The sequence below is a fragment of the Rhizobium sp. SJZ105 genome (genome assembly GCF_007828365.1).
GTDB classification, from domain to species: Bacteria; Pseudomonadota; Alphaproteobacteria; order Rhizobiales; family Rhizobiaceae; genus Agrobacterium; species Agrobacterium tumefaciens.
In genome coordinates, this window is sequence record NZ_VIUP01000001.1 from 1,302,603 (window position 1) to 1,358,930 (window position 56,328).

The following is a 56,328-nucleotide window of genomic DNA, read 5'->3' on the forward strand; positions in this document are numbered from 1 at the left end:
GCGGAGTCCAAATCCTATCATGGTCCCGGCACCTGCACTTTCTACGGCACGGCAAATTCCAACCAGATGCTGATGGAGATCATGGGTTTCCACATGCCCGGCTCTTCCTTCATCAATCCCGGCACGCCGCTGCGCGACGCGCTGACACGCGAGGCCGCCAAGCGGGCGCTCGCCATCACCGCGCAGGGCAACGAATTCACGCCTGCGGGCGAAATGATCGATGAGCGCTCGATCGTCAACGGCGTCGTTGGCCTGCACGCGACGGGCGGCTCGACCAACCACACCATGCATCTGATCGCCATGGCGCGCGCAGCCGGCATCATCCTCACCTGGCAGGATATTTCCGACCTGTCGGATACCGTGCCGCTGCTTGCCCGCGTTTATCCCAACGGTCTTGCGGATGTGAACCATTTCCACGCCGCAGGCGGCATGGGCTTCCTCATCAAGCAGCTTTTGAAACAGGGCTTCGTGCATGACGATGTCCGCACCGTCTTCGGACAGGGGCTCGAAGCCTACACCGTGGATGCAAAGCTTGACGAAAACGGCGCGGTGACCCGCGAGCCTTCTCCCGAGCAGAGCCACGACCCGAAGGTTCTCGCCAGCATTGAAACGCCGTTCCAGCCGACCGGCGGTCTGAAAATGCTGACCGGCAATCTCGGCAAATCGGTCATCAAGATCTCCGCCGTCAAGCCCGAACGCCATATCATCGAGGCGCCCGCGATCGTCTTTAACGACCAACAGGAGCTTCAGGATGCCTTCAAGGACGGCAAGCTCAACCGCGATTTCATCGCTGTCGTCCGCTTCCAGGGTCCGAAGGCCAACGGCATGCCGGAACTGCACCGCCTGACACCGCCACTTGGCGTGCTGCAGGATCGCGGCTTCAAGGTGGCGCTGGTGACGGACGGACGCATGTCCGGCGCTTCCGGCAAGGTGCCGGCCGCCATCCATGTCACGCCGGAAGCTTCCGAATGCGGCCCGATCTCGCTCATCCGCGATGGCGACATCATCCGTCTCGACGCCATTTCCGGAACGCTTGAAGTGCTTGTTCCAGCCGCAGAGCTGGCAAAGCGCGAACCGGCGCGCGCCGACCTTTCCGCCAACGAATGGGGCATGGGCCGCGAACTTTTCGCCCCGTTCCGCCGTAATGTCGGCCCTGCCGACCAGGGCGCCAGCGTTCTGTTCCATTGATCGCCCGGAGGCGAAGGCCGGATTCGGCCTCGCCTCCGCACCCTCTTGGCATGACCTGCACAACCCGCGCTGAAACCGCTTTATTTCCCGTCTCTTAAACGCCAAACTTGTCATGCGGCTGTGATGATCGCCCTATAGGGGCTTCTCAGCCAGCCGCGGGACGATCACGCATTTCAAGATGATGGGGCCAGACATGACGATTTTCTCAAGCAAACGCCGTGACGTGCTGAAGCTTATGGCTGGCACCGCCATACTGCCGTTGATGGTGGTGGCAACGCCGGCGGAGGCGCAGGATGTGGCCCTGCGTGCAATCGTGATTTCCGACCTGCATTCGGCCTATGAGCGCATCGGGCAGCTCCTAGCAGCCATAGAAATGCGCATCGCAGCTGACAAGGCACCCCACATTATTCTTCTGAACGGCGACCTGTTCGAAACCGGCAATGCGGTGGCGACACGGTCGTCCGGCGAAATCGAGTGGACGTTCCTCTCGGCGCTCGCCAGGCTCGCGCCCACCGTCATCAATATCGGCAACCATGAACCGGATATCGATAACGACCTCGCCAATTTCGTCCGTCGTGCCCGCGCGCTCGGCATCACCGTGCTGTCCAACATCATCGACAAGCGCAGCGGCGCACCCTATGCACCGGCCAGTGCGGAGGTAAGTATGGGCGGACGGCCGGTCGTCGTTGCGGGCCTTGCCACCAACGCGATCAATACCTATCCGAAGGCGACGCGTGAGATGCTGGATATTCCACAGCCTGTGGAATGGGCCAAGGCGAATCTGCCGGCAATCGTCAAGCCGGAGGCCATCAACATCGTTCTCAGCCACGCCGGTGTTGTTGCCGACCGCGATATCCTGCAATTGCTGCCTGATGGCACCCTGCTGGTCGGCGGCCACGATCACCTGAACTTCGTGCATGAACAGGGTGCGACGCGCTATGTACACACGGGTTCATGGTGCACCTCCATGGCCATTGCGACGATCGAAGCTGCTGGCAAGGCGCCGACGATCGAGACCGTCGCCATCGACAGCGACGCCCCCTCCTCCCCGGCGCTCAAAGGCCTGATCGAACAGACGCTCGACAAACATCTGACGGCAGAAGAGAAGGCGGTTGTCGGCAAAACGGAAAAGGCGATGACAGTTGACGAGGCCGGACGCCGTGTGGCGCAACTGATCGCCGCAAAAACCGGCGCGGATGTCGGCTTCATCGGCCACACCTCCTTCGGCGCTGGTTTGCCAAGGGGTGATATCCGCCGCTACGATTTCAACGCCTCGCTGCGTTTCGACGGCAAGCTGATGGTGACGGAAGTGGATGGCGAAACGCTTGCGCAAATCCTCAAGCGCTGCAATCAGGACGGCGACATTCCGCTTGCTGACCGCACCGGCGATTATCTTTACGCCATGCCGGAAAAACCGGTCGCAAGAGAGCGCTACAAACTGGTCTGCAACGACTGGTCCGCCACCAACCAGAAATCCTATTTCGGCCGCAGCGATCTTGCCTTTGCGGAAGTGCCGGATGTGAAGCTGAAGCAGACGGTTCTGGGTGGGCTTTCCTGAAGCCGGAGATTCTCCAGCTCCTTAGAAAGACCGGATATCGAGCTTCCGGTCCTTGTGCGCCGGATGTGTGCTGAACACGAAAATGCGGTCGAGTTCCTTTTGCGTCAACATGCGCAGAAAACGGACGTGGATGGTGTTGTTGGCGTTGACGCGCAACATAACGCAGCCGATCTTGGTGATGCGGGCGTCGGGAATATCCAGATAGAACTGGTTCGGAAGATTGTATTTCGTCAGCAGTGCCAGCACGGCCTCGGTCTGGGAAATGCGAATGACGTCGCAACGGCGAGCGGCCATATGCATGACGGCCTTCTCGGTATATTCGATGCGCGCCGCATTCATGGTGTCTTCCATGCGAAACCGGCCTTCGCGGTCGTACATGAAGGATTCTTCCTTGGTCAGGTAACTGTTCTTGATAACACCCGCACTGCTCTGCACGCCCTGACCTCCATGCTCTTTCAACGTCTCCAAGATTAAAACGTAGTCTTTAACAATTCATATCAGCGTCACCTTAAACAGACCGAAGACGGAACATTTTTGGCATTTTTCCACAGCGGTAAAATATCATGAAAAAACCCCGGAACGGGACGTTCCGGGGCATGTTTCCTGAAGCTCACCGGCCATTGTCTCCGCAACTATCTGCGGTAGTTCTTGCCCTCGGCATCAAAGAGATGGAGCTTTGCCTGCGGTGCCGCAAAACGCAGGGTCTGACCCTTGGCGACGGATACGATGCCCGGTACCTTGACGATGATCGGCTCCTGCCCCTTGGGCGCTTCGAGATAAAGCAGGGTCACTTCACCGAGAGCCTCGACAATCGCGACTTTTCCCTCGAAAAGATAATCGTCGCCGGTGACGATGCTCAAATCCTCCGGCCGGACACCGAAGCTCGCGGCCTTGCCCTGCTCGGTTGCAGGCGTGGGAACGACGATGTTCAGCGTCTTGCCTCCGGCAAGTTCGATCGAAGTCCGCTCTCCGGTTACGGCAATTTTTGCCGCAATGATGTTCATGGCGGGCGAGCCGATGAACCGCGCCACGAAGAGGTTGGCGGGGTTTTCATAAAGTTCCAGCGGCGGGCCGACCTGTTCCACACGACCCGCATTCAAAACGACGATACGGTCGGCCAGCGTCATCGCCTCCACCTGATCGTGGGTGACGTAGATCATCGTCGTGTCTGCCATCTGCTCATTGAGCTTGGCGATCTCGATGCGGGTTGCCACGCGCAGCGCGGCATCGAGGTTCGACAGGGGTTCGTCGAACAGGAACACCTTGGGATTGCGGCAAATGGCACGGCCGATGGCGACGCGCTGGCGCTGGCCGCCCGAAAGAGCCTTGGGCAAGCGCTCCAGATATTGCGTCAGCTGCAGGATTTCGGCAGCGGCGCGGACGCGGCGGTCGATCTCCTGCTTGTTTTCCTTGGCGATCTTCATGCCGAAGGCCATGTTGTCGTAAACAGTCATATGCGGATAAAGCGCATAGGACTGGAACACCATGGCAATGCCCCGACGCGAGGGCGGGATTTCATTGACCAGCTGGCCGTCGATAAACATCTCACCGCCGGTGATTTCCTCCAGACCCGCAATCATGCGCAGCAACGTCGATTTCCCGCAGCCGGACGGCCCGACGAAAACGATGAATTCGCCCTGTTCGATCTCCAGATCGATGCCGTGCAGGACTTTTACCTGCCCGTATGATTTGCGGATATCCTTGAGAACGAGACTTGTCATGGGTTGTTCCTCCCTGCTCTATCAGGCGTAACGGGCGAAGAAAGCGCCCCATGCCGGAAGTTCTACGCTTCTGCCGTCCACACCGTTTGCAAAGCCGTGGCCTTCGAGAACCTCCCAGTTCCCTTCCGGCAGCGTCGCCTTTGCCGGTGTCGCGGACAGATTGAAGAGGCACAGAACGGTTTCGTTGCCGAGCGTGCGGGTGTAGCTCAGCACGTCGCCCTCCACTGGCTGGAATTCGATGCCGCCCTTGGCAAAAGCGGGATGCTTTTTGCGGAAGGAAAGGAAGCGGCGGTAGTGCTCCAGCACGGATGCCTCATTGCCCTGCTGGGCGCTGACGGCACGCTGCTTGTGTTCGGCCGGAATGGGCAGCCAGGTCTTGTCCGAGGTCGAGAAGCCGGCCTGCGCATGGCCCGCATCCCACACCATCGGTGTGCGGCAACCGTCGCGGCCCTTAAATTCCGGCCAGAACTGAATGCCGTAGGGGTCCTGCAAATCCTCAAAAGCAATATCGGCTTCAGTAAGGCCCAGCTCTTCACCCTCATAGATGCAGACGGAGCCGCGCTGCGTCATCAACAACGCCGAGAGCACCTTGGCGAAAGCATCCTTATCCTCGACATGCTCGCCCCAGCGGCTGACATGGCGAACGACATCGTGGTTGGAGAAAGCCCAGCAGGCCCAGCCTTCCGGTGCGGCCCTGGCAAAATCCGCCTGCACATCGGCAACACGCTGCGGCGTGAGCGCATCCGGCGCCAGGAATTCGAAGGCGTAACACATCTGCATCTTGTCGTCGCCGGAGGTGTATTCACCGACGATTTCGAGTCCGCGCTGGCTGTCGCCCACTTCGCCAACGGCGGCGATATCCGGAAACTCGTCCAGCACGGCGCGGAAGCGTTTCAGGAAGGCGATGTTTTCGGGGCGGTTCTTGTCGTAGAGATGTTCCTGGAAATTGTAGGGATTGACCGCAGGTGCCGTGGAGGCGTTGCGGCGCTCCGGCGCCAGCGCCGGGTTGTCGCGCAATTCCAGATCATGGAAATAGAAGTTGATGGTATCGAGGCGGAAACCATCGACGCCGCGCTTCAGCCAGAAGCGGGTGATATTGAGCAGTTCTTCCTGCACTTCCGGATTATGCAGGTTGAGATCCGGCTGCGAGGTCAGGAAGTTGTGCATATAATATTGCATGCGGGTGGGGTCCCACTGCCAGCCGGAGCCGCCGAAGATCGACAGCCAGTTGTTGGGCGGCGTGCCATCCGGCTTGCTGTCCGACCAGACATACCACTCCGATTTCGGATTGTTGCGGCTGGCGCGGCTTTCCACGAACCACGGATGCTGGTCAGACGTGTGCGACATGACGAGGTCGATCATGACGCGGATACCCAGACGGTGCGCTTCCGCGATCAACCCGTCGAAATCGGCAAGCGTGCCGAACATCGGATCGACATCGACATAATTCGAGACGTCGTAACCGAAATCCTTCATTGGCGAGGTGAAGAAGGGCGAAATCCAGATGGCGTCGGCACCGAGACCGGCAATATGCGCCAACCGGTCGGTGATGCCCTTGAGATCGCCGATGCCGTCGCCATTGGAGTCCTGATAGGAGCGCGGGTAGATCTGATAGATCACGGCGCCGCGCCACCAATCCTTGTTGGGCGTCAAAGCGGAAGTCACCGGAGCGGTCATAGTCTCATCCTGTCTGGTATGGGCGTTCATGGATAATCAGCCTCCCTTGACGGAGCCTGAGAGCAGGCCACGCACGAGATAACGTTGAAGGGCAAAGAAGACGCCGAGCGGCACGACAATGGTAACGAAGGCCGAGGCGGTGAGGATTTCCCAGTTGCCGCCGCGCGAACCGAGCAGCGCGTTCAAAGCACCGGTCAGCACCAGCTCATCCTTCTGCGTGCCGAGGAAGACCATGGCGACGAGCAGGTCGTTCCAGGTCCACAGGAACTGGAAGATGGCGAAGGAGGCGAGCGCCGGGAAGGACAGCGGCAGGATGATCTTGACGAAGATTTCGAAATCGCTCGCGCCGTCGACACGCGCACTTTCGATGATCTCTTTCGGCAGGCCGGAAATGTAGTTGCGCAACAGGTAGATGGCGAGCGGCAGACCGAAGGCGGTGTGCGCCAGCCAGATACCGGCATAGGTCTTGGACGGAACGCCGAAGATATTGCCGATTTCGTTGTAGAGTTTCAGGAGCGGTATCAGCGACATCTGCAACGGTACGACGATCAGGCCCACCACCATCGCAATCAGAAAATTGCGGCCGGAAAAGCTCATCCATGACAGCGCATAGGCGGCAAAGGCGGCGATGAGGATCGGAATGACGGTTGCCGGCACGGCGACTGTCAGCGAGTTGACGAAGGACTGGCCGATGCCTTCGGAGGTCAGGACGGTTCGATAATTGTCGAGTGTGAAGACCGGCGGTGTCGCGACGGAAATATAGACGCGCTTGCCGCGAGAGCCCTCGAAGCTTGAGGCCTTGCTGTATTCATAGGTGCCATCGGTGTTGACGAGCAGCGTTTCCCCGTCGCCGATATCTGCCGCTTCACCGGCTTTGAAGGCCGTCGGCTCCTGCACGCGAACGCCGAAGGCTGCAACCTTGCCCCCCTGTCCGCTTTCAAAAACATTACCTGATATGACGTAGCGGTTCCCGTCCTGCTTCTGCACGGCAGCGTCGGCAAGGCGAACCGCCGCGGTCTGCTCGGAACTGGAAAAGGCCGTCCACCAGCCCGACACGGTGATCTGGTCCTTGTCGCGCAGGGAACTTACGAGAATACCGAGTGTGGGCAGAAGCCAGAGAAGCACGACGACCAGCACGCTGGCATGGACGATGAGGCGCGGCAGGCCGACGCGGCGCAGACGTTTTACGATATCCATCTCAGCGGCCCTCCATCTCGCGGTTCGCCTGGCGAATGTTCCAGACCATGATCGGGGTGACGGCCGCCATGATGACGAGCGCTATGACCGCACTTCGGCCACTGTCACCGCCGCCGCGGAACATCCAGTCGAACATGAGATTGGCGAGAACCATGGTGTTCCACTGACCGTTGGTCATGGTCAGCACGATGTCGAAAACCTTGAGAACGAGAATGGTGATGGTTGTCCAGACGACGGCGATGGTGCCCCAGATTTGCGGGACCATGATCTTCCAGAAGATCTGCCAGCCATTGGCGCCATCGATGACGGCCGCTTCGATTGTCTCTTCCGGAATGCCGCGCAGCGCTGCCGACAGGATGACCATGGCAAAGCCGGTCTGAATCCAGATGAGGATGACCATCAGGAAAAAGTTGTTCCAGAAGGGCATGGAAATCCATACCTCCGGGCTGCCGCCGAAAAACTCGACGACGGCGTTGAGGAGGCCGATCTGCACCTGACCTTCGGCGCGATACTCGTAAATGAATTTCCAGATGACGGAGGCACCGACGAAGGAGATCGCCATCGGCATGAAGACGATGGATTTGGCGATGTTGCCCCACCAGATGCGGTCGGTCATGACGGCAATAACGAGGCCGAAGAAGGTGCAGGCGGCCGGCACCACGGCCAGCCAGAGGATGTTGTTGAAGATCGATTGCCTGAAGCCGGCATCGAAAAATGCCCAGCGATAATTGGCAAGACCTACGAATTCGGCGCCGGTCCGGTCATAGAACGAGAGGATGAGCGTCGCGATGACGGGATAGACCAGATAGACGAGAAGAAGGAGAAGAGCGGGGCCGATGAACAGCCAGGGCCTGACCGACGCGCGGCGGTTGAGGTTGCGGGATGCCTGCAACACGTCTCCCGAGCGGACGGGAAAGATTACCTGCAACAGTTTGTCGGATAGCCAATAATAGGCAGCGCAGGCAAAAACGCCGGCCACCATGACGCCGATGGCAGAAACGAGTTGTTGAGCCATGTTCCCTCCCTTGATCCTCTCCGCGCCGCGCTGATTTTATGCGGTCGACGGCCGTTCCGTTGGCAAAGGCCCGGCGGCATCACCGCCGGGCCAAGCTCTTTTGAGGTTACTTCAGGCCGTCCCAGGCCTTCTGGATATCGGCAGCGACCTGATCGGCCGACTTGCCGCCGACGAAATCGATCATGCCGGTCCAGAATGCACCCGCGCCGATCTTGCCCGGCATCAGGTCGGAACCGTCAAAGCCGAAGGTGGTCGCGGAGGTGAGGATTTCACCCTGGCGCTTCATCTGCTCATTGGCATAGGTATCGACATTCACACCCTTATACGGCGTCAGGAAGCTGGACTGTGCCATCCAGACTTCATGGGCGATCGGGGTTTTCAGGAAGTCGACGAAAGCCTTGGCGGCGGGCGCTTCCTTGGTGATGGTGACGAGCGTGCCGGCGCCCAGAACCGGCTTGCCGAGTTCAGGCTTTGCGGCATAGGTCGGCATATAGAAGAAATCCACATCCGTTCCGACCTTGGTACCATCAGGGAAGAAGGACGGCACGAAGGACGCTTGATGGTGGAGGTAGCACTTCGGCGGAATGTCGAAGAGACCCTTCGGGCTGTCGCGGAAGTCGGTGGAGGCCACAGCCGCAACGCCGCCGCTGACATATTTTTCGTTCTTGGCGAATTTGCCGAATTCATTGATTGCCGCAACGACGGCCGGATCGGTGAACTTCACCTCGTTCGTCGTCCATTTCTGATAGACGTCGAGTGGCTGCGTGCGCAGCATCAGGTCTTCCACCCAGTCCGTTGCCGGCCAGCCGGTCGCACCGCCGGAACCGAGGCCGATGCACCAGGGTGTGCCGCCATCGGCAACGATCTGGTCCGTCAGCTTGAACAGGTCTTCCATGCTCTCGGGCACTTTATAGCCCGCTTCCTCGAAGTTCTCAGGCACGTACCAGACGAGCGACTTCACGTCGGCCTTGAAGGGAAATGCAAAGTAAGCCTTGTTGCCGTCCTTGCCCTTGTAGCTGCCGAGATCAACCCAGGACTGGCCAGCGCCGTAATTGTCCTTAACCCAGCTTGCGGTCTCATCGCCGAGCGGAACCAGAAAACCCTTGGCGGCGAGATCGGCCAGAAGACCGGGCTGCGGCAGGATGGCGATGTTGGGCGGAGAACCCGCCTGCGTGTCGATGACGATCTGCTGTTCGTAGTTTTCCGAGGAGGAATAGCGGACGTTCACGCCGGTCGCGTCGGAGAAATAGGCCAGCACCGTCTGGAACAGCGCCTCGTCCTCACCGCGCCAGGGCCCGAAAATCGTCAGCGTCTGACCTTTCAGATCGGCATGGGCCGCCTTGAAGTCTTCGTAGCTTTTCCAGTTGAACTTGGCATCCTGACCGGGCGCGAATTTCAGATCGGCGGCAAAGGCCGAACCCGACAGCAGCACTATAGAAGCCGCCGTCGCCAAAAAGGTCTTCTGCATGTGATTTACCTCCCATCACATAAAAGGCTCAAAGCATCTCCCATAAATCAAAGCGCTTTGGCTGCCTATTCATCTCATTGTCATTGAGAAGGAGTCAAGAGGCTGTTTCGCTGGACATGCCGCATTGTCGTATGAATAGTCATACTTACTTGGAAAGGCGGCTATCGTTTTCGATTGAGAAAACCGGCAGGGACTGGTAAAAAACTAAAGCGCTTTGGGAGTTAGAGGAGAGGCTTTTGCCATTTCCGATGCGCGCGCATGGAGGAAAAACAGACATGAACCTGAAACAGTTGTCGCAACTGCTGGGGATTTCTCAGACAACCGTCAGCAGAGCGCTCAACGGATATCCCGAGGTGAGCGCAGAGACGCGCCGCCGCGTCATGGAAGCCGCCGAAAAGACCGGATATCGCCCGAATGCCGCGGCGCAACGGTTGGCGACCGGCAAGGTCGGCTCCATTGGACTGGTCATGCCGGTTGGCGAGCACCACCGCTCGGATGTGCATTTCGGCGAATTCCTGAGCGGTCTAGGCGAAGAAGCGGCTCGCAGCGGATTTCACCTCGTCATCACGCCCACGGAGCCGGAAAAGGAACGGGAAGCCCTGCGGGGGCTGGCGGCGAGCGGCAGCGTCGATGGCATCTACCTCGCCTATATGAAGAAGAACGACGCCCGCATCGCCATGATGCAATCGCTTTCCCTGCCCTTCCTCGTCCATGGCCGCTCCATCGGCGTGGAAGAGGATTATCCCTTTCTCGACGTGGACAATGAGGCCGCATTTCGCGATGCGACCCAGCTGCTGCTTCAGCTTGGCCACAAGCGGATCGGGCTTCTTAACGGGCCGGAGGGTTACGACTTCACCTTCCGCCGCTGTCTCGGGGTGGAAAAGGCGCTGACGGCAAATGGGCTGACATTGCGCCCGGAACACACAAGACACAGCAGCATGACCGATGAGGAGGGTTATCTCGGCATGGAAGCGCTGTTGTCACAGCCGGAACGACCAACCGCCATTGTATGCGCGAGTACCGCATTGGCACTCGGCGTGATCCGCTCGCTCAACCAGCGCGGCTTGAAACCGGGCAAGGATATTTCGCTGATTGCCCATGACGATGTGTTGCCGCTGTTGAAGCCCGACAATTTCTCGGTGCCGCTCACCACCACCCGCTCATCCTTGCGGGCGGCGGGGGTGCGTGTCGGGCAGCGCCTGATCAACCGGATCAAGCTTAACCAGACCGAACCTCATCAGGAACTCTGGAAGGCGGAACTTGTCGTCCGCGCCTCCACAGGACCGGCTCCGAAAGAGTAACTACCGATTTCAGAACTTCGGTGCGGTCTTTCCAAGCGCGCGATAGGCGGCGATGACGGTGTTGGCCATCAGCATGGCAATCGTCATCGGGCCTACGCCGCCCGGAACGGGGGTGATGGCAGCAGCGACTGCGCTTGCCTCATCATAGGCGACGTCACCGACCAGCTTCGATTTGCCTTCACCCTTTTCCGGAGCGGGAATGCGGTTGATGCCGACATCGATGACGGTCGCGCCGGGCTTTACCCAATCGCCCTTCACCATTGCCGCGCGACCCACCGCCGCCACGAGAATATCGGCCGTCTTGCAGACGGTGGCGAGATCCTTGGTGCGCGAATGCGCCATCGTCACCGTGGCGTTGGCATTCAGGAGAAGCTGGCCCATCGGCTTGCCGAAGAGGTTGGAGCGGCCGATGACCACGGCGTTCAGGCCGGAAAGATCTTCGCCGTGAATGCTGCGCACCAGAAGCATGGCGCCGGCTGGCGTGCAGGAGATGAGGCCGGTTGCGAGATCGCCGGTCGCCAGCTTGCCGGCGTTCAGCACGCTCAGGCCATCCACATCCTTCTCGGGCAGGATCGACTGGATGATCTCATCGGCATTGAAGTGTTTCGGCAAAGGAAGCTGTACCAGAATGCCGTGGATGGAGGGATCGGCGTTCAGTTCGCCGACCAACTTCAGAAGCTGATCTTGAGTTGTTTCTTCCGGCAGCGTGTGCTGAACGGAATTGAAGCCGCATTGCTTGGCTGTCTTGCTTTTGGAATTCACGTAAGCGTGGCTGGCCGGATCGTTGCCGACGATGACAACCGCGAGACCGGGCTTCACACCCTGTTCCGCCTCAAGCGTTTCTGCCGATTTGCGGACCGCCTCCGTTACCGAAGCCGCCTTTGCCTTTCCGTCAATCACAACTGCCATGCGTCCTGCTCCTGCTGGATTACGTTGGCCCCGTATGGTGCCGACTTTGCAGGAATGCAAGCAAAAATGCAGCTTCGTCAGGCAGTTTTGCGGTAGTCGTCGCGATGCTCGGCGTAATCGGCGAGGCGCTCCCTCAAGAGCGCCAACTCGCGTCTCAATTCCGCCAATTCCTCGGCCTCGGCCTGCTCGTGATCGAAATGCCCGGCAAGGGCTTCACTGAGCAAGGTCGGCAGCTCCGGTGTCGTCTGGGGGGTATTCCTGACGGTGCGGTTGCCCATCAGAACCTGCCGCACACGCTCGTCCAGCGGAATGTCATCGGTATCGAATCCGCTATCGTTCGCCGCCCCGGCGTAATAGTCCGCGAACTCAGCCTCCGGCTCGAATTCGCTATCCGCGGCCAGTTCTTCCAGATCATGGAACACATCCGGCTCGATCGGCTCGAACTCGGGAAACTGCCCCGATTGCTCAGGCGCTTTTTCGGAGGGCAGAACATGCGCATCATCAAGGACGAGTGCCTCCTCCTCGTCATGGCGACTGTAGCTCAGAAGATACAGGCTGCCCAACAGGCCAAGCAACGCGCCACCGCCTGCCAGCATAGCGGCTTGTGTGAGGTCGCGCGACAATTCGCCCGGTCCGGCCTTCCTGGTGAGGCGGGTCTCAACGGCGGTTGTGGTGGATGAGGACATGTCGCGACGCTCGCTCGCCTCAAGATAGGCGTTTCGCGCCGTTTCCAGTTCACCCTGCAATCTGGAGAATTCACCGGGCGTGACACCAAGGCTGCTCAGGCGGTCGAGATGTTTCGTTCGTTCGGCGTTCGCGGTTGCAACTTCCTGTGCGACGCGCTTGTCATCGGCGCGCAAGCCATCGACCAGCTGACGCAATGCGGGAGCGACAAGCGCCTGCACGGCGTCTACGGCATTCTGGGCGGCGATGCGGCGGGGATGTTTCGGGCCGTAATCGACCGAGACGCCTGAAAGCGCCATGCTGGCACTTGCATGTCTTTGCCTGATGTCCTCAAGCACAGAGAAAGCAGCGCCTGACGGCAGGGGCTTTGACAATACGTCATTCGGCTTGAGGCCGGTGGCCACCGCCAGATCCGTCTGAAGCGACTGCTGCTGCTGGGTCGTCCCCGCAAGGCTGTCATTGAGGTCGCGCAATTGCTGCTCGAGTTGCTGCACTTCCGCCAGGACGGTCTCGCCGTGGCGCATCTGGAAACCGTTCAAGGCGGCTTCCGCCTCGTCCAACCGGGTGCGCGCCCGCTCCGTCTCGCGCATGGCGGGCGTCATGGTGCCGGCCTTGCCATCCGCCATGACACGCATCGAAAGATAATCCGTAAGCCGCATCGCGGTTTCCGGCGTCGCTGCCTTCGAGGTTACGATCAGCGTGTTTTCATCCGGCGTCAGTTCCAGACGTATCGCCTCGCCCACAGCACCGTTCAATGCTTCACGCGGGGAAAGCGAACGGGTATCCGCCCCGGTCAAAAGGTCGAAAAGCAGGCCAAGTTCGCCCTGATTGCGAACGCCGACCATGTCGGCGGGCTTCAATTTGAGGTCGCCCGTTATACGGTCCAGACCGGAAGGAGAAAGCAGGGTGCGGCGGGCCATGGCAAGAAAGCGTGCCGCATCGGGTGCGTCGTAGCCGGTCTGGGTAACCTCGACATGCGCCTGCGAAACATATCCGCGAAAACCGGAATCGATGAGCAGCAGCGGAAGTGCAGCCCCCACAACGGTGGCGGCGGCTACGCAACCGGCTGTCAGAAGCCGCAGACAATGTTTGCGAAATTGCGACGCAGGCACGGCAACACCATCCTCATCAGGGCGCGTCGCCATCATATCGGGACTGTGATCAACCATCTGAAGCCGTCTGCCACGCTCGGCGCCGCCCGCAACAGGCGGCTTTCAAAACCTTACGGGAGGTTAAAGGATCGTGGCAAACAAATGGTTAACGCGGGCCTTGCCGACCCGCCTCAGCCCTTGCCGAGCGCGATGTGCCAGGGCTCGGCGCAAAGGCTGTAAAGCCAGCTCATATGCAGCTTGCGAAAGATTTCGGGCATGCCAGCCACTTCGGACGCCAGCACCTTGAACAGGGGACCGACCGCGATGACGAGACGCGCATCATCGCGATTGATGCTGCGATGCAGCCATTTCTCCTGGTTTTCCGCAAGCATGCCCGCCAGCACGACATCCACCTTCACGCCCGAAGTATCCCGGTTCAGCATCACGAAATCATGCCAGGGCGCATGTGCGCGCAGCTTGGCGAGGACCTCTCCGACCTGTGCTGCATCATCCCCCGCAACGCCGATACGTTTCGGCACCGCCATATAGGTCAGAAGTGCCATGACGAAGGCAACGCCATCGATGGTCTCGGGCAGAGGCTTGCCGTGTTCGGCGCGTGCGGCGGCATTCATCCCCCTGCCCTGCGGCAGAAGCAGACAGCTTTCCAGAATCTGCCTGTAAGCAATGTCCTTGAGGGACAGCCTGGCATTCTGGATGGTAAGAAACGAGAGCATCGTGTGGCCATCACAAGCCGAAGCCTGGCCGCTGACCATTTCCAGCGCCGCGTTCCAGTCCAGATCACAGACGCGCAGTCCGTGAATATTCCGTTGCGATCCCGTCCGCGCAAAATCTGCCGCGAAATTCATGCCAGCCCCCGAATGCCAAATCCACCGCCGCCAATCCGGCGCATGGTTTGCGGGACGGCAGCTCATGGGTCTGTTTATACAGGTACTGGTTGAATTTACCCTGAAGGCAACCGATCGAATATTTCGGAAAATAGAAAGGGGCGATTAACCAGACCGGTGGCCTGCACCGCGCCGCCGTTAGTGGCTTGGGGCCGCTTCTTTTCCGGTGTCGACTTTCTCGCCTTCGACAAGCTTGACCGAACGGGGCGAGCCGTTGCCCTTTTGCTCGCGAATATCGGCCTTAGACAGATAATCGAGCTGCTCGATCAGTACGTCCCCGACCACCTCGTCTCCAAGTTTCTTGTTCAGCCCCTCTCGGATGCGCTGCTTGAAGACATCAGGGTCGAAGGTGGAGATATTGGCGATGTTGACCATGGAAGAACCCGCAAGAAGCGTGAAGAGTTCGTCGGTCATCAATTGCGTTGCGGGCAGTTCGATCTTCGCCATCTTGTCCTTGTCGACACGCAAGGAAATGCGGCTGAGGAAATAACCGTTCACACCACCGTCATTGATGACGGGGATGGTGATGCTTTCGCCTTTGACCAGTTGCAGACTTGCCTTTTTCGCCCCCGCCTCATCTCCCGACGAGGGGGCCGTCGCCATCTGGACGGAGAAATACACCGCGCCGAGCGTGACGGCGCAAACCCAGACGCCGGTGAGAAGAAGCTTCAACATCAGGAGGCTGCGCCGTACATGAACTGTTCCTGGGAATAGGTGCCGTCCGTATCGGCTTCCTGGATCGCGGTCTTGAGAAGATCCGCAACAGCGCGAACCGCATTCAGATGCGCCTCCACGCGGCTGGCATTGGTCGCGAGCTTGGACTTGATGCCCTGCACCTGATCGAGATGTCCGGCGGCGATTTCCTCATGGGGGGTATCGCGGAACAACATCGTCAACTCATAGAGGCAACGGCTTTTATGGGCATTGGAGACTTTGAAATCGAACTGGGGGTCCTTACCGATATTGTCATTCTCATTGTCGATGATCATTTCAAGACGGCCGAGAACGGATTTGATGCGGTGGTCGTTCGACATAAGGTCCATGCTTGTCTCCTCGTTATGATTTATCATGCTCAAGCCTCGTCCGTTTTATCATTGGAAACGCCGAGGACCTGCCTTTCGAACTCCGCCACCATCCGAATTGCAGCATTATGGTCTTTGTCATTCATGGATACGTCGGTAATGCCTTTGCTCTCGGCTTTCCGCAACGCATCCTTGTAGGCCTGTTCTGCAATGCCAACGCCGCCATTTCTGGAAATCGTGTCGGCAAACTGTTCCGCCATCATGCTTTTCCAGATCTCGCCGGCGTTGCCCTTGCCGTAGACCTCCTCGCTGTCTTTCGGCAGCATGTTGGCAACGAAGGTCTGAAGCACGGAAGCCTCATACTTGCGATATGTTTCCGGAACTTCGGTACGGGCAGAGCGGATGTTGGTATTGCCGAGACCTGCCTTCGAGGTGGCGCTGTCAAGCATATCAATGGCAGCGCCAAAGCCCTTGCCCGAATCGGCAAGGCTCGTCGCAGCGAAAGCCGCCTTGTTCGCCTTCAATTTTTCCTGGGCGACCTGCACTTCCTGAGGGTCCGCAGCGCGAACCACATCCATCACCAGATCGCTTATAACCGATATCGCCACGTCCAGAACTCCCGAGCTGACGAACGGGCGGCATTAAAACCGGGGCGTTCGCTCAATCAAGAAACACCGCTGAACACGTCTCTCTGGACGCCCAACGATGCAACAACGGGACAGACTATGGATCGCCAACCTTGCTGGAGGCTGGTGTCCGGGATGCGTTCGTGATTTCTAACAGATCATAGATTGCATTGTCGTCGGCCTCACGATCCTCGAGATCGCGGGCGAGATGCATCCTGTCCTCCAGCCGGTCGGCCTTGGTCTTTTCCTTAAGCACCTTGTTTTCCTGCAATTGCTGCACGCCGGAGAGCTGGCGATCTTTGACGACAAGGCGGCCGTAACGATCCGAATAGTGCCTGGAGAACGTCTGGTGGACCGGCTCCATGGAACTCATCGCGTCAAGCACGTTCTCCATGGATTGCGCCACTTCGGCACGCACGCGGGTGGTGTCGGCCAGTTCAACCTCGGCCATTTTCTCCATGTGGCGCTGGACCGTTACCAGGCGCTTGAGTTTGGCCGAACGCTTGTCCGAAGCCATGGCGTTTTCTCCAGATCAGAAGCCGATGAAGACCGGGCCGAAACCATCCACGAATTGCCGGATGAGGGCCGCGATCGACAGGTAAAGCATGAAAATACCGCCCGCGAGAACGAAAGGCGTCGATATGAAGTAGACTGGGATTTGCGGCGCCAGCTTGTTGATGAGGCCGACCGCAACGTTGAACATCAGACCGTAAATTACAAAGGGGCTGGCAAGCCGCAGCATGATGGAAAAGGAGGCGCGCAGCGTGTCTGTCAGGGTTATCAGCATCTTCTGGCCGCTGATGAGCGCGCCGACCGGTGTCGTGGCGTAGGAATCGACCAGCGCCCGCAGGACGATATGGTGGAAATCCAGGATGAACAGCACCATGAGCCCACCGAAGGTGATGAAGTTCGATATCTGGTTTTCCTGCACGTCTTCAACGGCATCCGCTCCGCCGGGAGCGCTAAGCCCGATGGATGCGCCGATGAGCGCGCCCGTGAACTGGAAGCCGAGCGTATAAAACCGCGCGATCAGCCCGTACATTGCGCCAATGACGATCTCGGTGAAGATGAGGCCGACAACGGCGCCCTGGCTTGCGCCGGAGACTTTCGGATAGATCGTATCCCACAGTACCGGCAGAAGCGCCATGGACACCGCAACGCACAGGAGAATGCGTATCTGCGGCGAGATGCGCGAACTGGAAAAGCCCGGCATGGTCATGAAGCAGGCGCCGATACGGCAAATTGCAAGGAACAATGCGATAATTGTCCCTTGCGGGTCGGTTATCATGAAATGGCGCCCAGAATCTTGATCTCCAGCCCCTTGGCCAGTTCCACATGCGAGAGAACCGGCAGGGTCGCAAAGAGTCGTTCGATGATCATGCGCACATAGGACCGTGTTTCCGGCGACGTGACAAGGACAAAGGGTAGTCCGCGATCCATGAATTCACGGATAACTTTCGATGCCTGCTCGGAAAATTCCTCGAGATGGCGGGGATCGATATCGAATTCGACGATTTCGCCCTTTTGATCGCGCTTGAGCGCCTGATGAAAGACCATGTCCCATTTGTTGCCGAGGCGAAGCACACGCAATACGCCATTGTCTGCAAGATCGCCGCAGAGCTGCTGCGACATGCGCACCCGTACATGTTCGACGATCTGCTCGGTCTTGCGCACATGCGGGGCAAGTTCGGCGACCGCTTCCAGAATGAGATGCAGGTTGCGGATCGACACACGTTCGGCGAGCAGCAGTTTCAGCACGGCCTGCAGGCCGGAATAGGACATGTGCGACGAGCAGATTTCGTCGGCAAGCTTCTTGTATTCCGGGTCCAGCCGGTCGATGAGGATCTTGACGTCCTTGTAGGACAGCAATTGCGGCAGATTGTTACGAATGACTTCGCTCAGATGCGTCAGCACCACAGAGACATTGTCGATCGGGTGGAAACCTTCGCGCTTCAAATCCTCGGTGAATGTCTCGAGAATGGAAACGGCCGGCATGCCGAAGGCGGGTTCGCGGATTTCGTCGCCCGGAATGCTCGGCTTGCGCCCTGCCCCCGTCACGACAAGAACATCGCCAACGCGCAGATTGCTCGACGCGATCGTCGTGCCATGGACACGGATCTGGTAGGCCTTTTCCGGGATCATGATGTCGTCGGAGACCTTGATCTCCGGCACGACGAAGCCGTATTGGGTCGCGAATTTCTTGCGCATCTTGCCGACACGGAAAGCCAGTTCCTGATGCGCGCCGAGGAGGCGGGTCGAAACCTGCTTGCCGAGGGCAAGTTCGATTTCGGACGTCTTGAGGACCTGCTTGACGGAGTCCTTTTCCGCTTCGTTGGTCTGGAGAACCTTGTCCTCCTCTTCCTGGCGGCGCTGCGCGCTTTCCGCTTCGACCTGGCGCGGAATATACCAGCTGCCGAAGGCCATGATGCCGCCCAAAAGCGTGAAGGGCAGGAAGGGTAATCCCGGCATGACGGCAAGAAGCCCCATCAGCATGGCTGCGACCATCAAGGCACGCGGATATCCGCTCAGCTGATTGATGACGGCCTGATCCGTCGATCCCGAGGTGCCGCCGCGCGACACCAGAAGGCCGGCCGCCAGCGACACGATAAGGGCCGGGATCTGCGAAACGATACCGTCGCCGACCGAAAGCTTCACGAAAACATCGGCAGCCTCGCCGATCGGCATGCCGTGGCGGAAGTAACCGATGATGATGCCGCCGAAAATATTGATCGCGGTGATGATCAGGCCGGCGATCGCATCGCCGCGTACGAACTTCGAGGCACCGTCCATCGAACCGAAGAACGAGCTTTCCTCTTCCAGCTCGCGGCGACGGCGTTGAGCTTCCTTTTCATCGATGATGCCAGCGGACAAATCCGCATCGATCGACATCTGCTTGCCGGGAATGGCATCCAGCGTGAAGCGCGCGCCGACTTCGGCGATACGGGTGGCACCCTTGGTGATAACGATGAAGTTGACGGTGATCAGGATCAGAAAGACGATCAGACCGATCACGAAGTCGCCGGACATGACGAGGCTGGAGAAGCCCGCAATCACGCCGCCCGCCGCCGTCGGCCCCTCGTTGCCGTGCGAAAGGATGACACGCGTCGTCGCAATGTTCAGCGACAGGCGAATCATGGTCGCGATCAGCAGCACGGTTGGAAAAGACGAGAAATCCAGCGGACGCTGTATCCAGAGCGCCACCATGAGGATGAGGACCGAAAGTGCTATGGAAAAGGCCAGACCGACATCCACCAGAACGACCGGAATGGGCAGGAACAGCACGCAGAGGATCGACACGATGCCCAATGCGAAACCGACATCCCGCATGCTCGGGCTTACCTTGGGCAAGGAAATGACTGGTGGTTGCGCCATAAAATCGTCCTGTCTCTTCATGAGAAGGGCGACGGAAAAGCCGCCGCACGGTTCCGCGGCACCGGTTTTCTAAAATCGCTGACGCAATTCAGCCCGATGCTTCAGCCTATCCCTAGTCGCTGAAGCTTGCGCGAGGATGGCATCCAGACGGTACGGGCGTCAGAAGCCCGACTGAACCCGCGAAAAGACGAGATTGGAAAAAAGGGCGATCTGCGCGCCCACAAACGGGGCGGCAACGCCGAGAACGATCATGATCGTTACGATTTTAGGGACAAAGGTCAGCGTCATTTCCTGAACCTGGGTCAGGGCCTGGATGAAGGCGATGGCGACACCAACGATCATGGCCGCGAGAACGGCGGGACCGGCCGCGACGAGAACCGTCCAGACTGCCGCCTGCATGATATCAAGCGCATCGGCCTCGTTCATCGTCGCATCCTTTATTCCGGAAAGGCGGCGTCATGCCGCCTCTTCAATGTCAGGAACCTGCAGGCACGTCCGAATCGGTGCCGCTATCAGGTGTAGTCGCGATCGGACCGTTCGAGAAGGTCACACCGGCCTGCAGCAGCACTTTGTCACCAGCTTCTGTGATGGCGACGACGCCGTCCGAATAGACTTCGACTTCCTTTACCACGCCGGTGACCTTGTCGTCGGCGCTCTTGACCGTTTTGCCAACCAGGTCGGAAGCGCGCGTCAGGGCTTCGGCCTGCAGCATGCTCTTCAGATGGGTGTTGGTCTTGATCGTCTGCTCAACCTGCGAGAAGCTCGCAAGCTGCGACATCTGCTGGCCGGCATCCATCGGGCTGGTCGGATCCTGGTTTTTCATCTGGGCGATGAGAAGCTTCAGGAAGCTGTCGTAGTTAAGCGAGGCCGCGCTTTTGTCGTTGCTGCTCGCCCCGGCATTTGCCCAGGGGTTAGAGGCTGCCGACGTGACTGCATCTACCGCCATGGTGCGATCTCCTTGCGAATCTGCTCGATCGTTGCGGGGGTCATTTCCTGATTGTTGAGGATCTTTTCCTCGGTCGGGTACAGGCCACGAATGGCCTTCAGCGCTTCGAAAGCCTTACCCGAGGCAACCAGACCGTCGATACGCTTGAGTTCGGCAAGAATCTCCTCATGCTGGAAGCAATTCAGCAGCATGCTCACGGATTTGCGGAACAGGTTCGTCGACTGTTCGCGTCCTTCCGGGTTGATGAGGATCATCTGGGCGATGAAATAAAGCTGTCTGAGCGGCGTCGTCGCCTGCTCCGGCTGCAGGACGTGGTTTTCAAGCAGGAACGTGACATCGTTCAGGAATTCGAGGGCCACCTTGCGATCCACCCGCAAAACCGCGCCGTTGATGAAAATCTTTTCGCCCGATTTCAGCGAGATTCGAAGTGTACTTTTCATTTCAGTCCATCCCTGATGATGGTTGTCACGTCAATTATACCCTGGAAATTCGTCGACTGACGTTTCCGGATCAGTTCGCACTCTTTCAAAATCCAGATCGCGATCGAAATCAGATTTGCCCTGAGTTCCATGGCCAGCTGGTTTTCGGGCTGCTTGAGGTCCTCAATGAAGCGGATCCAGACCCGTCGAGTGTAAAAAAGCGCTTCGATCGTGTGGCGCTGGGAAGAGGAATCCTTTGCCTCCACCAGTAGATCGATCGATTTTGTCAACGCCTGCCGCTCGCGATCCTTCGCGTCTGCGACACCATCCTCCATGATTTCGGCGTAGGAAAACTGGTACATTCATGTATCCTTTATCTGCCGCCACCCCTGTTCATCAGAGGTAGTTTACCAGACTCATTTTTTGCAGACGCGACGTAAGGCTGTAGGCAATTTCAATCTGCTGCTGGAGCAGATCCAGGCGTGTCTTCACCTCGTAGGTATCGATCCCCTCGATATCCAGCAGATGAGTCTCGATGATCTTTTTCTGGGCGGCGAGCGAGTCGTTCGCTTTCGAAACACGGCTTTCGGAAAGGCCGAGCTGGCTCTGCTGCTGGTTCAAACCACTAATGACCGTGCCTATATTGGTCACCGACCTGGTTGCCACCAATTCACGAACGTCGCTTGGGACCTTGTCATCAAGGAACGTCATCGCCGTCATTGCTGTCATCGCGAAATAACGCATGCCCTGCGAGTTGCTGTTGGTCGATGTCTCGACCACCTCGTTCTGGCTGATGCGGCTCGTCATGTTCGTGTCGCTCGCCTTCGACCCATAGGTCGTCCAGAAATCGTAATTCTGGCCGGCCGTCAGATCGCTGTGCGGTGGGTTCGTAACCGGCGTAGTACCGTTGAACACGCCTTCGATACGGGTCATGAACGCCGCGGCCTGATCCTTGGACAGGTCGGCAATGTTACCGACCGCAGGTGTCTGTGCCGCCATGAACGCGTTCAGCTCAACCTCATAGGCTGCTTTCAGCGTCGATCCTTCGGCAAAGTAGTCATCGATAGGCTTCACATCCGTATTGATGCCGGAAAACAGAAATTCGCCACTGACTGCCGTATTGGCAAAACCGGTGAAGGTGTTGAACGCATTCGAAATGGTTTTGGCGACCGTTGCCAGCGTTGGTGCTGCGCTGCTGGTATTCGGAACAAGAACCTTCTGAATTTCCTGGGCGGCCTTTGCCATGCCATCAAGTGCCGCCTGAGAGGACTTGAGGCGCTGCGTGGCGATGGAATTGACGCTGACGAGCGAAGAGAGACGATCGACATCGCGATTAAGGTCAAGACTGCGGGCCGTGTTGGCACCCAGCGTCACGCCCAGGTCCGCATGTTTGCCCGTGGTCAGCTCGGTATTGAGGTTCGTCATCTCAAGCTGGGCCTTGAGGATGGTGCTGCGCATGCTGTTCTGCATCGCCAGCGATGAAATGAAGGACGTTTTCATCTATTACCTCACCATATCCATCAGCGACTTGAGCATGTCGTCGATGGTGGTCACCAGCTTCGTGGCGGCCTTGTAGGATTGCTCGATATCCATGAGCAGCGAAAGCTCCTCATCCAGGCTGACGGCAGTATTGTTCGAATAGGAGGTGGCGGAGCGCTCATAGAGCGCGCTTTTCGCTTCGTTTGCCGAAGTTGCGCCGGATCGTTCCTGTTCGAGCCACCCCACCGAGTTGGTGCCGTATTTCAGGATGCTTGTATTCGTATCGATACGTGTCGACGCGGCAAAATTCATGGGCGCGTCAAAAGCAGTGACATAGCTGTCGATCAGTGCGGAAAACCCGGTTCCGCCTGAAGTTGTGCTGTTGATTACATAAGCGGTACCGTTGATACCGCCGTCGCGCAACAATTCCGGGTTTCCACCTTTGGAAATAATTAACGCAGGGTTGACGGTAATGCTCGCAGCGAGCCCGGGAGAGACAACACCGCTTGCCGGAATGGTTGTGGCCGCAGGCGAGCCGTAGGTGAAGAGGCCTGGCATCTTCGGCAGCGTGCTGGTCGGGCTGGCCGGCTTTTCCGCAAACATGGTGATGAGGCCGCGCGCAATTTCGTCGAGCTGGCTCTGCATGGTTGGCGCCAGGTCGTCACGAACCTGCATCAGACCCTGAAGCGAACCTTCCGCTGTCGTGTTGCTGCCGCTGCTCGCCTTGATCGCGACGCCATCAACGTAGATCGCGTTCCCCGTGACCGTCGCGTCGTAGCCCGGCTGCGCCTTGAAAGTAACCTTGCGCGGCACGACTTCGAACAGGGTCGCGCCATCCGCCGTGTAGAGCGCCACGTCGTTGTTTTCACGATTGACGACGTTGATCCCGATGATGGACGAAATGTCCTTCAGCAGCGTCTCGCGCTGGTCGAGAGCATCACTTGGATTGCCGCCGATCGCGGTCTGCGCCTTGACCTCGTTGTTGGCTTCCTCGAATTTCGCGAGCAGGCCGTTCAGCTTGTCGACCTGAAGGGACATTTCCTTGTCGGCACGCAGGCGCATCGCCTGCAGTTCGGACGAAGCCTTGTTCAGGGAATTGGCGACGTCCACGGCGGATGTCACCGCCGTCGCAGCAAGCGCGGAATCGCTCGGCTTTGAGGCGTAACCGTCAAGGCTCTTCAGCAGTTCCTTCATATAGGTGGCAGGCGAACTCTCGTAATCGTTGCCGCCGAAAAGGCTTTTCATCTCCTCGAGCCCGGTCAGAACGGTTTTCTGGCCGGAAGCGAGGGATGCACTGGAGATCGTCTGCCTCAGGAGGCTCTCATTCTGGGCACGGCCGTTGGCGACAATACTTGCACCTGACATGGTCGTGCCGAGAATGGCGGTTCGCTTGACGTAGTTCGCATTACCGACATTGGCAATGTTTTTCGAAGTAACGTCCGTCTGCTTACCTGTATTGTTGAAGATCGACTGCGCAGTATTCATTGCTGACGTGAGCGACATTCATTTGTCCTCGTGAGAATTACTATCTCTTCAGATTGATCAGGACATCCATCAAATCCGACCCGGTCTGGAAGACTTTCGAATTCGCTGTATAGATACGCTGGGATTCAATCATATCGGTGAGTTCGCTGGCGATATCGACGTTCGAGCCCTCAAGCGCACCCTTCTGGATGTAACCGAAGCTGCCCGTCTGCGGGAAACCGATGGTGACGACGCCCGACTCGTTGCTCGGCAGATAAACGTTGCCGTTCTGAGGGGAGAGGTTGTCGACGCTCGGCACCGTGGCAACCGCCAGCTGGTAGATGTTGCGGCGGCCACCATCCTGATAGACTGCAGTCACTACGCCGTCCTTGCCGATTTCCACGTCCTTGATCTGGCTCGGGCCGTTGCCGTTCAGGATCGCGGTGCCGGGCGTGAACTTCGTCGAGAACTGCGACATGTCGGACAGGTCGATACTTATTGCCTGCGGGACGCCGCTGACCGTGTCGTTGATGGTGATCGACTTTTGAGAGGTAGGTGTGAGCTTATTGGTCGCCGGGTCGAATGCCAGCGTGACTGATTCCTTGACAAGGTTCGCTGCTGGGGTCGCCGTGTAAGGGAAGCCGCCATTGGTCGACTGGTCCTGACGATAGACTGCCACTTCCCAGGTATTGGCGCCGGTCTTGGTGTAATAGAAATCGTAGAGAACCTTCGCGCCACCGCTGTCGTACGCCGTCAACGATGTCTTATTACCGATCGTCGATGTTGCAAGGTTGTCGCTCGGACGCGAGCCCGCCGCAACAGCGGCTTCATCGCGATTGAGGTTGGCCGGGAAGCTGCCCTGCGTGGAGGGCGATGCTGTCAGGCCGAAATTATTGACGTTGACGGCCTCAAGGCCGGTAAAGCCGTTGACGACGGCAGCTGGCGCATTTGCCCCGTAGGGGTAACCCATCAGCTGGAAGCCCGCTGCGTTTTCCAGGTAGCCTTCCGCATTCTTCACGAACGAGCCGGCACGTGTGAGATAAGGCGTGCCGCCACCATCCTGAACCACGAAGAAACCGTTGCCCTGAATGGCAAGATCGGTGCTCGACGTGGTGTAGGACAGGTTGCCCTGCTCTGAAATGCTGTAGCGAACGTTGGACTGCACGCCGCCGGAGGCATAGCTGCCCGACGAGGAGGGCAGAACGAGCGAGGAGAACGACGTCGATGCGCGCTTGTAGCCGGTGGTGCTTGCGTTAGCGATGTTGTCGCCAACGGTTCCCAGCTTGTTAGCCTGTGCATTCATGCCGGACACACCGGTTCGCATAGTGCCGAAAATACTCATTCAAAAACCCTCGTGGTCATCTTCAGGGAGAAGGTAAAGCGTTTGGCTTGCGTGAAGCTGTCTGAAATACCGCGTTTGAAAAAGACTACGCGGATGAATGAATATTATTGCCAATCAATGCTGTAACCGAGGAAACGCTTGGAATCGACCGGATCGTAGCCGAGCTTCTTGCGAAGCTTCTTGCGAAGCTTGCTGATGTGGCTTTCCACGACGTTCTCTTCGACGTCATCATCGAAGATGCCGTAGATGGCATTGAAAATCTGCGCCTTGGAAACGCGGCGTCCGCGATTGGCAATCAAATATTCGAGGATGCGGCGCTCGCGCCGCGGCAAGGCAAAGACCTCGCCACCGACTTCGGGATCACGACCGTCGGAGAAAACCCGGATCGGTCCCGCATCGGTGAAATTCGAGATAACCTGCAGGCGGCGACGGATCGCCGCCGCACGCGCAAGGATTTCACGGGGGTGAACCGGCTTGCGCACGACATCGTCGACGCCGCTGTCGAACAGCGCCAGCGTCGATTCCAGCGATGGCTGGTCGCTGACCGCGATCACCGGTGCCGTCGTGCGATCCCTGATCGCCTTCGGCAAGGAGAAGCTCCGGTCGCCCTGACCGATCAGGAATGCCTCTACGGCCGCCAGATCGCTGTCCGCTGCCGTCGAGACCCATTCCCCGAATTCGACCGGATCGAAACCGGTCGAGGGGATGCCCTCACGCCCAAATAGAGAAGTATAGCCGTCTTTAACGAGCTCGCGCTCATCAACCACTACGATCATTCGTCCGCCTCCGAATCAGTGTGGTGTTTTCCAATGCGGCATTGGTACGAATCGGGGGATTCAGCGACAACTGTAGGAAATCATCGATAGTTATTAATAATTGATTAACCATTTTGTGCCGATTTGATCTATATATAGTGGTTGTTAACCATATACGGTACAAAATTTTTGTGTAAAAATTTCAAAAATCCGAAAAAATCGCTTGCGACGCCTTTTTTAGGGCTTTCTCTCGCCACATTTCAAATTGCGAGTCCTTGACCGCACCAAAACAATCGATGGTTGTTATCCGTCGCAGAAATTTTTCGCGTTGGCGGTCCATTTTCCGTAGCCCGTCGCCACCAGATTGGCGATCACCCGGCAGACATATTTCTTTTGAGCCGGGTCGTTGTTGGGCCCGGCATGATAGCGGGCAACCGCCATGGTCCAGGTTTCGTGCCTGTTGTGGAGATTGCGCAGGAACATGGCGGCATATTCGACATTGCGGCGCGGATCGAACATTTCACGCGCGGATGTGAAGTTTTCGCCATGGAAATAGTGGTTTATCTGCATGCATCCGAGGTCGATCAGCTTGGCGCCGTTGCGCTTTGCCGTCTCGAAAGTGGTCAATGCCTCCTCGGTGGAGGAGGCAAATACCGGTTTTCCCTCAATATTCATGGCGTTGGGGTCAAGCCGACCCTTGCGACCGGTCTCGGTCAGGCCGACAGAATAGAGAATTCCCTCCGGCACGCCGTATTTGCGGGCGGCGGACTGAATTTCCCTTTCACAGACACCTGACGTTGCCGAAGCGGAGGCGTTTTCAGAGGTAAACGCCGTTGTCAGCAGAAGTGCGGGCAGAGCCAAGAGCGCCATCCATGCCTTCATTATGCACCCCCAAATTATCACCATTGCCCTGCCGTCCGCCGCGTGTGCCGGACTCGTCACGGTTGCGCCCTGCGGCGGCCTGTTGGCCCTGCTGCTGCGCCTGCTGATTTTGCTGATTGTTGGCTTGTGTGCCCGTTTGGTCACTCTTGTCAGAAGAAGCAATGCTGATGGTGATGTTATCGACCGTCAGACCCTGCGCCTTGAGGCCCTCGAGGATGCTCTTGCTGTCCTGCTGAAGCTTTTTGTAGGCGGCCACGTTCTCCACCGTCATGTGAACGGCAAGCTCATCGCCGGCAAGACGCAACGACATCGTCACCGATCCCAGCTCGATCGGCGTCATGTGCAGCTTCAGCGTATGGACGACTTTGCCGGTACTGCTCTGGGCCGCCTCATTGGACAGCGACGAGCCGGGCTGCATGGCGCTAACCCATTCAGAATCATTGGCGATGAGGCCAGTCAGAGCCGAGGCGTTGGATGAAGGTGCCAGACCAATGAACCGCCGCGAATCGAGAACCGTAATCGTCTCGGTCGCCTTGCCGCTGCTTTCCCGGGCATCGAACTCGACGCGGCCATCCCGCTGAACCGTACTCATATCGAGAGCGCGGGCCGTGCCGGAACGAGGAGATGCGAAGCGGAATGCCGAGGCGTCGCCTTCAGTGCCCGATCCGGATCCGGCTTCGTTTCCGGCAAGCTCGGTCCGTGCGTGCATGTCCTTCGCCAGAGGCTCAGCCTTACCCCTGACAGTTTCGACCTTTTCGGATTTGACATCGGCCTTGCCGGCAATCGCCTGCGCAATTTCCTCAAGGGGCGTCTTGGCTGTCACGATATCGCCGACATTGGCCGTGAGCGTCTGCAGCTCTGCCAGCTTCGGATCGATTGCATCCGCCGCCGTCTGGCTCTCCTTGTCGGCGTCCTTGACCTTCTTGCCAGGTTTGCCGTTTTCAGGCGATGTGTGCGCCGTCTTAATCGCATTCTGAAGCTCCGCCAGCGCCTCGTGACCATGGCCTTCTCCGGAATGGTCCTTGACGAGCACGTTCAGGAAGCTCGGGGGCCGCTTGACCGGCACATCAGTCTTTTCCGCATCGTCATCCGGTTGCGCATGCTGCTCCTCAGCCGATCCCGCTTCCTGCTGATGACGCGAATGCGGTGCCTGCGGCGGGCGCTCTTCCCTGACCGTCGCGAGGGTGTCGCCGAAACTTCCGCCTTTGGCGTCGTCCCTCACACTGGCGCTGCCAGCGCGCGGATCGTTATATGGCGCATTCACTATCGCGTTGATGGTTGCGTCGATCATGGTGCCCCCTCGCCTTTCTTCAAAAGGCTGTCGATTTCATCGAGCTTACTGCGGCCGCTCGTCACGAGTTGCCGGACGTTCTCGCCCTCATCCTCAGCCTTGTGGTTTTCAACTCTCCATATGCCCTTGGTCTCGGCACTGGCCGCCTCATTCGCGGGCGCGCCCGACCCGGCCCCCTGCCCTGCCGTGACACCGGGATCGGCGCCAGGCTGCGGGGAAGGCGGACGAACCACCTGGTCGGCGATTGCCCTTGCCGCGTCCCGCAGGGCCCTGTCGCGATCCGAAAGCTGGGCCTCGGGAATTTGCCCGATTGTTTCAATCGCGCTCACCACATCGGGCGTGCCGATATTGGAAAGGCTTTCATATAGATTTGCCTGAACTTGCGGCTGGTCCGGCATATCCGGCGACAGCGCTTTCGCCTTCAACGCCGCCATGCGCGCCAGCGAATCCTTGCCGCTGATCGCCGCGAGACGGGACAGGCGCAGATAAGCTTCCTTCTGCCTCTCCGCGTCCATCATGGCGAATGTTTCCTCTATCGTGTCGTGCCCGATGGAATCGACACGTTTGACCACCAGTGAGACCAGAAGGTCCGCGAACTGGCTGGCATAGGGCGAATGCAGGAACCGCCGCGCGTAACGCTGTGCATATTCGACGCCACGCCCGGCATCGCCGTCTTCAACGGCGATAGCAAGCGAGCGGCGGAGTGCAGCCTCCTCCACGATGGTACCGGGCGCTTCGAGCCGGGCTATGTCATAGAAACCGAGGGCAGCCACCGGATCGCGGGGGATCGTCACATTGCCGCCGATCAGTGCAAGATAGGCGCCAATTCTCGTGCCGCGATACTCGGGCACCATGGCCGCGATGCTCTGGGCGACCAGCGTTCCCTTGCCGGACAGATATTTGCGCAGAATATCGGCGACGCGGCTGTCGAAATTGCCGTCCACATCCCGCGCGACGAGCAATTCGAGCGTGGCCGGATTGCCGCCGCTCATCGCGTAGACAAGCGCCGCATCGACATTGCGCGGATCCTTGAAGATCGCCGAAGGTGCGCTCTTAAGCCGCTCGTCGATCGTCTGGAGCAGAAACCGCTGCATTTCGGTTGCCGAATGGTCTCCCATGGTGACGGAATCCTGCACGAACTGCAGGGAGCGCAACATGGCATAGGGCATGAGGTTGTCTTGCGATTGCGCAAAAACCTTCGCCGGTTCGGCACCGAGACCACACAGTGTCGCCGCAAGAAAAACCCAACGTTTCGAGGATTTCGTCACACTCACCCCCGATCGGCCTCAAGCAGGATTTCGATACGGCGGTTCGCATTCGCCAGCGGGTCTGCCGGCACCTGCAATCTGCGATCCGCAAAACCCGAAACCTGTTTCACCCGCTCTTCCGATAGGCCGCCGCGAACCAGCATGTAATAGGCGCTATGCGCGCGGTCCATGGAAAGCCGCCAATTGTCATTGGCCTCACCCTTGAACTGGCGTCCATCGGTATGGCCGCGGATCACCACGCTGCCGCCACGCTCCTGAAGCAACTTGCCGATCTTCTCCATGGCCAGGACCATTTCGCCGCGGGGCACAGCCGATCCGACATTGAACATCGGCGTTTCCGTCTGGTCGGAAATGGTCAACAGCAATCCGCCTTCGGCGGGCGTCACCACCAGACCTTCGGCGAGCTTGCCGCTAATGCCGGATATCTGCTTCTCGATCTCTTGGCGCAGCTCTTTGGCCTCTTCCTTCTGCGCAGCAGTACCTTGCTGCTGCTCCGGCTGAGGCTGCGTAAGTGCTGCCTGCTCTGCGGCACCCGGCCGCTGCTGCGGCACCACGGCGGCGACTTCCATGGCCTTGCCGTGATCTGCACCATCGGCTGGCTGCTGAGACGATTTAGCCGCAACCGCTTCATTATCCTTGGCAGCGTCCTGCTGCTTGTTCTCGGCAGATTGCTGCTGTTCGACCGGATTTTGCTGCTGGTCCGCACGTGTGATCTTCACCTGCTGGGTCCAGAAATCGGGATCGAAGGGATCGCGGTAAGCCTCACCGCCGCTCGCACCCGTCGCCGGGCCGGAATCGGCAGCACCACCTTCGCCCTTGGCGCTGACATTGGCCTGCTGCCCGACCTGCTGGGCAATTTCCGCCAGAACGGAATAGGGATTCTCGAAAAAGTCCGCTTCTGAGAAGTTCGACTGCTCCCCGGTCTGCGAGGTCAGGTCTTCACCTGTCGCGGCGGCTGAACCCTGGGTGACCTTTTCCGCCTTTATGTTGGACTGGTCTTTCTTCTCGACGCCCTCTTCCTTGTCCACGGGTTTTTCCAGCCCCTTGGACGAGGGTTTCTCATCGGACAGCTTTATCGGATTGAAATAGCTGGCGACCGAGGCCTTGGTTTCCTCGTTTGCGGCGTTGACCAGCCACATGACGAGGAAGAACGCCATCATGGCCGTCATGAAGTCGGCATAAGCGATCTTCCACGCGCCGCCATGGGCGCCATCATGCCCGCCCTTGTGGCGTTTGACGATGATGATCTCGTTCTTGCCGTGGTGGTGATTTTCGCCTTCACTCATTTCATCACCTTGCGAAGACTGGACGCCCAGGCGGACATGCGCGTGACGAACACGCTTTCACCCAACTCAACGGAGAGGTCGATATCTGCCGTCTCGATAAATTTCATCGTCTCTTCTTCAAAGCCCGGCTGCGTCTTCAGCTGCTCAAACAAATCTTTCGGGCCTTTCACGACAAGGGTCACGGCCTCGCCATCCGGCATGGAAGCGCGAACGACATCCGCAAGCGCCGAAACCGCCTTCAGCGACAGCTCTTCGGTCAGAACCGGGGCAAGGATATTGGCGGTCTGTTCGCTGAGATTGGTGGCGATCGCATCGATGCCTTCACGCAGTCTTAGCGACAGGAAAACGGCAATTTCTTCCAGATAGACGGAACGTAAGCCTTCGAGTTCTGCGGCATGAGCAGCAAGAAGCTCCTCGCGCTCGGCCTGCATTTTCTCCGTGATCTCGCGGGTCGCATCCTCGTGACCACGGGCATAGGCGGCCTGTTTTTCGCTTTCGACGTCGAGCGGCTCGAATTCATCGAAACCGGACGCAATATCGCCAAAACCGGAAATGCCGTCGACATCCGCCAACGGTTCGCCGAACGTCAGTCCCGCGGGCTGCACGTCACCGAAATCCTTGAGATATCTTGCAATGGACGCGCTCATGCCCGCCCCCGGCAAAACAGGCCAAAGGGGCGAGACATGTTTCGTTGCCTGCGATCAAAGCCGTTTGGCGGCACCACCGTCATCCTTGCTACCCTGCCCGTCTCTTCAATTGTTTCCGGCCGGATCACGCCATGCGATCCACCCGATATTGCCCCGACGTTAGGTGTTCAAACTTGTGCGAGGATGAAGGCGGGCCCCGTTTTCAGAAACCTTGCAACCAACTCCCCCGAACCCGCCGGACCGACGCCGGTTTACTTGAAGAGCTGAAGGATGTTTTGCGCGTTGGCATTGGCGATCGAGAGCGCCTGGATGCCGAGCTGCTGCTGTGTCTGCAGAGCCTTCAGCCTGGTCGATTCCTCGTTCATATCCGCATCCACGAGACGGCCGATACCCTTGTCGATCACGTCCATCAGGCTCGAGACGAAGTTTTCCTGCATGTTGATGCGGCTCTGCAAGGAGCCGAGGCTGGAGGCCGTACTGGTCATGGCTTCGAGCTGCTTGTCGACAAAACTCATCATCACATCGATGGCGTCGGAAGCGGTGTAGTTCGTGGTGCCACCGGAAAAACCGCTCATGGCTGCCGCCACGACATCGAGATTGTCGAGATCGAGCGTGGAGACGGAAAGACCGAGGGATCTGGCAACGGAGGTCGGCGCACCGGTCGTGTCATAAAACCAATCGTTGCTGCCTGTGTCCCGATAGGCCGCCGCGACGGTGGTGGTGCCGCTCGAAGGGTTGGTCGCCGTCACCTTGACCCAGGTATTCTCGGACAAACGAAGATAATTCACCGTTCCGTTGCTGTAGACGCTCGGGTCGGTATTCGTATCCGGCGTCGCCGCATTCAGCGTGCCGATTTCCGCGTCCGTCAATTTCTTGACGACGTAACCCGCATTGGTGGTCACGCCGGCTGTCGTCGATGTTTGGGTGATCTGTTGTTCCGTCTTCGCGACAAAAACGGCGCTCTTGTCGAGAATACCGAGTTTTCCGCCGCTGAGGTCGAAAAGCACGGCACTGCCGTCCAGCACATAGTCAACCGTGGTGACGCCGACATTGCCCGAACCGGTGCGTGTGAAGGACGCGACGACCTTTTTGGTGATGGGTTCTACAACCGGCGGCGTGCCACCATTGCTGATGCTGGCCTGCAGCCAGTTCTCGCCGGAGAAGGAGGCAGATTCCGACGTGCTCTTCAGCTGTTCCTGAAGCTGCTTGATTTCGTCCTGGATCTTGCCGCGGTCAGCCCCGACGCCATAGGCGGCGACAAGCTTTTCCTTGATTTTCTTGACGACCTCGATCGAGTTCGCAAGGGCGTCATAGGCCGTATCGACCTTGGCGGCGCCCAGTCCCAATGCATCCTGCACGGCCGAGAGCGCTGCATTGTCGGAGCGCATGGTTGTGGAGATAGACCAGTAGGCGGCATTGTCCGCCGCCGTTTCGACACGGTAGCCGGACGACACACGCGCCTGCGTCGTCTCGAGATTCTTGTCGATCATGCGCAAGGTTTGCAGCGCGGCCATCGCCGCCGCATTGGTCAAAATGCTGGTCATTGGGTCCACCCAATTGGTACTGTCAGGAAAAATCCGGCGCTGCGCCGAAAACGAGCAGAGGCATCATGCGCATCAGCGATGGTAAAAAGAGCCACCGCGACCTGCCGTTCGTTAACAAATCGTTAATTCGATAGGTACCAAACAACAACGCTGATTTGCAAGGCGTTCCTTGCCTTCACAGGCCGGTTTTGCATAAACCGACACGCTTCAGGCAAGGTCGGGTGAAAAAGTGCCCGAATGAAGCCATCGCGCCCGCGAATTCGGAAGGCGCAATGGATAATATATGAAAATGTCCGCTGGACTGGTTCAGGCAGCTTCGCCCTGGCGGGCCGACACGAATCGGGCAGCCGTCAGGCTCTGACGGAGAAATTCGGTGTTCTCGTCCGGATTTTCCGAAGGGTTCTGAAACGAAACATGATTGATCTCGACCGCAGCATGCTCGTTGGCCAGAATCAATTGCGCATAAACCGTCGCGCCGTGCGGTTTCAGTTCGAGATCGAGGACGATCTCCGGCGCCCCTTCCCATTCGAGCCTGTATTCGCCACCGGCACCGAAATTGATCGTGCCCGGATGATAATAAAGCTCCGCGGCCGACGAGACGAGGTCGGCAATGCTGCCGTAGCACTCGAATCTGAGCAATGAAATCAGGTCGGCCGGATCGAGCAGGCGCAGTTCGGTGGCGATCGGGTTGATCGCCTCTGCGACGATCATTTCCCGCTTTTCAGAATAGGCGGATTTTTTCATTGGTTTTATTGAACCCGTATTTTCGATGACTTCATGGCGTAAACCCGATGAACGAGCTCAGCTACAGCCTTGTAAAAAGCTGGTGGAATCACACTATCGATCGAGACTTGCGCAAACATGGAGCGTGCGAGCGGCGGATCTTCAAAAACGGGGATATTATTTTTTTCCGCAATCTCGCGGATTTTCAATGCGATAAGGTCCTGACCCTTGGCAACGACGACAGGCGCGTCGCCTTCTTCGCGAACGTAACGCAACGCCACTGCAAAGTGTGTCGGGTTGGCAATCACCAGTGTCGCGCGCGGCACATTGTCGATCATGCGGCGGCGGGCGCGGTCACGGGCGACCGAACGCTGACGGGCTTTGACCACCGGGTCGCCCTGCGATTGCTTGTATTCTTCCTTCACCTCATGCTTCGTCATTTTCAGCTGGCTGAACCAGTGGTGGCGCGTCCACAAAAGGTCTACGGCGGCAAGCAGCGCGGTCGAAAAGAGAATCACGACCATCATCTTTTTGGTGAGCTCGACAACCCTGACGAAAATGACCTGCGGCTCGGAGAACATCAGGTCGATGAGACTGTAGAAATCGCCGCGCAGAGACAGGAACATGATGATCGAAACGATCAAGATCTTGAACAGCGATTTGCCGAATTCCACAAATCCCTGCTTGCTGTAGATGCGGCCGAACCCCTTTGCGGGCGAGATGCGCGACCATTGCGGACGCACCCTCTCAAGCACGGGCGACGGCAGGTTCTGGAAAAACGAGGAGGCAAGGCCGAAGACGATGAACATGATCATGGCCGGCATGAGCAGATAGGCCATGGACGTGCCGAGGAAATAAAGCAGCGACAGGGCATCCGGCCTGGTGCTGAGGTTCCATTGTTCGGGCTGGCCGAACAGGTCCTTCAGCGTTACGCCGAGGCGACCGGCGCCGTCGGGCAAAAAGAAAACCAGATAGCAGTAAAAGGCGAGTGACGAAGCAAAGATCGGCACCTCGCGGGAAAAGGGAAGATTGCCCTTTTCCGCCGCATCACGGAGTTTTTTCTCCGTTGGGTCTTCTGTTTTACTGTCCTTGTCCTGATCGTCTGCCAAGGCACGTTCCCGGGATAAAAAAAGGCCCGCCGATCGCGGCAGGCCGTCATTCCGAAACTAGCGCCCGAGACCGGCCATCGCAATGGCCGGCATTGCCTGTAAGGCGGGTTATCAACCGGCTTCCGCTCAGGCTGCTGCGGATTGTTCCTCTGTGGAGGCTTCCTTCAGCTGAATCTGACCGGAATTGGCCAGCCGAATCGCTTCCTGCGCCACGGCGCGGCGTGCAATCGCCACTTCGCGGGTGTTGATGGAAGCCTGCGGCACGGCGAGGTCCGATTCGATCATGCGGCGCTGGCGCGGGCTGATGCTGGACAGCACACATTCCTTGATTTCCATGGTTGCGCCACGCAGCGCCATGGTGAGAACGTCCGCCGAGACATCGTTGAGCAGCAGGACGCGGCTGCGCTGCGGCATGAACATGAGATCGTCGAAGAGGAAGATCTTCGGCTTGACCTTGTTGGCAGCTTCCTTGCTGAGCGTTTCGAGCGAGCTGAGCAGCGTATCGACCTGCGGCTTTTCCATTTCGTTCATCAGGTCGGCAACCTTCGTGGAGCCGCCCGCATTGCGCTCTGCTTCGATCTCGTTGATGAGGTTGACCACACGCTTCTCGATGATCTGGGCAGCCGTGGGGCTGACTTCCTTCATGTTCACCGTGCGGTTCATGATATCGGCGCGCTGCTCTTCGGGAATGGTCAGAAGGACCTTGGCACCGAAGGACGAGGGCAGCATGGAGAGGATATAGGCGATGGTCTGGGGATGCTCGCGCAGCAGGAACTTGCCGACGAATTCCGGCTCTGCTTCCTGCAGGCGATCCCAGATCGACGCTTCATAGGCCTGGAAGGCTGCACGACGGCCGAGAAGGCTGTCCACCTCCTCCGGTGTCAGGCCCTCTTCGAGAATGCTTTCGATCGCCTTGGCATTGTCCATCAGACCCGTTCCTTCCGTGAACAGGTCTTCGAACTCCGCCACGATCTGGGCGAGTTCGTCAGGGGGAATGACACGCAGCGTCTGGGCCGAGGAAATGATCATCTGCAATTCGTGCTGCGTGAAAAATTTCAGCAGCTTGCCGGCGACGCCCTTGCCCATGGCAAGAAGCACCGCGGCCGCCTTGTCGGCCTGAGACAACGGCTTCCCTGCCAGCGGGTTACCGAAATCCTCGAAGTCCATCATGGTCTTTCCTCTCCGTCCCCACAGGGATCAGGCTTTTCTCGTACTCATTACTTCAATCAATTTTACGCCGAAGCGCGTATCGTCGTCTTCAAGTACCGTTATTTCACCGCGCGCAATACGGCGGCCATTCACCATGATCTCGACCGGTTCACCGATCTTGCGGTCAAGCGCGATCGTTGCACCCTCTTCAAGGCTCATCAGACCCGAGACGAGCATGCGGCTGGTGCCGAGAACGATCTGGACATCGATCGGGATATCCATGATCAGGTCCATATTGTCGGACAGGCCACTGCCGAGCGGCGCCTTGATGCCCGCGACCTGTGGGGTGGCCGCGAAATCGTTCATAGCAAAATCGCCCGCTCCGCCACCGAAGGCGGAAAGGTCGCTGTCGGCGGAAGCGTCGTCAACGCTCCCGAAATCCCCGAAGTCGCCAAAGTCGGACAGCGAACCTTCCGCATCCGTCTTGAGGACGCCACGCAGATCGCCGATAGCCTGGTCGAGCTCACCGCCATCTTCAAGCGACGGCAGCGCCATATCATCGGTCACAGGTGTTTTCTTCGTAGCCATGCGCTGATTATTCCCTTTGAAACTTGCGTCAGCCTGCCCAGAACCCAAAAAAGGTGGACAGGTTTTAACCCATCAGATGTCGCAAGATCTCGTCGTCCGTGCTGACATTGTTCTTTACCCGAACCATGTAGCGGTCGCCGGACTTGCCGAATTCACAATTATAGAGCTTGGAGCCGTTGGCGCTGACCTCGACGCCGATGTCGTCCTGCTTCAGATCCTGAAACGGAATGACGTCGCCGGCCACCAGCCTGGAGATCGTCCGCAGGGTCAAGGTTTCGAGCTTGATGCGCGCCTCAAGCGTTACCTGCGATCTCTTCACCTGCTCAGAGATCAAATCCACCCATTCCGCCTGCTTCTTCAGCGCCTGGGCTGAAGCCTTGGGAGCGGCGATGGAGGTCTTGAGCAGGGGCCGCTGCGGCACGATCAGCGCGAATTCCGAAGAAACCTTGCCGATGGCGATCTTCATGCGGACTGTCACGCCGTAGAGGCCGGCGATCATCTCCTCGAAGGCGCTTTTTCCATTGGCCGTAAAGGGCGGGTCGATCGTCGCCTCGAAACCGCCCGGCGCGTTGACGCCCGACCGCAGGACACCCCCGATGCGCCCGAGAACCATGGCCGCCAGGTCGAGTTCGATGTGGGACAGGCTGCGCTCGTCCGGCTCGCCGATGGTGTCGGCGGCGGCGCCCAGCATGCGCTCCATGAGCGCGATGACGAAGCCGTTGCCGACCGCCATCATGAAATTGGGGCACCAGTTGCGCAGAGAACAATCCGCAACCGAGAAATTGCCGCCGATATTGGCGATGAGATCGGTCATCAGCCCCGATTCGGAGCCGATATATTCGACGTCTATCGCAATGCCGGTCTCGCTGTGAAAGATATCAGGCAGGAATTCGCTGTAGAGATGGCCGATATCGGAGCCGACCTTCGCGATTGTCTTGCGGTCGGAAAGCCCGCCGGTGAGTTTCGCGAGCAGCGACGTGTCGATGACGGGTGCTCTTTGCTGTGCAGCTTTAGCCATGGTCATGCCGCCTTGTTTTCGCCGCCGGGGTTCATCATCTCCTGTTCGACGGCGTCGATGGACGGACGCTCGTAGTTGGAGATGGTCTTGCGCCCGTATTCAAGCGCGACCTGCGGCACCGAGCCGTTCATGTAGGCGATCAGCGTCTGCTTGACGATGATGTAGAGGCGGTGCTGCTTGGTGCGGACGATCTTGACCTGCGAAGCGAGTGGGTTGCAGATCGAATAGGACAGGATGATGCCGAGCATGGTGCCCACCAGTGCGGCGCCGATGAGGCCACCCAGCACTTCGGGTGATTCGTTGATCTTGCCCATGGCCTTGATGACGCCGAGAACCGCCGCGACGATACCGATGGCGGGGAAGGAATCGCCCATGGTGGTGATCGCGTGGTAAGGTTTCAGCTTGTCGTGCAGGATGGTCTCGATTTCCTCGTCCATCAGCGCTTCGATTTCGTGGCTGCGCGCGTTGCCGATGATGATGAGGCGGACGTAGTCACAGATGAACGACGTCAGCTCCTTGTTTTTCAGCACCGAGGGTGCGCTCTGGAAGATCGAGGATTCTTCCGGATTGTCGATATGCGCCTCGATCTCGTTGCGCGATTTCGTGCGCAGGTCGCGCATCAGCGAATAAAGTACGCCGAGTACGTCGAGATAGTTGCGCTCCTTCGGGACCGAGTGCTTGAAGGCCTCGCCGAGCGCCTTGCCCGAATCCTTCACGACCTTCATCGGGTTCGCCATGATGAAGCCGCCTAGGCCGGCACCGCCGATAATCAACAATTCGAACGGCTGAACCAGCACGTTCAGATGGCCGCCCATCGCCATGTAGCCGCCGATGATGCAGCCGAAGGTGATTATAAGTCCAATTACAATATTCATTGATCGACCACGCCCGAACAGTGTTCCATGCCGCCATCTCTAGAAAATGTGGCTTGCGTGAACCTGTCCGCGGAGCCTCTGTCCCTCGTCGCCGCAGCCAGTTTCGCACAAGCAACATCCGGCATTATCCCGACAAAGGCGGACGTGCGCCTTGGTATCGGGATCAAACGAGAGCGGCGGTTCAGTGACTTCCACCTACACCAGCTACAGACTGATCAGTCAGGACATCGGCAAATCGCTTGAGCGTGTGTCGAAGCAACCCGACGTGGCGCGCGAAACCGAATATTACCGGTCGAAGATCGGCAGCGTGAAATCCGTCGACGACTTCATGGCCGATACCCGTCTTTACAATTATGCGCTGAAAGCCAACGGCCTCGAGGACATGGCCTATGCGAAAGCCTTCATCCGCAAGGTGCTGACCGAAGGCACGGCCGACAAGAACGCCTTCGCCAACAAGCTTTCCGACAGCCGCTATTCGGACCTTGCGAAATCGCTCGACTTTGCAAGTCTCGGTGCAGCTGCAACTGCGACCGAAGCGGCCCAGTCCGGCATCATCAGCAAATACACCCGCCAGACGCTGGAGCAGGAGGCGGGCGGCGACAATAACGGTGTCCGGCTTGCTCTTTACTTCGAGCGCAAGGCACCAACGATCAAATCGGGTCTCGATTTTCTAGCCGACGACGCGCTCGCGCAGGTGTTCCGCACCGCCTACAACCTGCCTGACGAAATTGCGGCAGGAAGCGTCGAAAAACAGGCCGCGCTTATCGAAAAATCCATCAATATCAAGGATCTGCAAAATCCAGAAAAGGTCGGCAAGCTGCTCGAGCGTTTCACCATCATGTGGGAAATGCAAAATCCCTCCACGACCTATGATCCTCTGGCCGTTTTCGGCTCCTCCAGCGGCTACGGCATTTCCCCGGACCTGCTGATCTCCATCAACTCCCTGAAACTCGGAGGCAAATGATATGCAATCCGGACTATACGTCGCCCTTTCCTCGCAGATTGCGCTGGAGCGTCGTCTCACCACCATTTCCGACAATATGGCGAATGCGAACACGGTGGGTTTCCGCGGTTCCGAAGTGAAATTCGACGAAATGGTCGCCAAGAACCACAATGACATGAATGCCAAGGTGGCGTTCGTATCGCAGGGTAACGACTATCTCTCCACCCGTCAGGGTGCCTTCGAACAGACTGGCAATAGTTTCGATTTCGCCATCAAGGGCGATGCCTGGTTCGCGATGGACACACCCGACGGCCAGATCCTGAGCCGCGACGGGCGTTTCACCATGCGTCCGGACGGCGCACTCATCTCCTCAAGCGGTTATCCGGTTCTCGACGCCGGCGGCGGTCCGATCCAGCTCAATGCGAATGGTGGCCCGATCACCGTCAGTCTCGATGGTGCGATCAGGCAGAACGACAACATCGTTGCCACGCTCGGTATCTTCCAGGCGGATTTCTCGAAAGGCTTCCTGCGCCATCCCAATAGCGGCGTGAAGCCCGTGGCCCCGCCGACGCCGGTCGTCAACAATCACGAGGTCGGCGTCGTTCAGGGTTATCTCGAGCAGTCGAACGTCAACGGCATTTCCCAGATGACGCAGCTCATCCAGGTCAACCGGGCCTTCGAGAGCATTTCGTCGCTGATGCGCGATACCGAATCCACTTTCGGCGATGCCATCAAGACGCTTGGCGGCGCACGTTAAGGAACTGAGCGATGACAATGCCGGAATCCACGCTCACGGTCGAGGCGATTTCACCGAAGCTCGCCCAGCTCGCCAGCCTTGCCGGGCACTATGCCGATCCGGAGTTTTCGGTGGCGCCGGGCGGCCATGTCCGCACCATCGCCGCCGGACACTACACGGTTTCCGGCCTGTCGCGGCATGTGAGGCTGGGCGAGTTCGTCGCCCATCGCAGCGCGACCGGTATCCATCTCGGCGAAGTCGTGCGCGTGGAACCCGATATCTGCTACGTCTGCCCCATCGAACCGGGCGAGCCGATTGGCATTCACGACACAGTCATCCGCAAAGGTGCCTTCCGCGTTGCGCCTGACGACAGCTGGTGCGGCCGCACCATCAATGCGCTTGGCGAACCCATCGATGGCAAGGGTCCGCTTGCATCAGGTACGGAGCGCCGTCCGATTTCCAGCAATGCACCGCCGTCGATGACGCGCAAGCGGGTGGAGACGCCCTTCAAGACGGGTGTCCGGGCAATCGATATTTTCTCGCCTCTCTGCCTTGGCCAGCGTCTCGGCATCTTTGCGGGCTCAGGCGTGGGAAAATCCACGCTCCTATCGATGCTTGCCAAGGCCGATGCCTTCGACAAGGTCGTCATCGGACTTGTCGGCGAGCGCGGTCGCGAAGTGCGCGAGTTCATCGAGGATACGATGGGCGAGAATATGGGCAAGTCCGTCGCCGTTGTCGCGACCAGCGACGAAAGCCCGATGCTGCGCAAGATGGCGCCGCTTTCGGCCGTCACCATCGCCGAATATTTCCGTGACAGGGGCGACAACGTCCTTCTTATCATCGACAGCGTGACCCGTTTTGCCCATGCGATCCGCGAAGTGGCGGTCGCTTCGGGTGAACCGCCGGTGGCACGCGGCTATCCGGCCTCGGTCTTCACCGAATTGCCGCGCCTTCTGGAGCGGGCGGGACCCGGCGCCGAAGGCAGCGGTACCATCACCGCCATCGTCTCCATTCTGGTGGACGGCGACAACCACAACGATCCGATTGCCGATTCGACCCGCGGTATTCTCGACGGCCACATCGTGCTGGATCGCAGCCTTGCAGAAGAAGGCCGCTATCCTCCGATCAATCCTCTGGCCTCGATCTCGCGTCTCGCCAAGAAGGCATGGACACCGGATCAGGAAAAGCTGGTGTCGCGTCTGAAAGCGCTGGTGCACCGCTTTGAGGAAACGCGGGATCTGCGCCTCATCGGCGGTTATCGACCCGGCACCGATCCCGATCTCGACATGGCGGTGAAACAGGTTCCGATCATCTATGAAACGCTGAAACAGCTTCCGAATGAACCGGCGGCGCAGGACGCTTACGCCGATCTGGCGACCGCGTTGCGCGGTGGAGTGCAAAATAATCAGCCACAGGTAAACCCGAGAATGAGAGGCTGACCCGTGAAAAAGAAACAGATCGACAAGATCGACGATAGCGACCTCGAGAACGTACAGCCGCAGCCTCCCTTCTTCACGCCCGACCGTATTCTGGCGTGGACGGGAATAGGACTTGCCGCCGCCGCCGCATTTTTCCCCTGGTACGTGTTCTTCAACGAGGACAAGTTTGGAATGAGAGTGGCAGACGGCGACCGCACGCGCGACCTGCCCCATACCGGTCCGCGTGAAGTCTTCAGCGTTTCGCCCCTAGCCATGACCAATCGCAACAAGGAAGACGCGCCAGCGCCCGGCGAATTGCCGGACATGCTGACGACGGCGACGGTCAGCGAAAAGGGTAAGGAAAAGCAGAACAATCTCGCCGCAGGGCTTGAAGACCAGCCCTTCCCCGGCCAGACCTCTTTCCGCCTGCTGCATGTCTCCAACGGCCGCGCCCTCATCGAGGACGGATCGGGCATGTATATGGTGCGGGTGGGCTCCACATTACCCGACAATGCGCGCCTGACCAAAATCGAGCAGCGCGACGGCGAGTGGATGATAGAGACCTCTTCCGGTAAAACCTATCATCCCGAGAAGTAGTCAGACCGGCACTCTGCTGAAGTCTGCTGCCGTCGCCGGATCCAGTCCGGCAGGACGGAGACGTCTTCGCAATTCACTATTCGATCCTAGGGCGTGCCGCATTTGCCGGCGCGCCATTTTTGTTTTCGCAATCGCCTCCGGGATCAGATTCTCCAGTGCTTCCGCACCTGCGCCCCTCACCGCAAGTCTGACGCAAGATTAGCACCGTAGGTTCGGGCCATACGAGATGGAGAAGTCTATGCAACCGATTCAACTGTTCGATCTGGCCTCCCGCCAAGCGGAATGGCTGAGCGTGCGGCAGGAAGTCGTGGCGACCAACATCGCCAACGCCAACACACCCAAGTTTCACGCCAAGGATGTCAGTCCTTTCGAAGCGGTCATGCAGGCCACCAGCCAGCAGGTCGGCATGGCGAAGACCCATCCCGCCCATTTCGGTGCTAGCGAGCTCAGCGAAAATATCGCGGTGCGCGACAACCCGATCAATAACGAGATCGGCATGCAGGAGTCCGGCAATTCGGTCGCGCTTGCTGAGGAAATGACCAAGACCGGCGAGATCAAGCGGCAATACGACCTGAACGCCAGTCTCGTCAAATCCTTCCATCGCATGATGCTGATGACGGTAAAGAGGTAAACCATGGATCCCTTGAGTGCGGCGAGCAAGATCGCGGGCAGCGGCCTGGAAGTGCAGTCCACCCGACTGCGTATCGTTTCGGAAAACATTGCCAACGCAAGATCGACCGGCGACACGCCCGGCGCCGACCCCTATCGCCGCAAGACCGTGACATTCGGCTCCGAGCTTGACCGCGTAAGCGGCGTGCAGCGCGTGACGGTAAAGAAGCTTGGCGTCGACCGCGGCGATTTCGTCCACGAATACGACCCCGGCAATCCGGCCGCCGACACCAGCGGCATGGTCAAGATGCCAAACGTCAACGTCCTGATCGAAATGGCGGATATGCGCGAAGCCAACCGCAGCTACGACGCCAACCTTCAGGTCATCCGCCAGACACGCGACCTCGTCGCCTCCACCATCGACCTTCTGAAAGCATCGCAATGATCGACGGCATCAAACAACTCGGTTCCCTCTCGCTCACGCGTGGCACGAGCAACGTCTCTTCGCTGACCGACAGCATTTTCGGCAGCCAGCAGACGACGCCCGCCCAGCAGACGGGCGCAAGCTTCGCAAGCGTTCTCGGCAATATGTCAACGGATGCGATGAACAACCTGAAGAAGGCGGAAGTGGCCTCCTTCGAAGGCATTCAGGGCAAGGCAAACACACGCGAAGTGGTCGATGCCGTGCTTTCGGCCGAGCAGTCGCTGCAAACGGCCATCGCGTTCCGCGACAAGATCGTGTCGGCCTATCTCGACATTACCAAGATGCAGATCTAGAGCGCGTCCGGTTTGACGCCAATCGTTGGCCGCGCTCTAGGCCTTTGTTTTTAAGCACTTTCCGGACGCAGAACCGCTCCGCGCCTTTACTGGAAATGCTCTAGCCCCGCAGGAAAAATGACATGAGAGCTCTTGCCATCGCTGCCACCGGTATGGACGCCCAGCAGACCAATCTGGAAGTCATTGCCAACAACATCGCCAACATCAACACCACCGGCTATAAGCGCGCGCGTGCAGAGTTTACCGATCTTCTGTACCAGACCGAACGCATGCAGGGTGTGCCGAACCGTGCCAACCAGGCGATCGTGCCTGAGGGAGCCAATATCGGCCTCGGCGTGCAGACTTCCGCGGTGCGCAACATCCACACCCAGGGCAACCTGATCGAAACCGGCAACAAGCTCGACGTGGCAATCATCGGCCAGGGCTGGTTTCAGATCGAGGCGGCCGACGGTTCGACGCTCTACAGCCGCGCCGGCGCCTTCAACAAGAATGCTGACGGCAACCTCGTGACGGTTGATGGCTACAATGTCATCCCGAACATCAATATCCCGACCGACGCACAGGACATCACAATCACCCGCACGGGTCAGGTGACCGCCCGCATCGGCAACGCTGCGGATTTCACTGAACTCGGCCAGTTGACCATCGCCAACTTTGCCAACGAGGCGGGCCTGAAGCCGCTCGGCGACAACCTGTTTTCCCAGACGCCGGCCTCCGGCGCCGCCGTTATCGGCGTGCCTGACGATCCGAGCTACGGCTACATCAAGCAATCCTACCTCGAAGGCTCGAACGTCGATGCCGTCAAGGAAATCACCGACCTCATCACGGCGCAGCGCGCCTACGAGATGAATTCCAAGGTCATCACCACCGCTGACGAAATGGCTTCGATTGTCAGCAAGAACCTGAAGTAAGAACGGAAAGGCAGGCGGACATGAGGTTTGGCCGGAAACATAGCAGCTGCAGAACGGCACTCGTCCGTATGTGCCTTGCGTCTGCCTTTTCACTGGGTGCCATGGCTCCCGCTTTTGCACAGGCACCGACGGCGCTGGTTCCTACTCGCACGATCTATCCGGGCGAGACGATCACGCCCGAACAGGTGAAGCCGGTGGAAGTGACCAACCCCAACATTTCCGCTGGTTACGCGAGCGATATCAGCGAAGTGGAAGGCATGATCTCCAAGCAGACATTGCTTCCCGGCCGCACAATCCCCATTGCAGCGCTTCGTGAACCGTCACTTGTGGTGCGCGGCACGAGCGTCAAACTCGTTTTCCACATCGGCAACATGACGCTGATGGCGTCCGGAACGCCCATGAGCGACGGCTCGCTCGGCGAGGTCGTAAGGGTACGCAACATCGATTCCGGCGTGATGGTCAGCGGTACCGTCATGAAGGACGGAACCATTCAGGTTATGGCGAAATGAAAGTGCTTCGTATCCTCTGTGCGGCTCTGGTCATTTCGGCCCTGCCCTTCCTCTCGACGCCGCCAGCCCAGGCAGACACGTCCCGTATCAAGGATATCGCATCCCTGCAGGCCGGACGCGACAACCAGCTGATCGGATATGGTCTCGTCGTGGGCCTACAGGGCACCGGCGACAGCCTGCGCTCTTCACCCTTCACCGAACAGTCCATGCGCGCCATGCTGCAGAACCTCGGCATCACCACGCAGGGCGGCCAGTCCAATGCCAAGAACATCGCCGCCGTGATGGTTACGGCCAACCTGCCGCCATTCGCCAGCCCCGGCAGCCGTGTAGACGTGACGGTCAGCTCACTCGGCGACGCCTCCTCGCTTCGCGGCGGCAACCTCATCATGACATCGCTTTCCGGTGCAGACGGGCAGATCTATGCGGTCGCGCAGGGAGCACTGATCGTCAACGGCTTTTCGGCACAGGGCGATGCAGCGACATTGACGCAGGGCGTCACGACCTCGGCACGCGTGCCGAACGGCGCGATCATCGAGCGGGAACTGCCGTCGAAATTCAAGGATTCGGTCAATCTGGTCCTTCAGCTGCGCAATCCCGATTTTTCGACCGCGGTGCGCGTCGCCGATGTCGTTAACGCCTTTGCCCGCGCCCGTTACGGCGATGGCATCGCCGAACCGCGCGATTCGCAGGAAATCTCGGTGCAGAAGCCCCGCACCGCCGACCTGACCCGGTTGATGGCGGAAATCGAAAACCTGACGGTCCAGACGGATACGCCGGCGAAGGTCGTGATCAACGAGCGCACGGGCACGATCGTCATCGGCGCGGATGTGCGTATTTCCCGCGTGGCGGTGAGCTATGGAACGCTGACCGTGCAGGTGACGGAATCGCCGCAGGTCATCCAGCCGGCGCCCTTCTCGCGCGGCGAGACGGCGGTGCAACCGCAGACGGATATCATGGCGCTGCAGGAAGGCAGCAAGGTCGCCATCGTCGAAGGCCCTGACCTTCGCACGCTGGTTGCCGGTCTCAACAGCATCGGGCTCAAGGCGGACGGCATCATCGCCATTCTGCAAGGCATCAAATCTGCCGGCGCCCTTCAGGCGGAGCTCGTGCTGCAATGATGGAACTTCAGAAGAAAACTGCTTTCAGGAACGGCTTTACCCGGTTCGCGGCCATTGCCTCGCTGCTTTTCCTGTTGCCCGCCGCTGGCGCCGAAAGCCAGCAGAACGTGGTGTCCGAACTCAGCACGCAGGATGAAATCCAGAAATTCTGCACCAATATTGCCGATGCGGCCCGCGACCAGCGCTATCTCATGCAGAAGCAGGAGCTGGGAAAGCTTCAGGCTGACGTCAACGAGCGCATTTCCGCGTTGCAGGACCGCAAGGCGGAATATGAGGACTGGCTGGCACGCCGCAATCATTTCCTCGAGCAGGCGAAAAGCAATCTGGTCGATATCTACAAGACGATGAAGGCGGATGCCGCAGCACCGCAGCTCGAGAAGATGCATGTGGAAATCGCGGCTGCCATCATCATGCAGCTTCCGCCGCGCCAATCGGGCCTCATCCTCAGTGAAATGGATGCTCAGAAAGCCGCAATCGTCGCCGGCATCATGTCGCAGGCAATCGACAAAAACACTTCGAAGGATCCTTCATGACCCCGCGTCTTCCGGCCCTCCTCCTGCCGCTTGCCCTGCTTGCCGGCTGCCAGAACAACCAGACCCTGAAGGAAATCGGCAACGCTCCCGCGATGAGCCCGATCGGCAGCGGCCTGCAATTCAGCCAGACGCCGCAGATGGGCATGTATCCGAAGCAGCCAAAGCACATGGCGAGCGGCTATTCGTTGTGGAGCGACAGCCAGGGTGCGCTGTTCAAGGATCTACGTGCGCTTAACATCGGCGACATCCTGACCGTCAACATCCAGATCAACGACAAGGCCGATTTCGACAACGAAACCGAGCGCAACCGTACTAATTCCAGCGGCCTGAACTGGAAGGCAAAGGCGGAAATCTTAGGTTGGACGCCGGAGGCAGATTCCAACATCAAATACGGCTCCGACACCGACACCCAGGCCAAGGGCAAGACCAAGCGTTCCGAAAAGCTGACGCTGATGGTGGCGGCCGTGGTGACCGGCATTCTCGAAAACGGCAACCTCATCATCAGCGGTTCGCAGGAAGTGCGCGTGAATCACGAAATCCGCATCCTCAACGTCGGCGGTATCGTCAGGCCGCAGGATGTCGATGCGCAGAACATGATCTCCTACGAGCGCATCGCCGAGGCGCGCATCTCCTACGGTGGCCGCGGCCGCCTGACGGAAGTGCAGCAGCCCCCGGTCGGTCAGCAGGTCGTCGACCTGTTCTCGCCGCTCTGACGCCGACATGCGAAAGCGGGACTGACCCATGGAAAACGAACAGACTGAGGGCAAGAAAAAATCCTCGCCGATGGTCATGACCATCGCTGGCGTTGCAATCCTCACCCTGCTGGGTGCGGGCGGCGGCTGGTTCGTGGGCGGCATGGTCGCCCCGAAGATCGCCGGCGCCGAGGCGCATGCCCCGGCTGCCGCCGGCGAGCATGGCGAGAAGAAGGGCGAGGGCATCGATAAAATCCCGGCAGAGGCTAACGGTATCGTCCAGCTCGATCCCATCACCACCAACCTTGCATACCCCTCCACGAACTGGGTGCGGCTTGAAGTGGCGCTGATGTTCAAGGGTCCGGTAGAGGTCAATCTCGCGGAGGATATCCATCAGGATATCATGGCCTACGTCCGCACCGTTTCCCTTCAGCAGCTGGAAGGGCCGCGCGGCTTTCAATATCTTAAGGATGACATTCAGGAACGAGTTGACCTGCGCTCTCAAGGGCGCGTATCCAAGGTCATGTTCCGGACCTTTGTCATCGAATGATTCGATTTCTTGTTACCATCGCTGTTCTTCTGGCTTTGCCGGGCCTTGCCAACGCCCAGCAATTTCCGACCGATCTGTTCAATACACAGATAGACGGATCCGTCGCCGCATGGATCATCCGCACCTTCGGCCTTTTGACGGTCTTGTCAGTCGCGCCGGGCATCCTGATCATGGTCACGAGCTTTCCGCGCTTCGTGATCGCCTTTTCGATCCTGCGCTCCGGCATGGGGCTTGCCTCGACCCCGTCGAACATGATCCTCTTGTCGATGGCGATGTTCATGACTTTCTACGTCATGTCGCCGACCTTCGATAAAGCCTGGACAGACGGCGTGCAGCCGTTGTTGCAGAACCAGATCAACGAACAGCAGGCGATTGGGCGCATCGCCGAACCCTTCCGTACGTTCATGAACGCCAATACGCGCGACAAGGATCTGAAGCTGTTCGTCGATATCGCCCGCGAGCGCGGACAGGTCGTGATGACCGACAATGTGGTCGACTACCGCGTGCTCGTTCCGGCCTTCATGCTTTCGGAAATCCGGCGCGGTTTCGAGATCGGTTTCCTGATCATCCTGCCGTTTCTGGTCATCGATCTCATCGTCGCCACCATCACCATGGCCATGGGCATGATGATGCTGCCACCCACCTCGATTTCCCTGCCGTTCAAGATCCTTTTTTTCGTGCTGATCGACGGCTGGAACCTGCTGGTCGGCAGCCTTGTGAGATCGTTCAACTGACGGCAACTGTGCCGAAATAATCTTCGTTAATCCTGTTTGTTAACCCTGCAGCCCCACGGCTGCGGGGTTTTCGCGTTTTAACCCTTTGGTTACCGTTTTTGCTAGGGGTCGGATAACTATAATTTTAAATTAAAAACTTACCAATTAAATACACTTCGCAGTAACCATAAGTATTTTCTAGTATTTCTTAATGCTCAAATTAACAATTGGGCAATTCTTTGCTGCCAAATTCTCCCTACACACAGCGGGTTTGGTTTCCAAAGGCAAGTAATTCGGAACCGAGTGGCATGAAGCCGAAACGTTGTGACCGGTAATACAAAGTCCGGAATGTCCCCAACTCCAGTATCTCGTAAAAACAAGGGACAAAATACTATGGCAAGCATTCTCACCAACGCCTCCTCTATGGCTGCTCTCCAGACGCTGCGTTCGATCGGCAACAACATGGAGACCACGCAGGGTCGTATCTCGACCGGCCTGAAGGTAGGCTCCGCCTCCGACAACGCCGCTTACTGGTCCATCGCGACCACGATGCGTTCGGACGCTTCGGCGCTCTCCACCGTTTCTGACGCACTCGGCATCGGCGCAGCCAAGGTCGACACCGCGTACTCCGGCATGGAAGCGACGATCAAGGTCGTTCAGGAAATCAAGGACAAGCTGATCCTTGCCCAGGACCCGACTGCCGACAAGAAGAAGATCCAGAAGGAAATCGGCCAGCTCCAGAAGCAGCTGACGTCGATCGCCGACTCCGCGACCTTCAACGGTGAAAACTGGCTGAAGACGAAAGCATCCAACGACGGCGCAGCATTCGCTGCCGGTACTGACGATGCGGCTATTGCCAACCTGAAGAAGCAGGTTGTTGCTTCCTTCACCCGTGACTCCGCTGGCGCCGTCAAGGTTCAGCGCGTCGATCTGCAGCTCAGCGGCTCGAACGTTCTGTTCGATACCGGCGCTGTAACAGACGGCAAGGGTACGGGCATCCTCGACAAGGCAGCTGTCGCAGACGGCGTTAAGCAGTCGGTTTCGAACCTCGATATTTCCGACCTGAGCATCTACAAGGGCGCTGGTGCCACCATGCTCGGCACTGCCGCTGCAACGGACAACGACATCCTCGACAAGCTCATCACCCACGTTGACAAGCAGCTTGAAACCCTCAACAGCGCTGCTGCCGATCTGGGCGCGGTCTCCAACCGCATCTCGATGCAGGGTGACTTCGTTTCCAAGCTGACGGCAACGATGGAAAAGGGTATCGGCCGTCTGGTTGACGCTGACATGAACGAAGAGTCGACCCGCCTCAAGGCTCTGCAGACGCAGCAGCAGCTGGCAATCCAGGCTCTGTCGATCGCCAACAGCGACTCGCAGAACATCCTGTCGCTCTTCCGTTAATCGGACCGAAAATTACAAAAGTCGAGCCGCGCCCGAAAGGGCGCGGTTTTGCATTTGTGGAGTGCTCCGCAAACGGAAAGATTTCGTTTACCATCCTTGCTTTGAAAGCATTTACCACGATTTGAGCGAAGCGCCGGGAGCGCCCTGAAATTAGGGAATTGGAAAGCACCGGCTGTCAGATTTTGGGTATGGACAAGCGGATAGCCGCTGGCCTGAATGACACTACACGCAGGATCGCAAGCGGAGGCTGACCGTCTTGCAATTGCGTGAAACAGGCAAACGTGACGGAGGCTGACCCAAGCGTATTGCCCTTTTACCAAAGCCGCATCCGGAAACGGGTGCGGCTTTATTATTTTTTTAAACATTTCAGGCTACGCGCGCATGCGCGCGAAGATTGCATAATAAAATCTCAGCGTGTGCATTTTTTTGCGACCCTTAGCTCTTCATTAACCATATGGAGGTTAGCTAGAGCCATCGAAACGGCGAGCTAACCATTAAAAATCAGCAGGTTAGCAGGCATGATGCTGTGCGCTGTTCCCGGTGAGACCGGAATGTCCCTTCTTTAATCAGCCATTCAAGGGGCAAATTTACTATGACGAGCATTCTCACTAACGTAGCAGCTATGTCTGCACTCCAGACCCTGCGCTCCATCGGCCAGAACATGGAAACGACGCAGGACCGCGTGTCTTCCGGCCAGCGCGTCGGCGAAGCTTCCGATAACGCCGCTTACTGGTCGATCGCGACCACCATGCGTTCCGACAACGGCGCTCTTTCCGCTGTACAGGACGCCCTCGGCCTCGGCGCCGCAAAGGTCGACACTGCCTATTCGGGTATGGAATCGTCCATCGACGTCGTCAAGGAAATCAAGAACAAGCTGGTTGCCGCCCGCGAACCCGGTGTCGACAAGTCCAAGATCCAGGAAGAAATCACCCAGCTGCAGGATCAGCTGAAGTCGATCTCCAGCTCCTCGTCTTTCTCCGGTGAAAACTGGCTGCAGGCAACCGTCAGCAACGGTGCTGGCGAACTGAAGAACGTCACCAAGCAGATCGTTGGCTCCTTCATCCGCGACGCTGCCGGCAACGTGTCCGTAAAGACCGTTAATGTTGACCTGAGCCGTAACACGGTGCTTTTCGACACGTCTTCGGGCGCTGCAAAGGACAAGCAGGGCGTCCTCGACTCCTACGCCTATTTTTCTTCCACGGGCAGCTACAAGCTGTTCGAAATCACCAATGACTCGGACGGCGTAGGCGCCGCCCAGCCGGTGACCAAGGTTGCAGCAGCCAAGGTTTACACTGAAGCCCAGCTGAAGGGCCTGAAGGAAGCAACTGCCGGCACCCCCGTCACCTTCACAACCGCTGCTGCAACGGGTATCGTCACGATCGCTAACGCCGATGCGACAGCCCCCGACGTCAACGGCACCTACTTCAATCTTGGCAACGACCAGTATGTGAAAATCAACACGACTGCGCCGACCTCGCCGGCAACCAAGACCAACATTGCCGTTGGCCTCGACGGCACCACCAAGATCTATCTGGAAGAAGGCGCAACCGCCCAGCTCGCAACGCAGCTCACCTACTCCCTGACGTCTCTGGACATCACCAAGGACCTGACCGGCACGTTCAAGAACAGCGACGGCTCGGCAGTCTCGGAAAACCAGTACCTCGACGCCATGGTTTCCTTCGTTGACAAGCAGCTCCAGAGCATGACGTCCGCCGCTGCCGACCTCGGCTCGGTCAAGATGCGCATCGAACTGCAGGAAAACTTCGTCAACAAGCTGACCGACTCGCTCGACAAGGGCATCGGCCGTCTCGTCGACGCTGAAATGAACGAAGAATCCACGAAGCTGAAGGCTCTTCAGACCCAGCAGCAGCTTGCTGTTCAGGCCCTGTCTATCGCCAACAACGACTCGCAGAGCATCCTGTCGCTCTTCCGTTAATCGGAAAAGACATCGCCAAAAAATCGAGCCGCATCCGAAAGGGTGCGGCTTTTTCCGTCATGGTTAAGAGAAATTATTATTTCCTAATTTTTATTAACGACAGTTTAGGCTTTGTTAACCATTCGGGCCCTAAAACCTAGCCATCGAAACGATTGGTTAACCAAGACGAAAAAGAGGTTAACAGGCATCAAGCCGCGCGATCGTTACCGGCGGCAATCCGGAATGTCCCTTTTCATTTAAGCCAATCAAGGGGCAAATAATTATGACCAGCATTTTGACGAACGTCGCGGCAATGGCCGCCCTTCAGACCCTCCGCGCAATCGGCAGCGACATGGAAGAAACGCAGTCGCGTGTGTCCTCCGGCCTGCGCGTCAAAACCGCCTCCGACAACGCCGCCTACTGGTCTATCGCGACCACCATGCGTTCGGATAACGGTGCTCTTTCCGCTGTTCAGGACGCCCTCGGCCTCGGCGCTGCAAAGGTCGATACAGCCTATTCCGCCATGGAAACCACTGTCGATGTCGTCAAGGAAATCAGCAAGAAGCTGGTTGCCGCCCGCGAGGCCGGCGTCGACAAGGCAAAGATCCAGGAAGAAATCCGTCAGCTACAGGACCAGCTGAAAAGCATCGGCGAATCCGCCTCCTTCTCCGGCGAAAACTGGCTTAAGGGCAAGATCAGCGATGCATCCGGCAACCTCACCCCGATAACGAAGCAGATCGTCGGCTCCTTCATCCGTGACGGCGCGGGCAATGTTGCAGTCAAGACGATCAACGTTCAGGTCGACAACAAGACTGCCCTTTTCGATACCTCGACCGGTGCGGCGAAAAACGGTATCCTCGATAGCGCCGCCCATTATTCCGATACAGGCTCCCTGCGCAATTTCGAGATTACCACGACCACACCCGCAGGTGTTGCCACAAACACGCCCTCTACCGCAAAGGTGTTCACGCAATCCCAGCTTCTGGGTTTCCCCTCGGGGACGACGACCACAGTTTCTGCTCCAGACGCAGTAACCGGCCTCGTAACCGTTGCTGCGGCGACAACCGCACGAAACAACGGCACCTACTTCAAGATCGGCGAAAACGCAGCGGGTGAAGCCCTCTACGTAAAAGCCAACAATACCGCGCCGACGCCTGCAGGCACCACTGTAACGGCAATCGGAACCGGCGGTTCGTCCAATAACAATATTTACCTCGAAACCGCCGCCGCAGATTCCCAGATGGCACAGAAGCTCGGCTACTCGCTGATCGATCTCGACATCACCAAGGATCTCAGCGGTTTGCTGGACGCCAAGGGCCAGCCGCTGACGGACAATGACGGCCTCGACAACATGATCCAGTTCGTCAACACCAAGCTGGAATCGCTGATCAGCGCGAGCGCCGATCTCGGCTCCATCAAGATGCGCCTCGATCTGCAGGAAGATTTCGTCAACAAGCTCACAGACTCCATCGACAAGGGCGTCGGACGTCTCGTTGATGCCGACATGAACGAAGAGTCTACCAAGCTGAAGGCTCTGCAGACACAGCAGCAGCTGGCAATCCAGTCGCTCTCCATCGCCAATACCAGCTCCGAGAATATCCTGTCGCTATTCCGCCAGTAAGCGGCGCCCGTTGGCTACGGGCGGTTTCGTCCCGCTCTGGCAGCAACAGAATATTCGGAAATGGAAACCGCGCTTCGCAAGAGGCGCGGTTTTCACATTTACCGAGACCAGTGCAGAATGCGCGAAAAAGCAAGCCGACATCGTGGACAAGACCCACCGGCACGTTGCGTAAATTTCTGATTTTATTGGGGAAAATGGTGCTGCTAGAGAGATTTGAACTCTCGGCCTCTCCCTTACCAAGGGAGTGCTCTACCCCTGAGCTATAGCAGCATCCGGTGCCGAAGCGTTTGCTTCAGCATCAAGCGTGGCGGCCTATTGCCATAGGTTTTTGACGAGCGCAAGTCGCAAAACGATATTCTTCAACAAGCGGGGCAAAAAAGCGTTCCCCCTGTTGAAAAACGTATTTTTCGGATATTGCTGAATTTATGAACGAACATCATGACAAACAGGCAAAGGCGGCGGTTTCCGTGAACGCTTCAGAAGACCACGTTGCCCTTGCGGCAAGCGGCAACGCGCAGGCAGGACCCGGCGAGAAGGCGCGGCAACGCGAGGCGGAGCGCAAGGCGCGGGCAGCGAAGAAGCTGCGTGAAAACCTTCAGAAGCGCAAACAGCAGGTTCGCGCGCGCCGGGCCGGCGATGCGGATGAGACGATTGGCCTGCCTGCCGCAAAAACGGACGAATCATCCTCATAGAGAATTCACCAGCATCATTTGAAACGCCGCGGAAACTCGTCTAAGGACGCGCATTTCCGCAAGGCATGATTAAGAAAGGCGGGCACAGGCCCGTAGGGACGCATGGATCGCATCAGAATTACGGGTGGTAACAAGCTCAACGGCATCATCCCCATCTCCGGCGCGAAAAACGCCGCCTTGCCGTTGATGATCGCTTCGCTTCTGACCAGCGACACGCTAACGCTCGAAAACGTGCCGCATCTGGCAGACGTCGAGCAGCTCATCCGTATTCTCGGCAATCATGGCGTCGATATTTCGGTCAATGGCCGTCGTGAAAGCCAGGGCGAAGCCTATTCCCGCACGGTCCACTTCACCTGCCGCACCATTGTCGATACCACCGCACCTTACGAGCTGGTTTCCAAGATGCGCGCCAGCTTCTGGGTCATCGGCCCGCTTCTGGCCCGTGAAGGCCGTGCGCGCGTTTCACTGCCCGGCGGCTGTGCCATCGGCACACGTCCGGTGGACCTGTTCATCGAGGGCCTGCAGGCGCTTGGCGCAACGATGGAGATCGATGGCGGCTATATCAACGCAAGCGCTCCAAAGGGCGGCCTTATCGGCGCTGTTTATACCTTCCCGAAAGTCTCCGTCGGCGCGACGCATGTGATGCTGATGGCCGCGAGCCTTGCAAGAGGCACCACCGTCATTCACAACGCCGCCCGCGAACCGGAAGTCGTCGATCTAGCGCACTGCCTGATTGCGATGGGCGCGAAGATCGAGGGCGCTGGCACCTCCACCATCACCATCGAGGGCGTTACCTCGCTTTCCGGCGCACGCCACCGGGTGCTGCCTGACCGTATCGAGACCGGCACCTATGCCATGGCCGTGGCCATGGCTGGCGGTGATGTGGTGCTGGAAGGCACGCGTGCATCGCTGCTCGACAATGCGCTGGACACGCTGCGGCTTGCCGGAGTGTCGATCAGCGACACGGAGACCGGTCTGCGCGTCGTGCGCAACGGCAACGGCATTCAGCCGGTCGATATCGTCACCGAACCATTCCCCGGCTTCCCAACCGACCTCCAGGCGCAGTTCATGGCGCTGATGACCCGGTCGCAGGGTGTATCCCACATTACCGAAACCATCTTCGAAAACCGCTTCATGCATGTGCAGGAACTGGCCCGTCTCGGCGCGAAGATTTCGCTCTCCGGGCAGATGGCCCGTATCGAAGGCGTTACCCGCCTGAAGGGTGCGCCTGTCATGGCAACCGATCTGCGCGCCTCGGTGTCGTTGGTCATTGCGGGCCTGGTGGCGGAAGGCGAGACCATGGTTTCGCGCGTCTACCACCTCGATCGCGGTTTCGAACGGCTTGAAGAAAAGCTCACCCGCTGCGGTGCGCTGGTCGAACGCGTCAGCGATTGATCCTTTCATCGCCGCTCATTCGTTTTCTCCCCGTTGCAGAGCGGGCCGCGACTGCCTATTTCCTGTACAAGGAATAGACATTGCGGGCGCGGCCCCGCGGAAAAGGAAGAAAACGATGAGCGGCCTGAAATTGCTCGCGCTGGATACTGAAGATCTCTCCGTCATTTCGACGCACATGCAGGACAGCGTCTTCAAACTGAAGGACGTTGCATTCGAGGCAAAGCAGGGCCAATTTACACTTTCCGCCAATCGTTTCGTCTGGGAAAACGCGAATAAGAAGAACCTGCCGCCGGAGCGATGCCGCAGCGTGGTTTTCCTGAAGCGGGTCTCCGCTGTCCGCTCGCACGGCATCAATCGCACTGATAAGGAACAGGTGCTTTCGCTCCTCGCAATCCGCTTCGTGCAGAACGGCGAAGGTCCTGATGGCGCCGTCGAACTGACGCTTTCGGGCGGCGGGGCTATCGCACTCGATGTCGAATGCATCGAGGCGCAGCTGACGGATGTGAGCGGCGCCTGGGAAACTGCCGCCAAACCGCATCATCCCGATAGCGAATAAGCTCTCCACGCCATTGCAACGGTTGCCTTTCGTCACTGTTTCGATTTATGCCACATACCAGAGCCGCATTTTTCTGCGGTGAGTTCGTGCACCTCGCGGGATCGCCGCGAGGAAAATGAG

General features: G+C 58.4%; 58 protein-coding genes and 1 tRNA gene (1 of these 59 cut by a window edge). 23 read left to right on the forward strand and 36 right to left on the reverse strand.

All coding sequences use genetic code 11. The annotated features are described in order from the left end of the window. A protein-coding gene (gene edd, locus FB593_RS06520) for a phosphogluconate dehydratase (protein ID WP_003515140.1) crosses the window boundary here: on the forward strand, positions 1–1,188 show its 3' portion. 633 nt of this gene lie to the left of the window's left edge; 1,188 of the gene's 1,821 nt are visible here — the last part of the coding sequence; its start codon lies beyond the left edge, outside the window; it ends in the stop codon at positions 1,186–1,188. Positions 1,189–1,381: 193 nt separating this feature from the next. Further along, on the forward strand, positions 1,382–2,746 hold the full coding sequence (locus FB593_RS06525; RefSeq protein ID WP_145166400.1) for a metallophosphoesterase: 1,365 nt from the start codon (positions 1,382–1,384) through the stop codon (positions 2,744–2,746). A gap of 21 nt (positions 2,747–2,767) precedes the next feature. Here FB593_RS06525 and FB593_RS06530 read toward each other — a convergent pair whose 3' ends face one another. The 6 genes from FB593_RS06530 to FB593_RS06555 all read right to left on the reverse strand — a co-directional run bounded on the left by FB593_RS06530 (position 2,768) and on the right by FB593_RS06555 (position 9,824). Further along, positions 2,768–3,124 carry a hypothetical protein gene (locus FB593_RS06530; RefSeq protein WP_034501827.1) on the reverse strand — a complete coding sequence of 119 codons (357 nt, stop codon included), beginning with the start codon at positions 3,122–3,124 and terminating at the stop codon, positions 2,768–2,770. Between the two features lie 254 nt (positions 3,125–3,378). Further along, entirely contained in the window at positions 3,379–4,467 is a 1,089-nt protein-coding gene (locus tag FB593_RS06535) for an ABC transporter ATP-binding protein (RefSeq protein WP_003515137.1), read from the reverse strand. A 21-nt stretch (positions 4,468–4,488) separates the two neighbouring features. Further along, positions 4,489–6,144, reverse strand: coding sequence for an alpha-glucosidase family protein (locus FB593_RS06540; RefSeq protein ID WP_019564293.1), 1,656 nt, complete (start codon positions 6,142–6,144; stop codon positions 4,489–4,491). Positions 6,145–6,180: 36 nt separating this feature from the next. Then, the gene (locus FB593_RS06545) at positions 6,181–7,341 is read right to left on the reverse strand and encodes a carbohydrate ABC transporter permease (protein WP_003515133.1); all 1,161 of its coding nucleotides are present in this window, start codon (positions 7,339–7,341) and stop codon (positions 6,181–6,183) included. Between the two features lies 1 nt (position 7,342). Next, positions 7,343–8,356, reverse strand: a complete 1,014-nt coding sequence (locus FB593_RS06550) for a carbohydrate ABC transporter permease (protein WP_003515131.1) — start codon at positions 8,354–8,356, stop codon at positions 7,343–7,345. 106 nt (positions 8,357–8,462) lie between these two features. Continuing rightward, positions 8,463–9,824: an ABC transporter substrate-binding protein gene (locus tag FB593_RS06555; RefSeq protein WP_038489846.1), complete on the reverse strand. Its 1,362-nt coding sequence runs from the start codon at positions 9,822–9,824 to the stop codon at positions 8,463–8,465. 275 nt (positions 9,825–10,099) lie between these two features. Here FB593_RS06555 and FB593_RS06560 point away from each other — a divergent pair, with 275 nt between their 5' ends. After that, on the forward strand, positions 10,100–11,125 hold the full coding sequence (locus FB593_RS06560; protein ID WP_013635488.1) for a LacI family DNA-binding transcriptional regulator: 1,026 nt from the start codon (positions 10,100–10,102) through the stop codon (positions 11,123–11,125). Positions 11,126–11,134: 9 nt separating this feature from the next. Here FB593_RS06560 and folD read toward each other — a convergent pair whose 3' ends face one another. The 29 genes from folD to motA all read right to left on the reverse strand — a co-directional run bounded on the left by folD (position 11,135) and on the right by motA (position 38,519). Continuing rightward, complete coding sequence (gene folD / locus FB593_RS06565; protein WP_013635487.1) at positions 11,135–12,034, reverse strand: bifunctional methylenetetrahydrofolate dehydrogenase/methenyltetrahydrofolate cyclohydrolase FolD; 900 nt, start codon at positions 12,032–12,034, stop codon at positions 11,135–11,137. Between the two features lie 77 nt (positions 12,035–12,111). Beyond that, on the reverse strand, positions 12,112–13,887 hold the full coding sequence (locus tag FB593_RS06570) for a hypothetical protein (RefSeq protein ID WP_145166401.1): 1,776 nt from the start codon (positions 13,885–13,887) through the stop codon (positions 12,112–12,114). Positions 13,888–14,000: 113 nt separating this feature from the next. Next, a complete protein-coding gene (locus FB593_RS06575) occupies positions 14,001–14,675 on the reverse strand; it encodes a WecB/TagA/CpsF family glycosyltransferase (protein ID WP_013635485.1) in 675 nt (224 codons plus the stop codon). A gap of 177 nt (positions 14,676–14,852) precedes the next feature. After that, a complete protein-coding gene (locus FB593_RS06580; protein ID WP_003515123.1) occupies positions 14,853–15,389 on the reverse strand; it encodes a hypothetical protein in 537 nt (178 codons plus the stop codon). Continuing rightward, on the reverse strand, positions 15,389–15,757 hold the full coding sequence (locus FB593_RS06585; protein ID WP_003515122.1) for a hypothetical protein: 369 nt from the start codon (positions 15,755–15,757) through the stop codon (positions 15,389–15,391). The genes FB593_RS06580 and FB593_RS06585 overlap by 1 nt, the downstream gene beginning before the upstream one ends. Before the next feature lie 29 nt (positions 15,758–15,786). Beyond that, complete coding sequence (locus tag FB593_RS06590; RefSeq protein ID WP_003515121.1) at positions 15,787–16,344, reverse strand: rod-binding protein; 558 nt, start codon at positions 16,342–16,344, stop codon at positions 15,787–15,789. A gap of 115 nt (positions 16,345–16,459) precedes the next feature. Further along, positions 16,460–16,879, reverse strand: coding sequence for a hypothetical protein (locus tag FB593_RS06595; protein WP_019564300.1), 420 nt, complete (start codon positions 16,877–16,879; stop codon positions 16,460–16,462). A gap of 15 nt (positions 16,880–16,894) precedes the next feature. Then, positions 16,895–17,650, reverse strand: a complete 756-nt coding sequence (gene fliR / locus FB593_RS06600; protein WP_003515118.1) for a flagellar biosynthetic protein FliR — start codon at positions 17,648–17,650, stop codon at positions 16,895–16,897. Next, the gene (flhA, locus tag FB593_RS06605) at positions 17,647–19,734 is read right to left on the reverse strand and encodes a flagellar biosynthesis protein FlhA (protein ID WP_003515116.1); all 2,088 of its coding nucleotides are present in this window, start codon (positions 19,732–19,734) and stop codon (positions 17,647–17,649) included. The genes fliR and flhA overlap by 4 nt, the downstream gene beginning before the upstream one ends. A gap of 159 nt (positions 19,735–19,893) precedes the next feature. After that, the gene (locus tag FB593_RS06610; protein ID WP_003515115.1) at positions 19,894–20,160 is read right to left on the reverse strand and encodes a flagellar biosynthetic protein FliQ; all 267 of its coding nucleotides are present in this window, start codon (positions 20,158–20,160) and stop codon (positions 19,894–19,896) included. 49 nt (positions 20,161–20,209) lie between these two features. Beyond that, the gene (flgD, locus tag FB593_RS06615) at positions 20,210–20,680 is read right to left on the reverse strand and encodes a flagellar hook assembly protein FlgD (protein ID WP_003515114.1); all 471 of its coding nucleotides are present in this window, start codon (positions 20,678–20,680) and stop codon (positions 20,210–20,212) included. Beyond that, entirely contained in the window at positions 20,671–21,120 is a 450-nt protein-coding gene (gene flbT, locus FB593_RS06620) for a flagellar biosynthesis repressor FlbT (protein ID WP_003515113.1), read from the reverse strand. Before flbT ends, flgD begins: the two co-directional genes overlap by 10 nt. Then, positions 21,117–21,461, reverse strand: coding sequence for a flagellar biosynthesis regulator FlaF (gene flaF / locus FB593_RS06625; protein WP_003515112.1), 345 nt, complete (start codon positions 21,459–21,461; stop codon positions 21,117–21,119). Before flaF ends, flbT begins: the two co-directional genes overlap by 4 nt. 34 nt (positions 21,462–21,495) lie before the next feature. Further along, positions 21,496–22,599: a flagellar hook-associated family protein gene (locus FB593_RS06630; protein WP_003515111.1), complete on the reverse strand. Its 1,104-nt coding sequence runs from the start codon at positions 22,597–22,599 to the stop codon at positions 21,496–21,498. A 3-nt stretch (positions 22,600–22,602) separates the two neighbouring features. After that, positions 22,603–24,081, reverse strand: coding sequence for a flagellar hook-associated protein FlgK (flgK, locus tag FB593_RS06635; protein ID WP_003515109.1), 1,479 nt, complete (start codon positions 24,079–24,081; stop codon positions 22,603–22,605). 22 nt (positions 24,082–24,103) lie between these two features. After that, entirely contained in the window at positions 24,104–25,384 is a 1,281-nt protein-coding gene (locus FB593_RS06640; RefSeq protein ID WP_003515108.1) for a flagellar hook protein FlgE, read from the reverse strand. Between the two features lie 104 nt (positions 25,385–25,488). Beyond that, positions 25,489–26,160, reverse strand: a complete 672-nt coding sequence (gene rem, locus FB593_RS06645; protein WP_003515107.1) for a transcriptional activator Rem — start codon at positions 26,158–26,160, stop codon at positions 25,489–25,491. Positions 26,161–26,442: 282 nt separating this feature from the next. Further along, positions 26,443–27,009, reverse strand: a complete 567-nt coding sequence (locus tag FB593_RS06650; RefSeq protein WP_019564301.1) for a lytic transglycosylase domain-containing protein — start codon at positions 27,007–27,009, stop codon at positions 26,443–26,445. After that, positions 26,957–28,312, reverse strand: a complete 1,356-nt coding sequence (locus tag FB593_RS06655; protein ID WP_145166402.1) for a flagellar hook-length control protein FliK — start codon at positions 28,310–28,312, stop codon at positions 26,957–26,959. The genes FB593_RS06650 and FB593_RS06655 overlap by 53 nt, the downstream gene beginning before the upstream one ends. Then, positions 28,309–29,586 (reverse strand): chemotaxis protein MotC, encoded by a 1,278-nt coding sequence (gene motC, locus FB593_RS06660; protein ID WP_003515101.1) that lies wholly within the window; start codon positions 29,584–29,586, stop codon positions 28,309–28,311. The genes FB593_RS06655 and motC overlap by 4 nt, the downstream gene beginning before the upstream one ends. Next, positions 29,583–30,866: a MotB family protein gene (locus FB593_RS06665; protein WP_019564303.1), complete on the reverse strand. Its 1,284-nt coding sequence runs from the start codon at positions 30,864–30,866 to the stop codon at positions 29,583–29,585. The genes motC and FB593_RS06665 overlap by 4 nt, the downstream gene beginning before the upstream one ends. Then, positions 30,863–31,513, reverse strand: a complete 651-nt coding sequence (locus tag FB593_RS06670) for a hypothetical protein (RefSeq protein ID WP_003515099.1) — start codon at positions 31,511–31,513, stop codon at positions 30,863–30,865. The genes FB593_RS06665 and FB593_RS06670 overlap by 4 nt, the downstream gene beginning before the upstream one ends. A gap of 251 nt (positions 31,514–31,764) precedes the next feature. Further along, positions 31,765–33,057 carry a flagellin gene (locus tag FB593_RS06675; RefSeq protein WP_065703820.1) on the reverse strand — a complete coding sequence of 431 codons (1,293 nt, stop codon included), beginning with the start codon at positions 33,055–33,057 and terminating at the stop codon, positions 31,765–31,767. A gap of 306 nt (positions 33,058–33,363) precedes the next feature. Continuing rightward, positions 33,364–33,801: a hypothetical protein gene (locus FB593_RS06685; RefSeq protein ID WP_003515097.1), complete on the reverse strand. Its 438-nt coding sequence runs from the start codon at positions 33,799–33,801 to the stop codon at positions 33,364–33,366. A gap of 5 nt (positions 33,802–33,806) precedes the next feature. Beyond that, positions 33,807–34,889, reverse strand: coding sequence for a flagellar biosynthesis protein FlhB (gene flhB, locus FB593_RS06690; protein WP_145166403.1), 1,083 nt, complete (start codon positions 34,887–34,889; stop codon positions 33,807–33,809). 126 nt (positions 34,890–35,015) lie between these two features. Next, positions 35,016–36,059, reverse strand: coding sequence for a flagellar motor switch protein FliG (fliG, locus tag FB593_RS06695; RefSeq protein ID WP_003515095.1), 1,044 nt, complete (start codon positions 36,057–36,059; stop codon positions 35,016–35,018). A gap of 27 nt (positions 36,060–36,086) precedes the next feature. Beyond that, positions 36,087–36,626 (reverse strand): flagellar motor switch protein FliN, encoded by a 540-nt coding sequence (gene fliN, locus FB593_RS06700; RefSeq protein ID WP_003515093.1) that lies wholly within the window; start codon positions 36,624–36,626, stop codon positions 36,087–36,089. A gap of 64 nt (positions 36,627–36,690) precedes the next feature. Then, positions 36,691–37,650, reverse strand: coding sequence for a FliM/FliN family flagellar motor switch protein (locus FB593_RS06705; protein ID WP_003515092.1), 960 nt, complete (start codon positions 37,648–37,650; stop codon positions 36,691–36,693). Continuing rightward, on the reverse strand, positions 37,647–38,519 hold the full coding sequence (gene motA / locus FB593_RS06710) for a flagellar motor stator protein MotA (protein ID WP_019564306.1): 873 nt from the start codon (positions 38,517–38,519) through the stop codon (positions 37,647–37,649). The genes FB593_RS06705 and motA overlap by 4 nt, the downstream gene beginning before the upstream one ends. A 184-nt stretch (positions 38,520–38,703) precedes the next feature. Between motA and FB593_RS06715 the strand changes: the two genes are divergently transcribed. The 17 genes from FB593_RS06715 to FB593_RS06800 all read left to right on the forward strand — a co-directional run bounded on the left by FB593_RS06715 (position 38,704) and on the right by FB593_RS06800 (position 53,565). Continuing rightward, complete coding sequence (locus tag FB593_RS06715; protein WP_003515087.1) at positions 38,704–39,483, forward strand: DUF1217 domain-containing protein; 780 nt, start codon at positions 38,704–38,706, stop codon at positions 39,481–39,483. Between the two features lies 1 nt (position 39,484). Further along, positions 39,485–40,219, forward strand: a complete 735-nt coding sequence (gene flgF, locus FB593_RS06720) for a flagellar basal-body rod protein FlgF (protein WP_003515085.1) — start codon at positions 39,485–39,487, stop codon at positions 40,217–40,219. A gap of 11 nt (positions 40,220–40,230) precedes the next feature. Then, positions 40,231–41,637 carry a flagellar protein export ATPase FliI gene (gene fliI / locus FB593_RS06725; RefSeq protein WP_003515084.1) on the forward strand — a complete coding sequence of 469 codons (1,407 nt, stop codon included), beginning with the start codon at positions 40,231–40,233 and terminating at the stop codon, positions 41,635–41,637. 3 nt (positions 41,638–41,640) lie between these two features. Beyond that, positions 41,641–42,213: a hypothetical protein gene (locus tag FB593_RS06730; protein WP_013635475.1), complete on the forward strand. Its 573-nt coding sequence runs from the start codon at positions 41,641–41,643 to the stop codon at positions 42,211–42,213. Positions 42,214–42,451: 238 nt separating this feature from the next. Continuing rightward, positions 42,452–42,844 (forward strand): flagellar basal body rod protein FlgB, encoded by a 393-nt coding sequence (flgB, locus tag FB593_RS06735; RefSeq protein ID WP_003515082.1) that lies wholly within the window; start codon positions 42,452–42,454, stop codon positions 42,842–42,844. Between the two features lie 3 nt (positions 42,845–42,847). After that, on the forward strand, positions 42,848–43,267 hold the full coding sequence (gene flgC, locus FB593_RS06740; RefSeq protein ID WP_003515081.1) for a flagellar basal body rod protein FlgC: 420 nt from the start codon (positions 42,848–42,850) through the stop codon (positions 43,265–43,267). Continuing rightward, positions 43,264–43,599 (forward strand): flagellar hook-basal body complex protein FliE, encoded by a 336-nt coding sequence (locus FB593_RS06745; protein ID WP_003515080.1) that lies wholly within the window; start codon positions 43,264–43,266, stop codon positions 43,597–43,599. Before flgC ends, FB593_RS06745 begins: the two co-directional genes overlap by 4 nt. A 122-nt stretch (positions 43,600–43,721) precedes the next feature. Continuing rightward, positions 43,722–44,510: a flagellar basal-body rod protein FlgG gene (flgG, locus tag FB593_RS06750; RefSeq protein ID WP_003515079.1), complete on the forward strand. Its 789-nt coding sequence runs from the start codon at positions 43,722–43,724 to the stop codon at positions 44,508–44,510. A 20-nt stretch (positions 44,511–44,530) separates the two neighbouring features. Further along, complete coding sequence (gene flgA, locus FB593_RS06755) at positions 44,531–45,019, forward strand: flagellar basal body P-ring formation chaperone FlgA (protein WP_013635474.1); 489 nt, start codon at positions 44,531–44,533, stop codon at positions 45,017–45,019. Next, complete coding sequence (locus tag FB593_RS06760; RefSeq protein WP_013635473.1) at positions 45,016–46,137, forward strand: flagellar basal body P-ring protein FlgI; 1,122 nt, start codon at positions 45,016–45,018, stop codon at positions 46,135–46,137. The genes flgA and FB593_RS06760 overlap by 4 nt, the downstream gene beginning before the upstream one ends. Further along, entirely contained in the window at positions 46,134–46,670 is a 537-nt protein-coding gene (locus tag FB593_RS06765; RefSeq protein WP_145166404.1) for a MotE family protein, read from the forward strand. Before FB593_RS06760 ends, FB593_RS06765 begins: the two co-directional genes overlap by 4 nt. Continuing rightward, a complete protein-coding gene (gene flgH, locus FB593_RS06770; protein WP_003515062.1) occupies positions 46,667–47,383 on the forward strand; it encodes a flagellar basal body L-ring protein FlgH in 717 nt (238 codons plus the stop codon). The genes FB593_RS06765 and flgH overlap by 4 nt, the downstream gene beginning before the upstream one ends. Before the next feature lie 28 nt (positions 47,384–47,411). Continuing rightward, on the forward strand, positions 47,412–47,912 hold the full coding sequence (locus FB593_RS06775; protein WP_013635471.1) for a flagellar basal body-associated FliL family protein: 501 nt from the start codon (positions 47,412–47,414) through the stop codon (positions 47,910–47,912). Then, on the forward strand, positions 47,909–48,646 hold the full coding sequence (fliP, locus tag FB593_RS06780; protein WP_003515060.1) for a flagellar type III secretion system pore protein FliP: 738 nt from the start codon (positions 47,909–47,911) through the stop codon (positions 48,644–48,646). The genes FB593_RS06775 and fliP overlap by 4 nt, the downstream gene beginning before the upstream one ends. Positions 48,647–49,018: 372 nt before the next feature. Beyond that, the gene (locus tag FB593_RS06785) at positions 49,019–50,029 is read left to right on the forward strand and encodes a flagellin (RefSeq protein ID WP_003515059.1); all 1,011 of its coding nucleotides are present in this window, start codon (positions 49,019–49,021) and stop codon (positions 50,027–50,029) included. 592 nt (positions 50,030–50,621) lie between these two features. Continuing rightward, positions 50,622–51,965 carry a flagellin gene (locus FB593_RS06795; RefSeq protein ID WP_026330633.1) on the forward strand — a complete coding sequence of 448 codons (1,344 nt, stop codon included), beginning with the start codon at positions 50,622–50,624 and terminating at the stop codon, positions 51,963–51,965. Positions 51,966–52,227: 262 nt separating this feature from the next. After that, positions 52,228–53,565 carry a flagellin gene (locus tag FB593_RS06800; RefSeq protein WP_038489820.1) on the forward strand — a complete coding sequence of 446 codons (1,338 nt, stop codon included), beginning with the start codon at positions 52,228–52,230 and terminating at the stop codon, positions 53,563–53,565. 195 nt (positions 53,566–53,760) lie between these two features. Here the strand turns inward: FB593_RS06800 and FB593_RS06805 are convergent. Continuing rightward, positions 53,761–53,835: transfer RNA gene (locus FB593_RS06805), tRNA-Thr, on the reverse strand. 155 nt (positions 53,836–53,990) lie between these two features. Between FB593_RS06805 and FB593_RS06810 the strand changes: the two genes are divergently transcribed. From FB593_RS06810 to FB593_RS06820, 3 genes are all read left to right on the forward strand, one after another. Next, positions 53,991–54,257 carry a hypothetical protein gene (locus FB593_RS06810; protein WP_065658352.1) on the forward strand — a complete coding sequence of 89 codons (267 nt, stop codon included), beginning with the start codon at positions 53,991–53,993 and terminating at the stop codon, positions 54,255–54,257. Between the two features lie 102 nt (positions 54,258–54,359). Beyond that, positions 54,360–55,652 carry a UDP-N-acetylglucosamine 1-carboxyvinyltransferase gene (gene murA / locus FB593_RS06815; protein WP_013635466.1) on the forward strand — a complete coding sequence of 431 codons (1,293 nt, stop codon included), beginning with the start codon at positions 54,360–54,362 and terminating at the stop codon, positions 55,650–55,652. 115 nt (positions 55,653–55,767) lie between these two features. Then, entirely contained in the window at positions 55,768–56,208 is a 441-nt protein-coding gene (locus FB593_RS06820; protein WP_013635465.1) for a DUF2948 family protein, read from the forward strand. Positions 56,209–56,328: the final 120 nt, after the last annotated feature.

What these genes read in the sequence shown, in the direction of transcription:
- FB593_RS06525 (WP_145166400.1), top strand. Translation starts at nt 1,382, where the DNA reads ATGACGATTTTCTCAAGCAAACGCCGTGACGTGCTGAAGCTTATGGCT.
- FB593_RS06530 (WP_034501827.1), bottom strand. Translation starts at nt 3,124, where the DNA reads ATGTACGACCGCGAAGGCCGGTTTCGCATGGAAGACACCATGAATGCG.
- FB593_RS06535 (WP_003515137.1), bottom strand. Translation starts at nt 4,467, where the DNA reads ATGACAAGTCTCGTTCTCAAGGATATCCGCAAATCATACGGGCAGGTA.
- FB593_RS06540 (WP_019564293.1), bottom strand. Translation starts at nt 6,144, where the DNA reads ATGACCGCTCCGGTGACTTCCGCTTTGACGCCCAACAAGGATTGGTGG.
- FB593_RS06545 (WP_003515133.1), bottom strand. Translation starts at nt 7,341, where the DNA reads ATGGATATCGTAAAACGTCTGCGCCGCGTCGGCCTGCCGCGCCTCATC.
- FB593_RS06550 (WP_003515131.1), bottom strand. Translation starts at nt 8,356, where the DNA reads ATGGCTCAACAACTCGTTTCTGCCATCGGCGTCATGGTGGCCGGCGTT.
- FB593_RS06555 (WP_038489846.1), bottom strand. Translation starts at nt 9,824, where the DNA reads ATGCAGAAGACCTTTTTGGCGACGGCGGCTTCTATAGTGCTGCTGTCG.
- FB593_RS06560 (WP_013635488.1), top strand. Translation starts at nt 10,100, where the DNA reads ATGAACCTGAAACAGTTGTCGCAACTGCTGGGGATTTCTCAGACAACC.
- folD (WP_013635487.1), bottom strand. Translation starts at nt 12,034, where the DNA reads ATGGCAGTTGTGATTGACGGAAAGGCAAAGGCGGCTTCGGTAACGGAG.
- FB593_RS06570 (WP_145166401.1), bottom strand. Translation starts at nt 13,887, where the DNA reads ATGGTTGATCACAGTCCCGATATGATGGCGACGCGCCCTGATGAGGAT.
- FB593_RS06575 (WP_013635485.1), bottom strand. Translation starts at nt 14,675, where the DNA reads ATGAATTTCGCGGCAGATTTTGCGCGGACGGGATCGCAACGGAATATT.
- FB593_RS06580 (WP_003515123.1), bottom strand. Translation starts at nt 15,389, where the DNA reads ATGTTGAAGCTTCTTCTCACCGGCGTCTGGGTTTGCGCCGTCACGCTC.
- FB593_RS06585 (WP_003515122.1), bottom strand. Translation starts at nt 15,757, where the DNA reads ATGGACCTTATGTCGAACGACCACCGCATCAAATCCGTTCTCGGCCGT.
- FB593_RS06595 (WP_019564300.1), bottom strand. Translation starts at nt 16,879, where the DNA reads ATGGCTTCGGACAAGCGTTCGGCCAAACTCAAGCGCCTGGTAACGGTC.
- fliR (WP_003515118.1), bottom strand. Translation starts at nt 17,650, where the DNA reads ATGATAACCGACCCGCAAGGGACAATTATCGCATTGTTCCTTGCAATT.
- flhA (WP_003515116.1), bottom strand. Translation starts at nt 19,734, where the DNA reads ATGGCGCAACCACCAGTCATTTCCTTGCCCAAGGTAAGCCCGAGCATG.
- FB593_RS06610 (WP_003515115.1), bottom strand. Translation starts at nt 20,160, where the DNA reads ATGAACGAGGCCGATGCGCTTGATATCATGCAGGCGGCAGTCTGGACG.
- flgD (WP_003515114.1), bottom strand. Translation starts at nt 20,680, where the DNA reads ATGGCGGTAGATGCAGTCACGTCGGCAGCCTCTAACCCCTGGGCAAAT.
- flbT (WP_003515113.1), bottom strand. Translation starts at nt 21,120, where the DNA reads ATGAAAAGTACACTTCGAATCTCGCTGAAATCGGGCGAAAAGATTTTC.
- flaF (WP_003515112.1), bottom strand. Translation starts at nt 21,461, where the DNA reads ATGTACCAGTTTTCCTACGCCGAAATCATGGAGGATGGTGTCGCAGAC.
- FB593_RS06630 (WP_003515111.1), bottom strand. Translation starts at nt 22,599, where the DNA reads ATGAAAACGTCCTTCATTTCATCGCTGGCGATGCAGAACAGCATGCGC.
- flgK (WP_003515109.1), bottom strand. Translation starts at nt 24,081, where the DNA reads ATGTCGCTCACGTCAGCAATGAATACTGCGCAGTCGATCTTCAACAAT.
- FB593_RS06640 (WP_003515108.1), bottom strand. Translation starts at nt 25,384, where the DNA reads ATGAGTATTTTCGGCACTATGCGAACCGGTGTGTCCGGCATGAATGCA.
- rem (WP_003515107.1), bottom strand. Translation starts at nt 26,160, where the DNA reads ATGATCGTAGTGGTTGATGAGCGCGAGCTCGTTAAAGACGGCTATACT.
- FB593_RS06650 (WP_019564301.1), bottom strand. Translation starts at nt 27,009, where the DNA reads ATGGCGCTCTTGGCTCTGCCCGCACTTCTGCTGACAACGGCGTTTACC.
- FB593_RS06655 (WP_145166402.1), bottom strand. Translation starts at nt 28,312, where the DNA reads ATGATCGACGCAACCATCAACGCGATAGTGAATGCGCCATATAACGAT.
- FB593_RS06665 (WP_019564303.1), bottom strand. Translation starts at nt 30,866, where the DNA reads ATGAGTGAAGGCGAAAATCACCACCACGGCAAGAACGAGATCATCATC.
- FB593_RS06670 (WP_003515099.1), bottom strand. Translation starts at nt 31,513, where the DNA reads ATGAGCGCGTCCATTGCAAGATATCTCAAGGATTTCGGTGACGTGCAG.
- FB593_RS06675 (WP_065703820.1), bottom strand. Translation starts at nt 33,057, where the DNA reads ATGACCAGCATTTTGACCAATGCGGCGGCGATGGCCGCGCTGCAAACC.
- FB593_RS06685 (WP_003515097.1), bottom strand. Translation starts at nt 33,801, where the DNA reads ATGAAAAAATCCGCCTATTCTGAAAAGCGGGAAATGATCGTCGCAGAG.
- fliG (WP_003515095.1), bottom strand. Translation starts at nt 36,059, where the DNA reads ATGATGGACTTCGAGGATTTCGGTAACCCGCTGGCAGGGAAGCCGTTG.
- fliN (WP_003515093.1), bottom strand. Translation starts at nt 36,626, where the DNA reads ATGGCTACGAAGAAAACACCTGTGACCGATGATATGGCGCTGCCGTCG.
- FB593_RS06705 (WP_003515092.1), bottom strand. Translation starts at nt 37,650, where the DNA reads ATGACCATGGCTAAAGCTGCACAGCAAAGAGCACCCGTCATCGACACG.
- motA (WP_019564306.1), bottom strand. Translation starts at nt 38,519, where the DNA reads ATGAATATTGTAATTGGACTTATAATCACCTTCGGCTGCATCATCGGC.
- flgF (WP_003515085.1), top strand. Translation starts at nt 39,485, where the DNA reads ATGCAATCCGGACTATACGTCGCCCTTTCCTCGCAGATTGCGCTGGAG.
- fliI (WP_003515084.1), top strand. Translation starts at nt 40,231, where the DNA reads ATGACAATGCCGGAATCCACGCTCACGGTCGAGGCGATTTCACCGAAG.
- flgB (WP_003515082.1), top strand. Translation starts at nt 42,452, where the DNA reads ATGCAACCGATTCAACTGTTCGATCTGGCCTCCCGCCAAGCGGAATGG.
- flgC (WP_003515081.1), top strand. Translation starts at nt 42,848, where the DNA reads ATGGATCCCTTGAGTGCGGCGAGCAAGATCGCGGGCAGCGGCCTGGAA.
- FB593_RS06745 (WP_003515080.1), top strand. Translation starts at nt 43,264, where the DNA reads ATGATCGACGGCATCAAACAACTCGGTTCCCTCTCGCTCACGCGTGGC.
- flgG (WP_003515079.1), top strand. Translation starts at nt 43,722, where the DNA reads ATGAGAGCTCTTGCCATCGCTGCCACCGGTATGGACGCCCAGCAGACC.
- flgA (WP_013635474.1), top strand. Translation starts at nt 44,531, where the DNA reads ATGAGGTTTGGCCGGAAACATAGCAGCTGCAGAACGGCACTCGTCCGT.
- FB593_RS06760 (WP_013635473.1), top strand. Translation starts at nt 45,016, where the DNA reads ATGAAAGTGCTTCGTATCCTCTGTGCGGCTCTGGTCATTTCGGCCCTG.
- FB593_RS06765 (WP_145166404.1), top strand. Translation starts at nt 46,134, where the DNA reads ATGATGGAACTTCAGAAGAAAACTGCTTTCAGGAACGGCTTTACCCGG.
- flgH (WP_003515062.1), top strand. Translation starts at nt 46,667, where the DNA reads ATGACCCCGCGTCTTCCGGCCCTCCTCCTGCCGCTTGCCCTGCTTGCC.
- FB593_RS06775 (WP_013635471.1), top strand. Translation starts at nt 47,412, where the DNA reads ATGGAAAACGAACAGACTGAGGGCAAGAAAAAATCCTCGCCGATGGTC.
- fliP (WP_003515060.1), top strand. Translation starts at nt 47,909, where the DNA reads ATGATTCGATTTCTTGTTACCATCGCTGTTCTTCTGGCTTTGCCGGGC.
- FB593_RS06785 (WP_003515059.1), top strand. Translation starts at nt 49,019, where the DNA reads ATGGCAAGCATTCTCACCAACGCCTCCTCTATGGCTGCTCTCCAGACG.
- FB593_RS06795 (WP_026330633.1), top strand. Translation starts at nt 50,622, where the DNA reads ATGACGAGCATTCTCACTAACGTAGCAGCTATGTCTGCACTCCAGACC.
- FB593_RS06800 (WP_038489820.1), top strand. Translation starts at nt 52,228, where the DNA reads ATGACCAGCATTTTGACGAACGTCGCGGCAATGGCCGCCCTTCAGACC.
- FB593_RS06810 (WP_065658352.1), top strand. Translation starts at nt 53,991, where the DNA reads ATGAACGAACATCATGACAAACAGGCAAAGGCGGCGGTTTCCGTGAAC.
- murA (WP_013635466.1), top strand. Translation starts at nt 54,360, where the DNA reads ATGGATCGCATCAGAATTACGGGTGGTAACAAGCTCAACGGCATCATC.
- FB593_RS06820 (WP_013635465.1), top strand. Translation starts at nt 55,768, where the DNA reads ATGAGCGGCCTGAAATTGCTCGCGCTGGATACTGAAGATCTCTCCGTC.